Annotated in this window: 86 protein-coding genes, 1 tRNA gene, 4 pseudogenes and 1 riboswitch (2 of these 92 cut by a window edge); of the genes and pseudogenes, 44 read left to right on the top strand and 47 right to left on the bottom strand. The window is 45.1% G+C overall.

What is annotated here, in order from left to right; all coding sequences use genetic code 11:
* The 3 genes from RS881_RS30130 to RS881_RS30120 form a co-directional block, all read left to right on the top strand.
* Positions 1–214 carry the 3' portion of a rhomboid family intramembrane serine protease gene (locus tag RS881_RS30130; RefSeq protein ID WP_315814124.1) on the top strand. Its footprint begins 137 nt before the window's first position, so the window shows 214 of its 351 coding nt (coding positions 138–351); its start codon lies off the left edge, out of view; the stop codon is at positions 212–214.
* Positions 202–468 carry a hypothetical protein gene (locus RS881_RS30125; RefSeq protein ID WP_315814123.1) on the top strand — a complete coding sequence of 89 codons (267 nt, stop codon included), beginning with the start codon at positions 202–204 and terminating at the stop codon, positions 466–468. The genes RS881_RS30130 and RS881_RS30125 overlap by 13 nt, the downstream gene beginning before the upstream one ends.
* 473 nt (positions 469–941) lie before the next feature.
* On the top strand, positions 942–1,115 hold the full coding sequence (locus tag RS881_RS30120; RefSeq protein WP_315814122.1) for a hypothetical protein: 174 nt from the start codon (positions 942–944) through the stop codon (positions 1,113–1,115).
* A gap of 116 nt (positions 1,116–1,231) precedes the next feature.
* On the opposite strand, the gene RS881_RS30115 is transcribed toward RS881_RS30120, so the two are convergent.
* From RS881_RS30115 to RS881_RS30100, 4 genes and pseudogenes are all read right to left on the bottom strand, one after another.
* Positions 1,232–1,900: a phosphodiester glycosidase family protein gene (locus RS881_RS30115; protein ID WP_315814121.1), complete on the bottom strand. Its 669-nt coding sequence runs from the start codon at positions 1,898–1,900 to the stop codon at positions 1,232–1,234.
* A 93-nt stretch (positions 1,901–1,993) separates the two neighbouring features.
* Positions 1,994–2,571, bottom strand: a pseudogene (locus RS881_RS30110) (DUF4291 family protein).
* Between the two features lie 80 nt (positions 2,572–2,651).
* Positions 2,652–3,062: a hypothetical protein gene (locus tag RS881_RS30105; RefSeq protein WP_315814120.1), complete on the bottom strand. Its 411-nt coding sequence runs from the start codon at positions 3,060–3,062 to the stop codon at positions 2,652–2,654.
* Positions 3,059–3,910, bottom strand: coding sequence for a hypothetical protein (locus tag RS881_RS30100; RefSeq protein ID WP_315814119.1), 852 nt, complete (start codon positions 3,908–3,910; stop codon positions 3,059–3,061). Before RS881_RS30100 ends, RS881_RS30105 begins: the two co-directional genes overlap by 4 nt.
* A gap of 21 nt (positions 3,911–3,931) precedes the next feature.
* Here RS881_RS30100 and RS881_RS30095 point away from each other — a divergent pair, with 21 nt between their 5' ends.
* From RS881_RS30095 to RS881_RS30020, 15 genes and pseudogenes are all read left to right on the top strand, one after another.
* On the top strand, positions 3,932–4,363 hold the full coding sequence (locus RS881_RS30095; RefSeq protein ID WP_315814118.1) for a THUMP domain-containing protein: 432 nt from the start codon (positions 3,932–3,934) through the stop codon (positions 4,361–4,363).
* Positions 4,360–4,920: a THUMP domain-containing class I SAM-dependent RNA methyltransferase gene (locus RS881_RS30090; protein ID WP_315814117.1), complete on the top strand. Its 561-nt coding sequence runs from the start codon at positions 4,360–4,362 to the stop codon at positions 4,918–4,920. The genes RS881_RS30095 and RS881_RS30090 overlap by 4 nt, the downstream gene beginning before the upstream one ends.
* Positions 4,921–4,928: 8 nt before the next feature.
* Positions 4,929–5,090 (top strand): hypothetical protein, encoded by a 162-nt coding sequence (locus RS881_RS30085; protein WP_315814116.1) that lies wholly within the window; start codon positions 4,929–4,931, stop codon positions 5,088–5,090.
* 196 nt (positions 5,091–5,286) lie between these two features.
* Positions 5,287–5,823 carry a zinc metalloprotease gene (locus RS881_RS30080; RefSeq protein WP_315814115.1) on the top strand — a complete coding sequence of 179 codons (537 nt, stop codon included), beginning with the start codon at positions 5,287–5,289 and terminating at the stop codon, positions 5,821–5,823.
* Complete coding sequence (locus tag RS881_RS30075; protein ID WP_315824656.1) at positions 5,736–6,236, top strand: M43 family zinc metalloprotease; 501 nt, start codon at positions 5,736–5,738, stop codon at positions 6,234–6,236. The genes RS881_RS30080 and RS881_RS30075 overlap by 88 nt, the downstream gene beginning before the upstream one ends.
* Entirely contained in the window at positions 6,215–7,636 is a 1,422-nt protein-coding gene (locus tag RS881_RS30070) for a choice-of-anchor J domain-containing protein (RefSeq protein ID WP_315814114.1), read from the top strand. The genes RS881_RS30075 and RS881_RS30070 overlap by 22 nt, the downstream gene beginning before the upstream one ends.
* A gap of 439 nt (positions 7,637–8,075) precedes the next feature.
* Complete coding sequence (locus RS881_RS30065; RefSeq protein WP_315824655.1) at positions 8,076–8,276, top strand: T9SS type A sorting domain-containing protein; 201 nt, start codon at positions 8,076–8,078, stop codon at positions 8,274–8,276.
* Positions 8,277–8,394: 118 nt separating this feature from the next.
* Positions 8,395–8,763: a hypothetical protein gene (locus tag RS881_RS30060; protein WP_315814113.1), complete on the top strand. Its 369-nt coding sequence runs from the start codon at positions 8,395–8,397 to the stop codon at positions 8,761–8,763.
* Complete coding sequence (locus tag RS881_RS30055; RefSeq protein WP_315814112.1) at positions 8,747–8,962, top strand: hypothetical protein; 216 nt, start codon at positions 8,747–8,749, stop codon at positions 8,960–8,962. Before RS881_RS30060 ends, RS881_RS30055 begins: the two co-directional genes overlap by 17 nt.
* A gap of 31 nt (positions 8,963–8,993) precedes the next feature.
* Positions 8,994–9,373, top strand: a pseudogene (locus RS881_RS30050) (GDYXXLXY domain-containing protein).
* Between the two features lie 99 nt (positions 9,374–9,472).
* A complete protein-coding gene (locus RS881_RS30045) occupies positions 9,473–9,610 on the top strand; it encodes an ACT domain-containing protein (RefSeq protein WP_315825032.1) in 138 nt (45 codons plus the stop codon).
* Positions 9,611–9,639: 29 nt separating this feature from the next.
* Positions 9,640–10,299 (top strand): formyltetrahydrofolate deformylase, encoded by a 660-nt coding sequence (purU, locus tag RS881_RS30040; protein ID WP_315824654.1) that lies wholly within the window; start codon positions 9,640–9,642, stop codon positions 10,297–10,299.
* Positions 10,292–10,471, top strand: a complete 180-nt coding sequence (locus tag RS881_RS30035; RefSeq protein ID WP_315814110.1) for a hypothetical protein — start codon at positions 10,292–10,294, stop codon at positions 10,469–10,471. The genes purU and RS881_RS30035 overlap by 8 nt, the downstream gene beginning before the upstream one ends.
* A gap of 46 nt (positions 10,472–10,517) precedes the next feature.
* A riboswitch (cobalamin riboswitch) is annotated at positions 10,518–10,659 on the top strand.
* A 113-nt stretch (positions 10,660–10,772) separates the two neighbouring features.
* Positions 10,773–13,111 (top strand): annotated as a pseudogene (metE, locus tag RS881_RS30025) (5-methyltetrahydropteroyltriglutamate--homocysteine S-methyltransferase).
* Positions 13,112–13,308: 197 nt separating this feature from the next.
* Positions 13,309–13,692, top strand: coding sequence for an acyl-CoA thioesterase (locus RS881_RS30020; protein ID WP_315814108.1), 384 nt, complete (start codon positions 13,309–13,311; stop codon positions 13,690–13,692).
* A 92-nt stretch (positions 13,693–13,784) separates the two neighbouring features.
* Here RS881_RS30020 and RS881_RS30015 read toward each other — a convergent pair whose 3' ends face one another.
* Complete coding sequence (locus RS881_RS30015) at positions 13,785–14,591, bottom strand: phosphatase PAP2 family protein (RefSeq protein ID WP_315814107.1); 807 nt, start codon at positions 14,589–14,591, stop codon at positions 13,785–13,787.
* Positions 14,592–14,859: 268 nt separating this feature from the next.
* Here RS881_RS30015 and RS881_RS30010 point away from each other — a divergent pair, with 268 nt between their 5' ends.
* The 7 genes from RS881_RS30010 (at position 14,860) to RS881_RS29980 (ending at position 19,406) form a co-directional block, all read left to right on the top strand.
* A complete protein-coding gene (locus tag RS881_RS30010; RefSeq protein WP_315814106.1) occupies positions 14,860–15,189 on the top strand; it encodes a hypothetical protein in 330 nt (109 codons plus the stop codon).
* A gap of 458 nt (positions 15,190–15,647) precedes the next feature.
* Positions 15,648–16,238 (top strand): RNA polymerase sigma-70 factor, encoded by a 591-nt coding sequence (locus RS881_RS30005; protein ID WP_315814105.1) that lies wholly within the window; start codon positions 15,648–15,650, stop codon positions 16,236–16,238.
* A gap of 588 nt (positions 16,239–16,826) precedes the next feature.
* Positions 16,827–17,054 carry an anti-sigma factor gene (locus RS881_RS30000; protein ID WP_315814104.1) on the top strand — a complete coding sequence of 76 codons (228 nt, stop codon included), beginning with the start codon at positions 16,827–16,829 and terminating at the stop codon, positions 17,052–17,054.
* Entirely contained in the window at positions 17,002–17,619 is a 618-nt protein-coding gene (locus tag RS881_RS29995; protein WP_315814103.1) for a FecR domain-containing protein, read from the top strand. Before RS881_RS30000 ends, RS881_RS29995 begins: the two co-directional genes overlap by 53 nt.
* A 35-nt stretch (positions 17,620–17,654) precedes the next feature.
* Positions 17,655–18,071: a FecR family protein gene (locus RS881_RS29990; protein WP_315814102.1), complete on the top strand. Its 417-nt coding sequence runs from the start codon at positions 17,655–17,657 to the stop codon at positions 18,069–18,071.
* Positions 18,072–18,169: 98 nt separating this feature from the next.
* A complete protein-coding gene (locus tag RS881_RS29985; protein ID WP_315814101.1) occupies positions 18,170–18,436 on the top strand; it encodes a hypothetical protein in 267 nt (88 codons plus the stop codon).
* Positions 18,437–18,749: 313 nt separating this feature from the next.
* The gene (locus tag RS881_RS29980; protein ID WP_315814100.1) at positions 18,750–19,406 is read left to right on the top strand and encodes a GNAT family N-acetyltransferase; all 657 of its coding nucleotides are present in this window, start codon (positions 18,750–18,752) and stop codon (positions 19,404–19,406) included.
* Positions 19,407–19,572: 166 nt separating this feature from the next.
* On the opposite strand, the gene RS881_RS29975 is transcribed toward RS881_RS29980, so the two are convergent.
* Positions 19,573–20,367, bottom strand: a complete 795-nt coding sequence (locus RS881_RS29975; protein ID WP_315814099.1) for a winged helix-turn-helix domain-containing protein — start codon at positions 20,365–20,367, stop codon at positions 19,573–19,575.
* Positions 20,368–20,369: 2 nt separating this feature from the next.
* Entirely contained in the window at positions 20,370–20,501 is a 132-nt protein-coding gene (locus tag RS881_RS29970) for a hypothetical protein (protein ID WP_315814098.1), read from the bottom strand.
* Positions 20,502–20,640: 139 nt separating this feature from the next.
* Between RS881_RS29970 and RS881_RS29965 the strand changes: the two genes are divergently transcribed.
* Entirely contained in the window at positions 20,641–21,378 is a 738-nt protein-coding gene (locus RS881_RS29965; protein ID WP_315814097.1) for a YceI family protein, read from the top strand.
* Between the two features lie 26 nt (positions 21,379–21,404).
* On the opposite strand, the gene RS881_RS29960 is transcribed toward RS881_RS29965, so the two are convergent.
* Entirely contained in the window at positions 21,405–21,794 is a 390-nt protein-coding gene (locus RS881_RS29960; protein ID WP_315814096.1) for a hypothetical protein, read from the bottom strand.
* Between the two features lie 219 nt (positions 21,795–22,013).
* On the opposite strand from RS881_RS29960, the gene RS881_RS29955 reads away from it, so the two are divergent.
* The 4 genes from RS881_RS29955 to RS881_RS29940 are packed head-to-tail and all read left to right on the top strand — an operon-like array spanning position 22,014 to position 23,511.
* On the top strand, positions 22,014–22,421 hold the full coding sequence (locus RS881_RS29955; RefSeq protein ID WP_315814095.1) for a hypothetical protein: 408 nt from the start codon (positions 22,014–22,016) through the stop codon (positions 22,419–22,421).
* A 10-nt stretch (positions 22,422–22,431) separates the two neighbouring features.
* The gene (locus RS881_RS29950) at positions 22,432–22,611 is read left to right on the top strand and encodes a hypothetical protein (protein ID WP_315814094.1); all 180 of its coding nucleotides are present in this window, start codon (positions 22,432–22,434) and stop codon (positions 22,609–22,611) included.
* The gene (locus RS881_RS29945) at positions 22,608–23,303 is read left to right on the top strand and encodes a sensor histidine kinase (protein WP_315814093.1); all 696 of its coding nucleotides are present in this window, start codon (positions 22,608–22,610) and stop codon (positions 23,301–23,303) included. The genes RS881_RS29950 and RS881_RS29945 overlap by 4 nt, the downstream gene beginning before the upstream one ends.
* On the top strand, positions 23,266–23,511 hold the full coding sequence (locus RS881_RS29940; protein WP_315814092.1) for a response regulator: 246 nt from the start codon (positions 23,266–23,268) through the stop codon (positions 23,509–23,511). Before RS881_RS29945 ends, RS881_RS29940 begins: the two co-directional genes overlap by 38 nt.
* An 11-nt stretch (positions 23,512–23,522) precedes the next feature.
* Here the strand turns inward: RS881_RS29940 and RS881_RS29935 are convergent, their stop codons facing one another.
* Entirely contained in the window at positions 23,523–23,720 is a 198-nt protein-coding gene (locus RS881_RS29935; protein ID WP_315814091.1) for a hypothetical protein, read from the bottom strand.
* A gap of 35 nt (positions 23,721–23,755) precedes the next feature.
* Here RS881_RS29935 and RS881_RS29930 point away from each other — a divergent pair, with 35 nt between their 5' ends.
* A complete protein-coding gene (locus RS881_RS29930) occupies positions 23,756–23,968 on the top strand; it encodes a winged helix-turn-helix domain-containing protein (protein WP_315814090.1) in 213 nt (70 codons plus the stop codon).
* A 108-nt stretch (positions 23,969–24,076) separates the two neighbouring features.
* On the opposite strand, the gene RS881_RS29925 is transcribed toward RS881_RS29930, so the two are convergent.
* The 9 genes from RS881_RS29925 to RS881_RS29885 form a co-directional block, all read right to left on the bottom strand.
* On the bottom strand, positions 24,077–24,385 hold the full coding sequence (locus RS881_RS29925) for a LytR/AlgR family response regulator transcription factor (protein WP_315814089.1): 309 nt from the start codon (positions 24,383–24,385) through the stop codon (positions 24,077–24,079).
* Positions 24,382–24,798 (bottom strand): LytR/AlgR family response regulator transcription factor, encoded by a 417-nt coding sequence (locus RS881_RS29920; protein ID WP_315814088.1) that lies wholly within the window; start codon positions 24,796–24,798, stop codon positions 24,382–24,384. The genes RS881_RS29925 and RS881_RS29920 overlap by 4 nt, the downstream gene beginning before the upstream one ends.
* Positions 24,785–25,174: a LytS family sensor histidine kinase gene (locus RS881_RS29915; protein ID WP_315814087.1), complete on the bottom strand. Its 390-nt coding sequence runs from the start codon at positions 25,172–25,174 to the stop codon at positions 24,785–24,787. The genes RS881_RS29920 and RS881_RS29915 overlap by 14 nt, the downstream gene beginning before the upstream one ends.
* Before the next feature lie 76 nt (positions 25,175–25,250).
* Positions 25,251–25,646 carry a histidine kinase gene (locus tag RS881_RS29910; protein ID WP_315814086.1) on the bottom strand — a complete coding sequence of 132 codons (396 nt, stop codon included), beginning with the start codon at positions 25,644–25,646 and terminating at the stop codon, positions 25,251–25,253.
* Positions 25,647–25,684: 38 nt separating this feature from the next.
* Entirely contained in the window at positions 25,685–25,846 is a 162-nt protein-coding gene (locus tag RS881_RS29905; protein ID WP_315814085.1) for a hypothetical protein, read from the bottom strand.
* Between the two features lie 387 nt (positions 25,847–26,233).
* Positions 26,234–27,985 carry a HEAT repeat domain-containing protein gene (locus RS881_RS29900; protein ID WP_315814084.1) on the bottom strand — a complete coding sequence of 584 codons (1,752 nt, stop codon included), beginning with the start codon at positions 27,983–27,985 and terminating at the stop codon, positions 26,234–26,236.
* Positions 27,982–28,191, bottom strand: a complete 210-nt coding sequence (locus RS881_RS29895; protein WP_315814083.1) for a hypothetical protein — start codon at positions 28,189–28,191, stop codon at positions 27,982–27,984. The genes RS881_RS29900 and RS881_RS29895 overlap by 4 nt, the downstream gene beginning before the upstream one ends.
* A gap of 155 nt (positions 28,192–28,346) precedes the next feature.
* On the bottom strand, positions 28,347–28,622 hold the full coding sequence (locus tag RS881_RS29890) for a hypothetical protein (RefSeq protein ID WP_315814082.1): 276 nt from the start codon (positions 28,620–28,622) through the stop codon (positions 28,347–28,349).
* Between the two features lie 381 nt (positions 28,623–29,003).
* A complete protein-coding gene (locus RS881_RS29885) occupies positions 29,004–29,273 on the bottom strand; it encodes a hypothetical protein (protein ID WP_315814081.1) in 270 nt (89 codons plus the stop codon).
* A 445-nt stretch (positions 29,274–29,718) separates the two neighbouring features.
* Between RS881_RS29885 and RS881_RS29880 the strand changes: the two genes are divergently transcribed.
* Positions 29,719–30,171, top strand: coding sequence for a response regulator (locus RS881_RS29880; RefSeq protein WP_315814080.1), 453 nt, complete (start codon positions 29,719–29,721; stop codon positions 30,169–30,171).
* A gap of 43 nt (positions 30,172–30,214) precedes the next feature.
* Here the strand turns inward: RS881_RS29880 and RS881_RS60130 are convergent, their stop codons facing one another.
* Genes RS881_RS60130 through istA form a run of 3 tightly spaced genes read right to left on the bottom strand, consistent with a single transcriptional unit; the run spans position 30,215 to position 32,545 of the window.
* Positions 30,215–30,331 carry an ATP-binding protein gene (locus RS881_RS60130; protein ID WP_350339967.1) on the bottom strand — a complete coding sequence of 39 codons (117 nt, stop codon included), beginning with the start codon at positions 30,329–30,331 and terminating at the stop codon, positions 30,215–30,217.
* A complete protein-coding gene (locus RS881_RS29875) occupies positions 30,283–30,972 on the bottom strand; it encodes an ATP-binding protein (RefSeq protein WP_315814079.1) in 690 nt (229 codons plus the stop codon). Before RS881_RS29875 ends, RS881_RS60130 begins: the two co-directional genes overlap by 49 nt.
* Before the next feature lie 19 nt (positions 30,973–30,991).
* A complete protein-coding gene (istA, locus tag RS881_RS29870) occupies positions 30,992–32,545 on the bottom strand; it encodes an IS21 family transposase (protein WP_315814078.1) in 1,554 nt (517 codons plus the stop codon).
* A 201-nt stretch (positions 32,546–32,746) separates the two neighbouring features.
* Here istA and RS881_RS29865 point away from each other — a divergent pair, with 201 nt between their 5' ends.
* Entirely contained in the window at positions 32,747–33,292 is a 546-nt protein-coding gene (locus RS881_RS29865; protein ID WP_315814077.1) for a hypothetical protein, read from the top strand.
* Between the two features lie 294 nt (positions 33,293–33,586).
* On the opposite strand, the gene RS881_RS29860 is transcribed toward RS881_RS29865, so the two are convergent.
* From RS881_RS29860 to RS881_RS29795, 14 genes are all read right to left on the bottom strand, one after another.
* On the bottom strand, positions 33,587–34,003 hold the full coding sequence (locus RS881_RS29860; RefSeq protein WP_315814076.1) for a DUF6046 domain-containing protein: 417 nt from the start codon (positions 34,001–34,003) through the stop codon (positions 33,587–33,589).
* 42 nt (positions 34,004–34,045) lie between these two features.
* Positions 34,046–34,393, bottom strand: coding sequence for a hypothetical protein (locus RS881_RS29855; protein WP_315814075.1), 348 nt, complete (start codon positions 34,391–34,393; stop codon positions 34,046–34,048).
* A gap of 106 nt (positions 34,394–34,499) precedes the next feature.
* Entirely contained in the window at positions 34,500–34,796 is a 297-nt protein-coding gene (locus tag RS881_RS29850) for a hypothetical protein (RefSeq protein WP_315814074.1), read from the bottom strand.
* 86 nt (positions 34,797–34,882) lie between these two features.
* Entirely contained in the window at positions 34,883–35,164 is a 282-nt protein-coding gene (locus tag RS881_RS29845; RefSeq protein ID WP_315814073.1) for a hypothetical protein, read from the bottom strand.
* 17 nt (positions 35,165–35,181) lie between these two features.
* Entirely contained in the window at positions 35,182–35,718 is a 537-nt protein-coding gene (locus RS881_RS29840) for a hypothetical protein (RefSeq protein WP_315814072.1), read from the bottom strand.
* On the bottom strand, positions 35,715–35,975 hold the full coding sequence (locus RS881_RS29835) for a hypothetical protein (protein ID WP_315814071.1): 261 nt from the start codon (positions 35,973–35,975) through the stop codon (positions 35,715–35,717). Before RS881_RS29835 ends, RS881_RS29840 begins: the two co-directional genes overlap by 4 nt.
* A 669-nt stretch (positions 35,976–36,644) precedes the next feature.
* Entirely contained in the window at positions 36,645–36,989 is a 345-nt protein-coding gene (locus RS881_RS29830) for a helix-turn-helix domain-containing protein (RefSeq protein WP_315814070.1), read from the bottom strand.
* Between the two features lies 1 nt (position 36,990).
* The gene (locus RS881_RS29825; RefSeq protein WP_315814069.1) at positions 36,991–37,251 is read right to left on the bottom strand and encodes a hypothetical protein; all 261 of its coding nucleotides are present in this window, start codon (positions 37,249–37,251) and stop codon (positions 36,991–36,993) included.
* A gap of 221 nt (positions 37,252–37,472) precedes the next feature.
* Entirely contained in the window at positions 37,473–37,844 is a 372-nt protein-coding gene (locus tag RS881_RS29820) for a hypothetical protein (protein ID WP_315814068.1), read from the bottom strand.
* A gap of 156 nt (positions 37,845–38,000) precedes the next feature.
* Positions 38,001–38,681 carry an AAA family ATPase gene (locus RS881_RS29815; RefSeq protein WP_315814067.1) on the bottom strand — a complete coding sequence of 227 codons (681 nt, stop codon included), beginning with the start codon at positions 38,679–38,681 and terminating at the stop codon, positions 38,001–38,003.
* Positions 38,682–38,751: 70 nt separating this feature from the next.
* The gene (locus RS881_RS29810) at positions 38,752–39,078 is read right to left on the bottom strand and encodes a hypothetical protein (RefSeq protein ID WP_315814066.1); all 327 of its coding nucleotides are present in this window, start codon (positions 39,076–39,078) and stop codon (positions 38,752–38,754) included.
* 58 nt (positions 39,079–39,136) lie between these two features.
* Positions 39,137–40,213, bottom strand: coding sequence for an integrase catalytic domain-containing protein (locus RS881_RS29805; protein WP_315814065.1), 1,077 nt, complete (start codon positions 40,211–40,213; stop codon positions 39,137–39,139).
* Positions 40,214–40,221: 8 nt separating this feature from the next.
* A complete protein-coding gene (locus RS881_RS29800; protein WP_315814064.1) occupies positions 40,222–40,764 on the bottom strand; it encodes a hypothetical protein in 543 nt (180 codons plus the stop codon).
* A gap of 5 nt (positions 40,765–40,769) precedes the next feature.
* Entirely contained in the window at positions 40,770–41,006 is a 237-nt protein-coding gene (locus RS881_RS29795; RefSeq protein ID WP_315814063.1) for a hypothetical protein, read from the bottom strand.
* 102 nt (positions 41,007–41,108) lie between these two features.
* On the opposite strand from RS881_RS29795, the gene relB reads away from it, so the two are divergent.
* Positions 41,109–41,267 (top strand): type II toxin-antitoxin system RelB family anti-toxin, encoded by a 159-nt coding sequence (gene relB / locus RS881_RS29790; RefSeq protein WP_315814062.1) that lies wholly within the window; start codon positions 41,109–41,111, stop codon positions 41,265–41,267.
* Positions 41,268–41,313: 46 nt separating this feature from the next.
* Positions 41,314–41,739 (top strand): hypothetical protein, encoded by a 426-nt coding sequence (locus tag RS881_RS29785; RefSeq protein WP_315814061.1) that lies wholly within the window; start codon positions 41,314–41,316, stop codon positions 41,737–41,739.
* Positions 41,740–42,084: 345 nt separating this feature from the next.
* On the opposite strand, the gene RS881_RS29780 is transcribed toward RS881_RS29785, so the two are convergent.
* The 7 genes from RS881_RS29780 to RS881_RS29750 all read right to left on the bottom strand — a co-directional run bounded on the left by RS881_RS29780 (position 42,085) and on the right by RS881_RS29750 (position 44,959).
* Positions 42,085–42,438, bottom strand: a complete 354-nt coding sequence (locus RS881_RS29780; RefSeq protein ID WP_315814060.1) for a hypothetical protein — start codon at positions 42,436–42,438, stop codon at positions 42,085–42,087.
* Positions 42,383–42,607: a hypothetical protein gene (locus RS881_RS29775; protein WP_315814059.1), complete on the bottom strand. Its 225-nt coding sequence runs from the start codon at positions 42,605–42,607 to the stop codon at positions 42,383–42,385. Before RS881_RS29775 ends, RS881_RS29780 begins: the two co-directional genes overlap by 56 nt.
* A gap of 270 nt (positions 42,608–42,877) precedes the next feature.
* On the bottom strand, positions 42,878–43,684 hold the full coding sequence (locus RS881_RS29770) for a hypothetical protein (protein ID WP_315814058.1): 807 nt from the start codon (positions 43,682–43,684) through the stop codon (positions 42,878–42,880).
* On the bottom strand, positions 43,635–43,907 hold the full coding sequence (locus RS881_RS29765; RefSeq protein WP_315814057.1) for a hypothetical protein: 273 nt from the start codon (positions 43,905–43,907) through the stop codon (positions 43,635–43,637). Before RS881_RS29765 ends, RS881_RS29770 begins: the two co-directional genes overlap by 50 nt.
* 5 nt (positions 43,908–43,912) lie before the next feature.
* The gene (locus RS881_RS29760) at positions 43,913–44,341 is read right to left on the bottom strand and encodes an NACHT domain-containing protein (RefSeq protein WP_315814056.1); all 429 of its coding nucleotides are present in this window, start codon (positions 44,339–44,341) and stop codon (positions 43,913–43,915) included.
* A gap of 76 nt (positions 44,342–44,417) precedes the next feature.
* Positions 44,418–44,666, bottom strand: coding sequence for a hypothetical protein (locus tag RS881_RS29755; protein WP_315814055.1), 249 nt, complete (start codon positions 44,664–44,666; stop codon positions 44,418–44,420).
* A gap of 149 nt (positions 44,667–44,815) precedes the next feature.
* A complete protein-coding gene (locus RS881_RS29750; RefSeq protein WP_315814054.1) occupies positions 44,816–44,959 on the bottom strand; it encodes a hypothetical protein in 144 nt (47 codons plus the stop codon).
* Positions 44,960–45,443: 484 nt separating this feature from the next.
* On the opposite strand from RS881_RS29750, the gene RS881_RS29745 reads away from it, so the two are divergent.
* The 4 genes and pseudogenes from RS881_RS29745 (at position 45,444) to RS881_RS62610 (ending at position 46,920) form a co-directional block, all read left to right on the top strand.
* Positions 45,444–45,527 (top strand) — tRNA-Leu (locus tag RS881_RS29745).
* Between the two features lie 440 nt (positions 45,528–45,967).
* Positions 45,968–46,267 (top strand): ATP-dependent Clp protease adaptor ClpS, encoded by a 300-nt coding sequence (locus tag RS881_RS29740; RefSeq protein ID WP_315814053.1) that lies wholly within the window; start codon positions 45,968–45,970, stop codon positions 46,265–46,267.
* 10 nt (positions 46,268–46,277) lie between these two features.
* Complete coding sequence (locus RS881_RS62615; RefSeq protein ID WP_315814052.1) at positions 46,278–46,622, top strand: hypothetical protein; 345 nt, start codon at positions 46,278–46,280, stop codon at positions 46,620–46,622.
* A pseudogene (locus RS881_RS62610) lies at positions 46,505–46,920 on the top strand (leucyl/phenylalanyl-tRNA--protein transferase). Before RS881_RS62615 ends, RS881_RS62610 begins: the two are co-directional and overlap by 118 nt.
* 4 nt (positions 46,921–46,924) lie before the next feature.
* On the opposite strand, the gene RS881_RS29725 reads toward RS881_RS62610, so the two are convergent.
* Both RS881_RS29725 and RS881_RS29720 read right to left on the bottom strand, forming a co-directional pair.
* The gene (locus tag RS881_RS29725) at positions 46,925–47,656 is read right to left on the bottom strand and encodes an esterase family protein (RefSeq protein WP_315814050.1); all 732 of its coding nucleotides are present in this window, start codon (positions 47,654–47,656) and stop codon (positions 46,925–46,927) included.
* 79 nt (positions 47,657–47,735) lie between these two features.
* The gene (locus RS881_RS29720; RefSeq protein ID WP_315814049.1) at positions 47,736–48,206 is read right to left on the bottom strand and encodes a hypothetical protein; all 471 of its coding nucleotides are present in this window, start codon (positions 48,204–48,206) and stop codon (positions 47,736–47,738) included.
* Positions 48,207–48,520: 314 nt separating this feature from the next.
* On the opposite strand from RS881_RS29720, the gene RS881_RS29715 reads away from it, so the two are divergent.
* The 5 genes from RS881_RS29715 (at position 48,521) to RS881_RS29695 (ending at position 50,488) form a co-directional block, all read left to right on the top strand.
* On the top strand, positions 48,521–48,988 hold the full coding sequence (locus RS881_RS29715; protein ID WP_315814048.1) for a hypothetical protein: 468 nt from the start codon (positions 48,521–48,523) through the stop codon (positions 48,986–48,988).
* Positions 48,901–49,314: a PAS domain S-box protein gene (locus RS881_RS29710; protein WP_315824652.1), complete on the top strand. Its 414-nt coding sequence runs from the start codon at positions 48,901–48,903 to the stop codon at positions 49,312–49,314. The genes RS881_RS29715 and RS881_RS29710 overlap by 88 nt, the downstream gene beginning before the upstream one ends.
* Positions 49,315–49,387: 73 nt before the next feature.
* A complete protein-coding gene (locus tag RS881_RS29705) occupies positions 49,388–49,702 on the top strand; it encodes a sensor histidine kinase (RefSeq protein ID WP_315814047.1) in 315 nt (104 codons plus the stop codon).
* 20 nt (positions 49,703–49,722) lie between these two features.
* Complete coding sequence (locus RS881_RS29700) at positions 49,723–50,049, top strand: sensor histidine kinase (RefSeq protein ID WP_315814046.1); 327 nt, start codon at positions 49,723–49,725, stop codon at positions 50,047–50,049.
* A 4-nt stretch (positions 50,050–50,053) separates the two neighbouring features.
* Positions 50,054–50,488, top strand: a complete 435-nt coding sequence (locus RS881_RS29695) for a response regulator (RefSeq protein WP_315814045.1) — start codon at positions 50,054–50,056, stop codon at positions 50,486–50,488.
* 24 nt (positions 50,489–50,512) lie between these two features.
* Here RS881_RS29695 and RS881_RS29690 read toward each other — a convergent pair whose 3' ends face one another.
* From RS881_RS29690 to RS881_RS29680, 3 genes are all read right to left on the bottom strand, one after another.
* On the bottom strand, positions 50,513–50,749 hold the full coding sequence (locus RS881_RS29690; protein WP_315814044.1) for a sensor histidine kinase: 237 nt from the start codon (positions 50,747–50,749) through the stop codon (positions 50,513–50,515).
* A 115-nt stretch (positions 50,750–50,864) separates the two neighbouring features.
* Positions 50,865–51,197, bottom strand: coding sequence for a histidine kinase (locus RS881_RS29685; RefSeq protein WP_315814043.1), 333 nt, complete (start codon positions 51,195–51,197; stop codon positions 50,865–50,867).
* Positions 51,194–51,783: the 3' portion of a response regulator gene (locus tag RS881_RS29680; RefSeq protein ID WP_315814042.1), read on the bottom strand. 166 nt of this gene lie beyond the right edge of the window; the window shows 590 of its 756 coding nt (coding positions 167–756); the start codon falls outside the window, past its right edge; its stop codon occupies positions 51,194–51,196. The genes RS881_RS29685 and RS881_RS29680 overlap by 4 nt, the downstream gene beginning before the upstream one ends.

Here is a 51,783-nt window from a genome sequence, read left to right as displayed (position 1 = left end):
GAAAAAGCCACGCACTGCTACCTGGCAATATGTAACGATGGCTATTTTAACCCTGCTCGTGGTAGGCGCCTCCTTTGCCGTATATAAGCAACTGCCCAATGACATACTGAAATACGACAAGGCAATGAGTGAGCTGACTGCCCTGGAGCAAAAGCCATTGATGCGTATTCGCTTCCCGAGCAAACGCATGTTGCAGAACAAATGGCTGCCCTAAAAGAAAAGGGTATCCCTGCCTGGAAGGAAGGCATCACCCTACTGGAAGGGGCCAGCAAACTGGACCTTCCCAAGCCCTATCAGGAAAGGAATAGCTTACTGAAGAAATATTTTGAACTTAGGCTTACAAGTTATGAATTAATGTATAAAAAACTAGCCGCCAATAATAACCAGTACGACACAGAGTTGGGTACCACCAACGAACAAATTGAAGGAATCCTAAAGACATTGAATCAGGAACAGCCCGGGAAGTAAGCTAGAAAGGCTATGAGACAATAAGGGCACAAGGCCGCTGTGCACAAAGCCCGGCTGTCGACTAGAGCTAGCTTTGGGAAGGAAGTCACGAGGTTGCCAGTACAAGGCGGGCACCTATAATCATAATAACTCAATATGCCTTATATAAAAATGAAAAACATATCATTGAATGGGGATCCCATTTATTTAAAAAATGGAAATACATACCTAATAATAGACGCATTGTATCTAAACGATATTAGATTACACTTGGCAAATATTAACCTTAACGACTTGAAGAATGTAAGAGAGATTATTTTCCCGTACAACGAATTTCCATACGGAATTATTAATCTTGGGGGCAGGGGCTTCGTGAAATCAAAACCAAGGACATCCTTTCGACAGATTACGAGAACGGTAATGAGCCCTGTTTTTCATCAGACACAGGCTTAGTGCTTATTTTTAAACGAAGCGACCTATCACTTTTTGTTAACATGATCAACTATGACTTACTTGTTGACTCTACGTTAGAATCGGGAAATTCTACTTATTTGAACAAATTAATAGGAATTGGAGAAGAAAATACATTTGCATTACTGATGGCTCAAGATGTAAAAACCAGCTATGATTTTAATGGAAGTGGTTTCTATAGAATAGGCAATTTATAATAACAAGCAAGTAATACGGAAGCATGCATTGTTTTATCTGGATTACTGTTATTTATTACTGGCAACCGAAATCATGGCCCCAAAATCTCCGCCAGTATCTTGTTGCCTTAAGTCCTTTAAATACATTTTGAAATAGCACCATCAAGATAGAGTGCATCCCGGCAACCAAACTTCACTTTAAATAGGGAGGCGAAGTCATAGAAGGTTGTATTATCTGACTGGGAAATAATAAATACCATATCTCCATTGGGCAAAATGCCTACACCACTCCTTAGGTTCACGTTTTTGGATTGTGGGTTAAATGCAGCATTAATGATTCCGCCACTCAGCAACATAGGTCCCGACTGAGTAGCATATTCAACTTTGAATTGATTACTTTTGCCAGCAATCACAAAAGCGTGGGTAGTAAGTATATGACCTTGCCCTGTTTTGTCGATATAGAATACACCATTGGGCTGCATGTAAAAGTTGCCAGTTTTATTACTGGCCGTATCAATTGGCCTAAGCTCTTTACCTGCTGCTATGAAAAGCCCCAATGGCACATTATTGTCTAGGTACATACCTGCATTGGTAATCATTAAAACATCTGCTTTGCTACTTTGCAGATCCAGCTTTACGGCGTCCAGTGTTTTGAATGGAGCCCCTTGCCTTGAAAGCCAGTGCATACGGATCTTGTGTTGCCTGGCATTCACCACCATCGCATGGTATTGCTGTCCATTAAACTCAATTGAAAGCACTCCGGCTTTCCACACACCGGCCGTATCATGATCATTAATAATATGCATTTTATTACCCTTTGTCAGGGTAGCAAGCCCTATCATACATGCGGAAAGTAATAGTAGTTTTTCATTGCGGGTTTCGTTTTGTGGTTTCTTAAATTATTGAAAACCTGCCGATACTTCATACTTCCTCTCCTTGGGTATAAGGCTATTGGCTTCCTCTATATTATCATCCTTGATAGCAGCTCTTATTTTTTGTACATCTCCGGTTAAGTCGTGTATCCCTACGATCCATTCATTAACATACAAAGAGGCGGCAGAAGGGGAAAGGCCGATTTGAATGGTTCGATAATTCAACTTCATGAGGTACCTATCGCGCTCAGGTTCCCATTGTATGACTACCGGCGCATTTTCTTTAACCTTTTTCCATTCCTCCTTCGTTTGATATACACCCATTTTGGGATGCGATAAGGAAGAATTATTCAATGCCCATAAAAACCTTCATGGGTAATATCCACTCCCAATATCCGTTCCTGATCCTCTTTGGTAGCCCAGCCCGATCGATACATCATCCAAAAGAAGGAGGGTTTGATCCAGGTAGTACGCTCCATTTTAAATGGCGGAGAAACGAATGTCTGGTGTTGAATGGCGGAATCAGCAATGGCATGATTAAAAGCCTGGTACACCCGGATGGTCTTATCTGTATAAAAGGCCCTTATCTCTCTAGCCTCGGTCATAGTTGATCATTTGAATGTTGTGCGAAATTATTGCTACGGCAATATCAGCCGGATGGCATTGTTCTTCTTCATATCAGTACTCAATCCGAGGGATTGACTTTGACGGCCCCAGCGGATGCGCAGCTCGGCTGTATTGGGAGGGATAGAACCCAGGTTATCGGCCATGAACAACAGCTCATTTTCGCCCTTTGCAACCGGATAGGGATCTTTTGCAAGGCATTCCTGACAGGGAACCCTGTAGTGATCCACTTGCCATTGAGGCGCAGGGAAATACTATCCCCATCCTGCACGGCGCCATCCCATAACTCCAATACAATATCGGCAGTATCAACGGTAATGGCAGCCACGGGTTCGGTGGTCCTCGTTTCCACCAGCTTGTTTAAAACGGTATTGTTGACCGGCCGGTAATACACATCGGCCACGATGAATGTAGCATAGGCATTGGACCGGTTGCTGAAATTGAACTCATACTCCCGGCCATCGGTTTTCATGTACAGGAAACCGGTATTGGGCGGAATGCCGCCATAGTTGTCGGCAAAAAGATGAACAGGTTCCTGCCGGTATCCAGCCGGGCCTGCAAAGCCCGGTTGTGGTCGTTCACCTCATCGCGGTAAAGGAGGGGCTTGCCATTGTGCAGCAGGGTAACAGTGTCCTTATCATATTTTTCCTGGTCTTCCAGTTTCATCAGCGCCAGGCTATCGGTGGTAACAATGGGGTCGTAGATGCCCAGGTAAATGCCGCTGGTTGGGGGCTGCAAAATGCGCCGTACACTGGAATCGACCAGGGGCTGGTTGTTCAGTTTCTTTAAAAAGATGCTATCGCGGTACAGGAAATCGCGCAGGTTGACCTTGCTCTGGACCCATATATCGTCGTCGTCATACAGGCCCCGCATCCAGAAGTCGGCCTTATCTATCCACTTGCGGTTAAGCACCAGTTGCTTATTACGCAAGTCGAAACAACCGTTGATGTACCACATCCAGATGCCTAACTTAAAAGGCTTTTCCTGTAAGGGATACTTACCCCGGCTGATGCCCAATTGGCCATCGTTCTTGCGCACCAGCAGCATTTCATACACCCCTTTGAACTCGCCGTATTGCAGGGTTATTTTAGCAGGATACAATTGGCCATTGTCGGGCACCCCGATCTGCAAGTCCATGACCAGCGGGGTAGAAGAGCCTGTCCAGGGTTTACGGATCATTTGCCAGCTGCCAGTCCACGGATCCGATTGGGCCCGGGCGAGGGCAGCCGTCATGCAGCCAGCCAGCAACAGGAGGAGTAGTTTGGACAATACCGGACGTTTAATGGTTTGGAATGGGTAGCACATATTAAATAAAGGCAAGATAGTTTACTTTCGCAGTTCATGAATATTTATACCACTACCGGCTCAGTGATCATTACCTGCCACAAACGTACCATGCCCTACCTGGAACAGGAAGTAAAAGAGCTGGGTTATACCATCGACGACCATTTTGTAACGGGCGTAAAACTGAAAGCCACCGTAAATGAATGCATTCGGCTGAACCTAAACCTGCGCTGCGCCAGCCAGGTTTTGTATAGCCTGAAGGCGTTTAAAGCAGTGAATGCCGATGAGGTGTACCGGGAACTGGTAAATTATGCCTGGGAGGAACTATTGCCCGAACCGGGCTACTTTTCCATTACCAGCAATGTACAGAACGATACGATCAACAATAGCATGTACGCCAACCTGCGGGTAAAAGATGCGATCATCGACCGCATACGGGAAAAGCGGGGCACCCGTCCGGCTACGGATCGGCGCTCACGGGTGCGGTGATCCATTTGTTTTGGAAGAATGACGAAGCAGAAGTATTTGTGGATACCTCCGGCGACTCCCTGGCCCGGCATGGCTATCGCAAAATACCCGGCCAGGCGCCCATGCTGGAATCGTTGGCAGCCGCTACTATTTATGCCACCCGCTGGGACCGGTTAAGCCCCTTTGTGAACCCCATGTGCGGATCGGGCACCGTAGCTATTGAAGCTGCCATGATTGCCACCAACCGCCGGCCAGGCCTGTTCAGGACCAATTACGCCTTCATGCACCTGCAGGGGTATGATGAACAGGTATACCTGGAAGAAGACGCAAGGCTGGAACAACAGATCACAGAAGTACCCGGCTTGCGCATTATTGCTACAGACTACAGCTCCCTTGCTATTGAGAATGCCCGCAAAAATGCCGTAGCCGCCGGGGTAGCCAACCTCATTGAATTTGCCGTATGTGATTTTGCCGATACCACTGTACCGCCCAACGTACCCGGCATCTTTTATGTAAACCCGGAATATGGTGAACGGCTGGGTGAGGTAGCTGAACTGGAAAAACCTATGCCCGGATAGGCGATTTTATGAAACAAAAATGCGGCGGCTATTTCGGTTATGTATTTACGGGCAACCTGGAACTGGCTAAAAAGATTGGTCTTAAAGCTACCCGGCGTATAGAATTTTATACGAGCATTATTGATTGCCGCCTGCTGGAGTATGAATTATATAGTGGTAAACGACCCTAAACTTACCGCTCAACGAACTAATTTGTACCGCAACAAGGCAATTAGTAACTTGCCGGCTACCTAAACAAATCGTTGTGCGAAAATTCATCTCCCGGGCCGTTGCTGTTATCTTTTATTATCAATTACTGTATCAGCCGTTGCCCAACAAACCCCAGCGCCCAAACGCTGTGGCGCTACCGAACACCTGGCCGGGCTATTGAAGCAAGACCCTTCGCTGAAAGCCCGGATGCAAGTGGATGAAGAGAACCTCAACCGACAAACGATCCTGAAAATACAGGAACGCAATAGCAACCAGGCAGGCGCCAAACTCAATGCCATCGTCACCATTCCCGTGGTGGTGCATATCCTGCTTCCAGATCCCAACCAGATCACAGATGCCGATGTAAACTGGCAGATCAATAAGCTCAATGAAGATTTTGGCGGTACCAATGCCGACAAGGTCAATGCCGGTATATTTGCTTCGAGCTTCGGACAATCGCAGATCCGGTTTTGTCTGGCGCAGCAAGATGCAACGGGCAATCCCACCAACGGCATTGATCGTGTTTCCTCTACCGTTACCTGGACAGATGTTACCTCCAACAATGTAAAAATCCGGCTACCTGTGGTGTGCGGTCCTGGGACCCCAATCGTTATTTCAATATTTGGGTGGCACGTGCTACAGACGGTACCCTGGGCATTGCTACTTTTCCGAATACCGGTTTGCCCGAAAATCAGGGGATCGTACTTACCCTGAGTGGATTTGGCAACAATCCCGCCTATGTGCACCCTTCCTTCAATAAAGGCCGTACGGCCGTGCATGAGGCCGGCCACTTTTTCTATGCGCGTCATATCTGGGGCGATGGCGGCGGCTGTCAATCTGATTTCCCGGCGGTAGCGGGCCTCGCGGGTTTTGTGGATGATACACCTACACAAAGTGGGGCTACCAGTGGTTGTCCCTCCGGGGTAGTGGCAGCCGGTTGCGGTTCTCCCAATCCGCCCGGTAAAATGTACCAGAACTACATGGACTATACGGATGACGCCTGCTATTGCCTATTCACCCTTAACCAGGTGGCACGCATGGAGGCAGCCCTTACCTTATTCCGTTCCAACCTGCTTACGTCTAATGGCTGCCAGCCCCGGCGGCGGTGCCCCATGACATCGCCCTGACGGCTATCCTGCAGCCCACTGCAGGCGCCTGTGGCGCTACCGGCAACAATACCTTCTGCTCGCCACAGGTAACGCCACAAATAAGTATTAAGAACTTTGGCACTGCTACGCTGACCAGCCTGGCCGTAAAAACGCAGGTGGACAATGGTACAGCGCTCACCTACAACTGGACGGGCAGCCTGGCCCCCATGGCCTCCACCACCATTACACTGAATACACTCACTGCACCAGGTGGCAACCACCACCTGAAGATTTATGTAACCAATCCCAATGGAGCCACTGATGGCAGGAACAATAATGATACACTGAATGCAGCATTCTCCATCCTGGCGCCCATTGCCGGCCCGGTAACAGAAGGATTTGAGTCGGTGGCTTTTGCACCGGCAGGCTGGCAATTGATCAATGGCAATACGGGCAGCCTTACCTGGGAACGTACAACCGCCGGCAAAAAATCGGGCAATGCAGCTGCCCGCATACGTTTCTACGATTATGATGATGGCGACGGGCAGCAGGACTACCTGTTATCGCCTGTACTGGATGTACAGGGCGCCGATTCGGTGATCCTTTCTTTTGAAAGGGCTTATAAAGCCTATAGTCCACAGGCCCAATTTGCCGATAGCCTGGCCATCATGGTATCGTTTGATTGTGGCGCTACTTATACGGAAGTATGGAAAAGGGGCGGGGTAGACCTGTCTTCTACCACGGGTACCAGTACTACGGCCTTTGTACCTACGGCAGCCGACTGGCTCCATACACGCATTAACCTGAAGCCTTTCCTGGGTAATGCCAGCAGGGCCCTGGTAGCTTTTAAGACCATCAGCAGCTTTGGCAATAACCTGTACATTGACGATGTAAATATTGCGGTGCATACAACCTACCTGGATGCAGCCATTACAGCCATCACAGAACCCACACAGGTGATCTGCACGCGCAATTACCTGCCATCGGTTACCCTAACCTCCCGTGGTACGGATACCATTCGTACTGTGAAAGTGCTGTTCAGGGTCAATAACAATGAATTGGATTCTGTCCAGTGGACAGGCAAGTTGGGCAAAGGACAATCGGCTCAGGTAGCACTCAAGAACCTCAGCGCTACTGTAACCGGCAGGCATACACTGACAGTATATACGAAGCAACCCAATGGACAAAATGAGCCTTTCCCGGGCAACGATACCAGTCGCCTGGTATTTACCGTGAGCGATCCCCAAGTCGCCCCACTGACAGAGGGATTTGAAACAGCCGCTTTCCCCCACTCAATTGGGCTACGAATGTGCAAACCCATGCCTATGGCTGGGAAGCTACCAACCGCAGCGCCAGTGAAAGAAGTAATTCAGCCTGGATCAGGAACTATCGCTTTGCGGGCAACGGCAAAACAGACGACCTGTATACACCACCGGTAAGGGTAAACACCTTTGACTCGGTAGTGGTACGGTTTGATCTGTCACATGCTTTGTCGAAACCAGCAGGCACCACCACCACTTTATTGGATACACTGGAAGTACTGCTCACCAAAGATTGTGGCAAAACTTATCAAAGTCTGTACAAGAAATGGGGAGCTGATTTACAAACCAGCGGCACACCGGGCCAACCCATTACCTATGGCCCAGGCGATACCCTGGGCCATGTACCTGCCAGGGCGGGTGAATGGAGAAAGGAATACCTCGACATTACGCCGCTGGTAAGCGCCGGCAACGCCTTCCAGGTAGTGTTCAGGAACAGTGGCAATAAGGGCAACAATATTTTACTGGACAATATACAGATCACACCGGTGATCTTACCAGCCCGCCTCAAAGAACAGGGTTATATGATAACCCCAATCCATTTGAACAGAACTTTACCATCCGGCACCTGGAAGTACCTGTAAAACTGCAAAGCATACAGGTAGTGAATATGATGGGGCAAACAGTATACAAACGCACTTTCAATGGCAATGCCAGCAATCAGATGAGTGTATACATTGGCGGTGGGGCAGGGGTTTACTTTGTGCAAATGAAGTACAGCGATAAAACGATTACCGAACGTTTGGTGAAGCTGCGGTAGGATCGCAGATTACACTGATTTTTTTGGGATTACGCTGATTGGCGCGTTAATTATATCTACTATCTTTTGTAGTGGGTAAGCTGTATTTACCCGGCTCCCTGCCACCATTAAAAATATCATGCTTACGGCTGCTGCCGTATTATTGGGAGTATTGATGGCTGTTTTTGGTCAGGTGTACCAAACAGGCGCCAATGCCTATGACCTGTTCTTAAGCTGGACGATTGCCATCACCTTATGGGTAGTAATAGCCAATTTTGCTCTATTGTATACCGCTGGTATGGTATATGGGTTCAGGCAAAAAAGCCTGTTCTACCTGGCCATCATCCCATTCAGTATTATTATGATCCTGTCGGCCTTGTCCCTGAAAATATCCGATGATGCGGGCATGTTCCTGTTCATCGCATTATTTATTATTGGCAGCGTTAGTTTCCTGAAAAAGAAACTCATTGATCAGCAAAAGCAGTGGAACCATGAAACAGGAGCATGATATAAAAGCCCTGGTGGTTATACTGGCGGCTACCCTGTATGCCCCCGCTATTGTCGGCGCATTATTGCTCATGGGCTCGGGCCTGCTTTTTATCCTGGTTTATTTTCTCACCCCAAAAAGCTGGGGCAACATGAATAAATACAAGCTCATCATTCTGCTGAACCTGGTGTTGGTACTGTCATTTTTCATTACTCAGTGATGAAAAAGAAAGCATCCTCTCGAAGGGTAAATTGGTATTGCTGGAACTGGCGCCGGTAGATCCACGGTCGCTGATGCAGGGGATTATATGGCGTTGCACTATGCCATAGCAAGGGAAACGGAAGCCAGCGAGTTCCCTAAACGCGGCTATTGTGTAATTGGGCTCGATTCGGGCATCCTAGCCAAAAAGATCAGGGTACAGAAAGGCCGTACCCCGCTGCATGCCAATGAATACCTGGTTGAATATACTTCCGACAGGTGGGACATCAATATAGGGTCCAATTCTTTCTTCTTCCAGGAAGGCCAGGCCGATAAATATGCCCAGGCCAAATACGGCGGCATCCGCATCGACAACAAAGGCAATAGCATACTGGTGGGCTTATATGATGCTAATAAAAAGCTGCTACAGTAAGATAAGATCATAACATAGAAACCAGGCGGATAGCCTGCCTCACTTTTCAACCTGTTAACCTGTCAACATATCAACTTCCTGGAGTATCTTTCAGGTGCTATGATCATCCTAATACAATGCATGGACAGGGTAGGGCTGGTAGCCGCCATTTCGGGTGTACTGGCCCGGCAGCAGTTGAATATTGTTTCCCTGCGGGAGCATGTAGACAAAGCAGAGAACCGGTTTTTCTTCGGGTAGCAGTAGAGCAAGACAGCAACGCCGCCAATATCGGGAAACTACTGCGGCAGGTATTACCTCCCGAAGCTGTGATCATGGTAAACCCCTTGCCCGAGAAAAGGGTGGTGATCATGGTCACCAAAGAATACCATTGCCTGGCCGATATGCTGATCCGCCATTATTTTAAAACCTTGCGGGCTTCCATACTGGCCGTCATTGGGAATTATGATACACTACAGGATATCTGTCAGCGATTTGAAGTGCCTTTTCATTTTGTAACACATGAGAATACCTCCAAAGAAGCCTTTGAACAACAGATCAGCACCCTCATTGGGCAATATGCCCCGGACTATATTGTGCTAGCCAAGTTCATGCGTATCCTGTCACCAGCTTTTGTGGCCCAGCTACCCGGCAGGATCATCAATATCCACCATTCCTTCCTGCCCGCCTTTGCCGGAGCCAATCCCTATCGCCAGGCATTTGAAAGGGGCGTAAAACTCATTGGCGCCACGGCTCATTTTGTAACCAATGACCTGGATGAAGGGCCCATAATTGCCCAACAGATCATACCGGTTACGCATTCCCTCACTGCAGCCAACATGATGCACGCCGGCAAGGAAATAGAAACAGCCGTACTGGCCAAAGCCTTGCGGCTGGTGTTTGACGACCGGGTATTTGTGTACAACAATAAAACGGTGGTATTTGAATAGGTTACCGGATACCTGCCGGGTGCAGAAAATATTATCCCTGTTGCCATATACCCATCCTCCTTTTACCGACTTCACCTTATTGGTGATGACACCCGTGGCGCCATCAAAATTATTGTCATTTGGCTGCACTGCTGCCACCATTGTCTGTATAAAACAGGTAATACCGGGATAGTGAGCCCCTATTAAAAAATTATATACCTTTGCGTCGCAGTTCTTTACTTTAATGATCGTTTCCAGGTGAATACGCCTTTTACGGCTGTATTATTAATAAGGAACCATGTGTAATTCATGGGCTGTCGCGCAACTGTAAGGGAAGACCATCCTCCCAAGCCAGATACTTGCCAGGAAACCGGACGAATGCTTTCGCAGTTTGAAGCAGAAGTCAGGAGCAGTCCCATGCCTCATAAGGCTGTTTCTTTCTTATTCTTAAATTCCGGAAGCATACTCTTAAACGTAAAGGCATTATTTATTTAATGTTTAACCTAAAAGTTTTTGCGTATGCTGACAAACAATTTGGGCTACCCACGCATGGGCAGCCACCGCCAACTCAAAAAGCCTGTGAACAGTATTGGACAGGCGCCATTTCAAGACAGGAATTATTCCTGGCCGCCAAACAGATCCAGGAACACAATTGGAACCTGCAAGTGGCCGCTGGCATTGACCTTATTCCCTGCAACGATTTCAGCTTTTATGACCAGGTGCTCGACATGTCGCTGCTGTTGGGAGCAGTACCCGCCCGTTATGCCCCGGTAGTAACCGACGTTAAAGACAATACAGAGATCGACCTGTATTTTGCCATGGCCCGGGGCTATCAAATGCATGGACTGGATATCACGGCTATGGAAATGACTAAGTGGTTCGATACCAATTACCATTACATTGTTCCCGAATTTACGCCCAACCAGACATTCAAAATATTCTCCAATCGCCTGTTCAGCGAATGCAGCGGGGCCAGGCATATCACCGGCCAAACACCCAAACCGGTACTCATAGGACCCGTTTCTTATCTGTTATTGGGTAAAGAAAAAGGTGGCGACACCAGCTTTGACAGGATTGACCTGATCAAAAACTGGTACCGGTATACATCGACATACTCCACAAACTAAAAGATGATTACCGGGTTGATTGGGTACAATTGGATGAACCCTTTCTGGCTATGGACCTGACGGAAAAACAACAACAAGCCTTTGTATATGCGTATGGAGAAATAAAGAAACACTGTCCCCATATCAAAACCCTGCTCACAACTTATTTTGAAGGGCTGCAGAACAATACCGCCCTGGCTGCTAACCTGCCCGTATGTGCCTTGCACATCGACCTGGTGCGCGCACCACAGCAATTAGAAGAAGTACTGAACAATTCTCCAGCCAGGCTCACCCTTTCCCTCGGTGTAATTGATGGAAGGAATATCTGGAAAAACGATTACAACAAATCCCTGTCGCTTATAAAGAAGGCCATTGATACCATTGGTGAAGAGCGGGTGATGATAGCGCCTTCCTGTTCCCTACTACATACACCATTTGACCTTGATCTTGAAACCAAACTCGATCCGGTGATCAGGAACTGGATGGCTTTTGCCAAACAGAAATTGCAGGAGGTCAGCGACCTGGCGGCTATTGTAAAGGGCAATACCCCTTTGCTGGAGCTGAACCAGCAAGCTATTGAAGACCGCCGTAGTTCAACCCTTATTCACAAACCAGCCGTGAAGCAGCGGGTAGCAGCTATTACGGTCAATGATGCTGAACGCAAGAACGCCTTTGCCATCCGGCAACAAATACAACGCAGTTTGTTTCAGCTTCCTTTGTTTCCTACCACCACCATTGGCTCTTTCCCCCAAACGGAGGATATACGGCAATTAAGGGCCCGGTTAAAGAAAGGAGAACTTACCCAGGCCGATTATGACCAGGCCATAGAAGCGGCTACCATATCCGCCATTCGCTGGCAGGAAGAAATAGGACTGGATGTATTGGTGCATGGTGAGTTTGAGCGCAATGATATGGTGGAGTATTTTGGAGAGCAACTGGAAGGATTTGTCTTTACCCAATATGGCTGGGTACAAAGTTATGGCAGCCGTTGTGTGAAGCCGCCGGTGATTGTGGGTGATGTAAGTCGCCAAAGGGACATGACGGTACGCTGGAGCAGTTTTGCACAAGCGCAAACCACCCGTTTCATGAAAGGGATGCTTACAGGACCGGTAACCATTTTGCAATGGTCGTTTGTGCGGGATGATCAGCCCCGTTCCACTACCACCAACCAGATAGCCCTGGCCATCCGGGATGAAGTAGTGGCCCTGGAAAAGGCCGGCATCAGCATAATACAAGTGGATGAGCCTGCCATCCGGGAAGGATTACCCTTGCGTAAAAAAGACTGGCCAGCCTATTTGCAGTGGGCCGTACAGGCATTCCGTTTATCGGTCAGTGGTGTTAAGGATGATACCCAGATCCATACGCATATGTGCTACAGTGAGTTTAATGATATCATTGAGCATATTGCGGCCATGGATGCCGATGTGATCACCATCGAAACTTCCCGGTCCCAAATGGAGCTGCTGGAAGCCTTTGCTCATTTTAAATATCCCAATGAGATCGGCCCAGGCGTGTATGATATCCATTCACCCAGGGTGCCTGCGGTAGAAGAAATGGTGAGCTTGTTGGAGAAAGCTGCCGCTTTATTACCTGCATCCAATATCTGGGTGAATCCCGATTGCGGATTAAAAACCCGCAAATGGCCTGAAACCAAAAAAGCATTGGAGTTTATGGTAAAAGCTGCTGCTGTAGCCAGAGCCGGAGTAGGGAAGGAGGCTGTAGCGTAATATTGTGAATCGTCAATCGGCAATCGTGAATAAGCTCCTATGGCTGTAAATGGCAGCCTGTTTAATGATTGGCTGCCATTGTACAATATGAGCTGACAAAATCAGCCAGTATAGACAATGATGAAATCAGCCCGTTGAGCAACCCATTCACGGTTGCCGACTGCCGATTACCGTATCTTTAATCAAACATTCGTTGCATGGATCTTGAACAAAGAATAGCACAATCCGAAACCAGGATATTCAAAGCCGTATTTCCCAATACCACCAATCACTACGATACCCTGTTTGGCGGTACAGCCATGGCTTTGATGGATGAAGTAGCTTTTATCACAGCTACCCGTTTTGCCCGTAAGCGCATGGTCACTGTATCGTCGGACCGGATCGATTTTTCACAACCCATTCCTGCCGGCACCATTATAGAATTGTGTGGCACAGTGATCCATGTAGGCAATAGCAGCCTACAGGTACGCGTGGATATTTTTGTTGAAGAAATGTATTCTCCGCAACGGACCAAGGCCGTAAGCGGCAGCTTCACCATGGTGGCTGTAGATGAAGCCAAAAAGCCAGTGAAGATATTGTGAGTGGGAAAACTAGCTGCGAGCCATTTGTGTGTATTGCGATCACTGTATTGGGCTCGTTGCTCGCAGCTGGCAGCTCGTAGCTTATGCACCAATTAAAACTTATGTACAAATCCCAGTCCAACAGCTCCCTGCTGATAGGTAGGCATGATCACCGTATTGGGTCGCTTATTTTTGAACAGCCCTCTTTGTAAAACGGGGTATAGCCAGTAGGCCAACCGGGTAGAAGCTATACCTACACCGGCGCCGGCTACCACATCACTAAACCAGTGTTTGTTGTTGTACATGCGCAGGTACCCGGTGGTAACGGCTATTGCATAGCCAGCCACCCCATACCAGGAACTCTTGTCTTTATACTCCTGCCGCATAAACTCGGCAGCCACAAAAGCATTGGCCGTATGGCCTGAGGGAAATGAAAAGAAATCCGACTCATCAGGCCGTTGTTCGCCACTGAATTTCTTGATGGAAAATACAGCGCTATTGGAGATCAACATTGACATACCATACAGTATGGTCCTGTCTTTGAAATTATGTTTACCGTGAATACCCGCTGCATTTAATCCATATACCGCCAGGGCAGGTGCATATTGCAGGTAATTGTCAATAGAAAGGCGATGGTGAGGATGTTCGATAGCTACCTCTTGCCTGATATTTTCATTAATGTCCTTTAAGCTATGATAACCCAATGAGGTAAGCCCATAAGAGATCAGGGCTGCCGGGATAATAAAAGATTTTACCGGAAAGGCATTATTGGCCACCGGGGTATTCCAGTTCACCCGCCTGGACACAGTATCGGTGGCGAGGATTGCTTTGCCGGTGCTGTCCGTGTATTGTGCAGTAACAGGGGTCAGGGCGGAACAGGTGATCGCTGCTGCCGTCATTGTTTTAAACCAGTATTGCATGAATAAACAGGGGCTTTTATTATTGCAATAGTAAACGTAAATTTTAAAGAAAAATTGAAGCAGGCCCCTCCCGTCCGGCAGTCGCGCATAAAATAGGATAATTCATACATGTAGGACCGGCAATAAATCAATCCTTTACCGCCCCTTTTATCATGTACAATTTTGACTATCAGCCTATTACCAAGAAAAGCAAAGCAGTAATAGGGTAGTGGTGCAGGGGCTTGACTACCAGGCCGGGACCCAGTTAAAATAATCTTAATATTGTTGCATGGGCAAACAAACCCACCCAATTGACGGCAATAGGGCGACCCACCCGAAGGTGGCCAGTGCCAGAGTGACAGCCCTGGCTACTGGGCATTGTTTTTGTGCTGCTACTTGCATGAGCCAGGCATTTGTAAAGGAAAGTGATGAACAATGGTTGCATGAGATTGCACCCACCATGAATGCATTGATCCTGTATCTCACCCGGGAAAACAATGGCATCAGGGTATATGAAAAGAGTAACCGGATAGATCCCAAAACCAATAAGGAGGTCTATTTGATGAGCAATGGTCTGCAATATACCATCGACTCAGCAGGTCACTGGAGCATAGTATAACAATTCACCATATCAGCAATACAGGAGAACATCCCCAAATATTCGAGGTATAACCGAGTTTTTTACTACTTTTAGACCCAACACTTCTTTTCGTTAAGATTGAAACGTAAATCATAACGGGTTTTTACTGGTTCAAATAGAGCGAAAGGAGTTGGAAGCAAAGACTTCCGATGCACCAGGTTAAGGGTCCGGCAGGCTGCGGCCGCGCGGAAAAATAGGCTGCCCCATGCCAGATTCCTGTTAGTTCATTATCTTTAGTACGGAATCCTGTTTTTTACACCATGGGTTATTGCTTCCTCTTCCTGATGCAATGGTTTACAGTCAGGCTTTTATAACCCGGACCTTCACTACATCGTCCTTTTAAAGTGATTCCCAATTTCCTGGTTTCGGTTTATGAATAGCACCCTGTTGGTCTGATCAACTCTTTTTATTCACTGGTAACTTGTAATGACCTGTTCATGAAAACAGCGGGAGACGCATTAATTCACTTATTCCGGCAAGGCGTGGAAAGTGCCTTTGCAGAGATTTACAACCTGCACTATACCGCCATCTATTATTATGCCCGGCATTTTGTGCCCGATGCACAGGAAGCAAGGGATATTACTGCTGAAACTTTTGTGAAGCTCTGGAAGCTGCGCGCCAACTTCGACAATATCCATAAGATCAAAACCTTTCTACACGTCACTACACGCAATGCCTGCATTGATGCTTTACGCCACCAAAAATGGAAAGCCGGCAAACACCAACAACTGATACAACTGTTGATGGAGGACGATGAATCCATGATTGCCCGCAATAGTTCGCCCATGGCCGCTGCCACCAAATTTGTCAATGGATTGGTGGAAGGTGAATTACTAAGTCGTATATACGAGGAAATAGAGAACCTGCCTCCCCAACGTAAGATCATTTTCAAACTGTCTTTCCTGGAGGGTATGAAAAATGCGGCTATTGCCGCCCGGTTGAATATAAGCGTGCAAACAGTACAAAATCAAAAAACCATTGCCCTCAAATTTCTTCGCCTTACCGTGTTAAGCCAAAAACTGGCATGAGCCTACCAACCAATTAAGTTCAACTTTAATATTTTCAGCAGCAGCTAGCTTGCTGTGTAATTTATACATGGAATGCGTATTCTTTTTTTCGTTTTTTGCAAATTACGATAGTTCACCATACCACCTTATTCGTTATATCCCGGATCCCCTTGCTTATATAGAATGCAATTTTATTCGCCTGGGCGATTGACACTCATTTTTTACTATACTGTAACGGTGCATTTTTCTATGTATTGGCAGTATAATTCATTCCAGACTTAATCAGTCTGGCATTCATATCCCGGCCTTTCCCGTTTAGGCCGGGATCTTTTTAGCTCCCTGCCGTCTTCTTTACTTGGCGGATAAAATTCAAATAGGTTGTAACGCAGCATGCCATGCGAAACAATTCCAGGTTCCTGGTATCACCTTAAATAAAAAATACTACCTCCGGCGGTATCCTCAGCCTGCTTTTTCGTTGTAAGTAGAAAGATCCTTCCCTTGCTCTATTGACCTGATTCTCTCCTTCATTTCCCGATCCCCAACGGGAGAGCAGTTTGAAAGCTAAGGATGAACATTAAATGTAACTGCTATCAAACAAAACCTATTCCCATGGATAATATTGCAAAACGGAAGGCCGACCTCATTACCGGGTACATCAAAGGCGCATTGAATGCAGCTGAGCAGCAGGAACTGGAAAGATGGGTGGCCGAATCGGAAGAAAACCGTCACTTGTTTGAATCGCTCACCAATCCAGGTCATTTGCGAAACGCCCTGAACCGGTACGATGAGAAAAGAAAAAAAGATCCTGGACAAGATACAGGCATCCATTGTACTTAACCAGGCTCAACACCCGGACTGGTGGTTTCGCTGGCGCCGCCCCCTGGTAATTGCTGTTCTGGCTGCCGTTATTATTACAGGCGCCTGGCTAATATGGCATATAAGCACCAGCCGCACTGTATTCACCTCCCTGCCTGCCCGGTTCAAAAATGAAGTATTACCGGGTGGAGACCAGGCCAAACTAACCCTCGAAGATGGGTCCGTCATCATCCTGATGGATACCGTCAATGGCGTCCTGGCAACTGAAGCCAGTGGACGCACTCAGGTGTATAAAGAGAATGGCTGGTTATCCTATTTCAGTACCGATCCGGGTGATAGCATTTACTTCAATACCATCCGGATACCCTACAAGGGCCAGTATAAAGTGATATTACCCGATGGCAGCAGGGTATGGCTCAATGCAGGTTCCAGCCTCCGTTATCCCGTCGTGTTTGGCCAGCAGGAACGGAGGGTAGAGTTGCGGGGAGAGGCTTATTTTGAAGTAACAAGCATACCAGCTACCCTTCCTGCTGCTACCGGACTGGTAAAGGATAGAAAAACGCCACCAGCCTGCCTTTTACAGTAAGCCTGTTCACGGTTTCCGGCATAGCCCAATTGCAGGTGGCAGGCACCCGTTTCAATGTAAAAGCCTATATCGATGAGCCCCATGTACAGGCCACTTTACTGGAAGGTGCTATCAAGCTGCGCAAAGGGCCTAATGAGCTGCTACTGAAGGCCGGACAACAGGGCCGCCTGGAAAACAATGGCCAGATAACTGTACGCAACAATGTAAATACAGAGGCTGTCATTGGCTGGAAAGATGGGCTTTTCAGGTTTAAAGACTCCAATCTTCCAGAGATTATGAAACAGGTAGAACGTTGGTATGATGTAGAAGTAGTATATGAAAATACCGTGCACGATCAGTTTACCGGCAGCATAGAAAGAAACACCCCATTGTCACAACTATTACAATATCTGGAACAGATGAGCCGGGTACATTTTGCAATTAACGGCAATAAAATTATCGTAAGCCAATAGCCAGACAGTACAATTATTCATTTTTTCGTTATTTAATAGCACCCTTTTTGTTGACCTATTCCAGTAACCGACTGCCGGAAATAATAAGGCTATCCGCCATGGAAAACAATATCATTAAAAGAAAAGCCGAGCTTATCCTCAAATACATGCAGGATGGCATGTCGGATAGGGAACGGTTGGAGCTTGACGATTGGGTAAGCGCCTCAGGCGAAAACAAGGCCTTTTTTGAAAACCTGACCGAATCAACCCAACTCAAACAGGCGCTGCTTGATTTCGCCGGCAACAAAACCAAAACCTGGGAGCAAATTGCAGCGCTTATTGCCCAACAGCAACCAGAAGATACAAGCAAAAACCTCCTCAACTAACGCCCGCGTTATTGACATATCTCAAATAAAAGGAACGAACAAACGCTCTTATTTCCCTCCTAAGGGTTTCCCTCTAGCGCCATTTAAACATTAGTGACTAAACCAGCAAAAAACAACAAAATCAACAGACATTGTTTTTGTACGGTAGGTATATAAGATTAGATTTGGAGACTCTCCTTAATACCGGTAATGGTAGACAGACGAATTAGCAACAACTCTACAACCAAGTGCCCGGCCCTCTGATAGCAATCCTGGCATATGCCTGCTTAATAGTATTTGAATACTGTTTATTACACAGTTCAATGTTATTGATATGGGTAAATCCAGATTCCTGATGCTTACACGTGACAGCTTGCGCCGCATGGTTGAGCAATCCCTTTACCCTGATCTGAACCTTATTGTTATGCGTCCATTTATTGAAAAACAATTGTGCAGTCCTCTTGATCCGGCAGTCCGTTATACCCCTTTCTTTTATGGGTTATTACCGGGCGACCACCGTGTATTTTCATTAAGGCCATTTTGCATCCCTTTAGACCTGCCGGTCATCTATAACTGGATACATGAATATTGCAGCATTCCTGGTCAAAACCCTTTTTCACCAGTGCAACAATTGCTGGAAGCCTATCACGATCTACTGACCGCTGATTATTGTCAGTCGTTAGTAGCCGAAGTAAATGGCACGGCCATTCTTCAAATTGATATTGTACGCGCCGATCAGGATGAGATCAGTCTGAAAGAAGATATCCGGACAGGAGACTATTGCATTCACTTTTTATTTTCACCACATTTTGATGAGCCCATGAGTTATTTTGCCAATGCCCTCAATAGTTGCTTGTATAGTTTTTTTCCTTTCCGGGTATTAGCCGGGTATTTTGTAAAGCCTCTGTGTCGGACAAACGATCGAATTACCTGTTGCAGGAGGCCGGCTTTGTACTCGATAAAACAGTGCGGGATTATCCAGGTAAAATGAATATTTACCGGCATGATCATGTTCCAACTGTTACAGGCTGATCCATATTAGGCTTTAAGATAAAGGCGCCGTTGGCGCCCCCTTGATAAATACAGTTTCCATTAGCCTTGAGCCTTATTCTATCCTTACAACACCCCTTCCCGATTAAACCGGGAAGGGCTTTTTTTTAGACTTCTACCGCCAATTTATATCCTTTACCATGTACATTGATAAGGCTGATACCCGGATCTTTTTGTAATTTCTTCCTCAACCTGGAAACAAACATATCCAGGCTGCGCCCAACGATCACCCCTTCATCTTCCCACACCTCTTTTAATAGCCTGCTTCGGTCGATCACTTCATTGGGGCTGGCCGCAAATATTTGCAGCAGTTTAGATTCCTTGGCGGTGAGGGGAATGGATTCTTGATCCAATTCCAACAATTGCTTATCGGTATAAAACAGGTAACGACCAATAGAGATGGCATTGGCCGGAAGCGGGGTATCATGGACTTCCTGAACAGGGCTTGCCAGCACGGTGCTGCTTTCTTTACGGCGCCGGTAATACAATAGCCGGCCCAGAAGGGATAAGCTAATGGCGGCCAGGCAGCCGCCCATCAGGTACCAGGAAGAAGAAGCCTCAGCTGCAGCTGTAGCTGGAAATTGCATTTTAATGGCATAACACCCTTTCGCCTGGGCTCTCCCCACACAGGGCACTATATTCTTGGCGGTATCCTGATTGATGGAATAACCAAAGATCACTTCATTGCTGGCGCTGGCAACGACCTCTACCAGGTAAGTAGGAGGGAGCTGGTGCTGTTTCACCACCCGGTCAATAACCTGTACCAGTGAATCGGGTATAAAAGTAAAAGGACTTTCAAAGGTCAGTTTGTATTCATGACTGCCTGTTTGCTGTACCGGCAGCACCCGGGAGGAGGAATCGCCATGATGCAGCAGGACCTGGTGACCAATATTGCGGATCATGATCAGCTCCTTTGACTGACCATACGGGGGAGCGCATCCTTATCACGTGTAACCGTCCAGGAAACAATGAGCACCAGGGCCAGGGCCACTACCAACAAAGTCTTCAAACGCATACGTAAAAATAGCGTATTCATGCAGGGAGTCGTGTCATTTGCATAGATTTTACAGTCGTTTACATAGAATTTACAGGTGTTTTACCACTGCCGGGCAGGCCGGGCCTAGGTTTGCAGGAACGGGCCATGCGCTTGTTGTTCACCTAAAATTTCACCCATTATGCGTAAGCAAACACTATTATGGATCCTTCTCCTGCCCGGCGCTTGTCATATTATTAGCTGCCGGGAGGCAGCAAAAGCAACCGTACCGACTGTAGAGATCACCGGCACTCCGGCAACTCCGGCGCCTGTTGCTGCAGCAGTAGGCTATGAATTGCAGCCCAGGGAAAGCATTTTGTATTGGAAAGGAAACCCTGTGGTAGGTTCCGGCCATGCCGGTACCCTGAAAGCCGAATCGGGAAACCTGGCGATTGATGCCAACGGCAAACTGGCAGGCGGCTATTTTGTGCTTGATATGAATTCCATCCTTAGTACCGACCCGGTCAATAAAGGACCGGAAGATGGACTGGTGCAGCATTTAAAAGATCCGGATTTCTTTGATGTACCTAAATATCCCAAAGCTTATTTTACCCTGGTGAAGGCAGATCCCGGTGCCAATGACAGCAGTTTTACCATTACCGGCCAGCTCAAGATGAAAGACAAGATCAATGAAATAACCTTTCCGGCTACCCTGCTGAACCAGGAGATCATATCCAGGCCAAAGCCGCCTTCCTCATTAACCGGACCAAGTGGGGTATCACCTATCAATCGGCCAATTTCATCAGCAATATCAAAAACAACGCCATTTCCGATTTTGTACCCATATCGCTGGACCTGCATTTCAAACAGATGCCTTGAGCCGGTAAATAAAGGATTTCTTATGCTGGTTTTAGCAAGGACGGCACCACTAAAAAGCTGAAATTCCTGAAGCAATAAACGATTAGCTCAAAAAGCAAAGCCCTGCCAGCAGTTGGCAGGGCTTCGCTTAAAAAAAGTGCTATCAATCCACCTTATCCATCGTAAAATAACCGCCGAGGGTGCGCTTATTGTCTTTGTCATAGACAGACAACATCCCTTTAATTTGCCCGTTCTCGGGAACACCCTGGAATACATACGCCGTTTCTCCCACATATTTTTCAGGTGAAATTCCCCACCCGGACAAAAGAAGTATTCAGCAGCCGTTTCTTTCCCGGCAATGGGCGCCTTACCAATTGTACAACTGACCTCATTATTCTTTTGGGCAAGGATGCTGATCCCGGTTTCATAGGCATTGTTGAGGTAGGTATATTTCATTTTCCAGTTGCCCACAATAGATTGTACCTGCTGGCTGGTCATGGGCGTGGGCTTTACACATTGGGCCAGCAAGCAGGTACAGAAAGCGCAAAAAGGCTTAGTAACAGGAGCTTTTTCATGACTACAATATTTTATACCTCAAATTAATAAAGTCTGCAAGTAGAAAGCGTTATATCAAAAACCGGAAGGTGAACAGGGAGTTAAATATGTTAACAGCTTGTTGAAAAAGGCATAATTGCTGTTTTTAGTTTAACTTAAAAGATGCTTCGCGCTGACCGTTATAGTCGCCTTGTCAATTACCTGCTCCTGTCGGCGCTGCTGCTATTGCTGGTTATACAAGGCTTTTGGTTGCGCTATACCTGGCAGTTGAAAGAAAAAGACTTTGATGAAAAAGTGCGCCTGGCCCTACGGGTATATGGCAATTTTATTCAAGAAGATTCAACCCTTACCAGGAATATGCGGGCCGTGTGGACCGATAGTACACGTCTTCCCCAGACTGGCGCCGTACTGCACCATTCGCTGGATACTTTTTTGTCAACAACAATATCCCCCACATTATGTCTTTGGCATTGGCAAATCGCGCCAGAACCTTTCCTGGATCAGCGACAGTACATCGGCCAGTCTGCTCGACAGTACGCATTACAAGATCATTGGGCTGTGCATGGATAAAAGCGGCTCTTTGTATGTATCCTTTGCTTTTCCGGACAAAACGAAATACATCTTTGGCCAGCTATTGCCCTTGCTGGCCCTGTCGGTATTATCCCTGTTATTGCTTATCGGCTGTTTCATGCACCTGGCGGCCACCATCCGGCGCCAGCGCAAACTGGCCGACTTAAAAACGATTTCATCAACAACATGACACATGAACTGAAAACACCCATCTTTACCATCTCTATTGCTTCCCGTATGATGGGTGAGCAAGCGGGGAATGGCGCCACGGAAAAGAACAATAGCTTCCTGCAAAGCATCCGGCAGGAAACTGACCGGCTTAAAAACCTGGTAGAAACAGTTTTGGAAACCGCCACTCTGCAACAAAAGCAAGTAGTGTTTGAGAAAACCACACTTGACTTGCATGAACTGATCAGGCAAAGCGTCGAAACCTTTCAACCAGTTGCCTGGCAGCAGCAAGGAGAGGTAATACTACAACTGGAAGCAGCTACTCCTTATATCTACGCCAATCAACTCCAGATCAGTAATATGCTGAACAACTTGCTGGACAATGCCTTTAAGTATACCACAGTCCATCCACAGATCATCCTCTCCACCACCAATCAGCAGCATTATATTGTATGCTCCATTAAGGACAATGGCCTCGGTATGGATGAGGATACCCAGGCACTGATCTTTGAACGATTTTACCGGGCGTCCACCGGCAATTTGCACCAGGTGAAAGGATATGGTATTGGGCTTAGTTATGTACAATCGGTGGTGATCGCGCATGATGGCCGTATACTGGTTAAAAGCGCTCCCAACAAAGGCAGCGAATTCATTATTCAACTACCTACTGTCAATAATGGCCAACAACATTCATATCCTGCTGGTGGAAGATGAGGACAACCTGGGGTATATCCTGTCGGAATACTTGCAGATGAAAGGGTTTAGGGTTACCCGGGCCCTGAATGGTAAAACCGGGCTGGAGAAATTACAAGCTGTACTCTATGACCTTTGCTTATTGGATATCATGTTGCCCGATATAGATGGCTTTGCCATTGCCAAACAGATCCATGAAGCAGGCATTACCACCCCTTTCATTTTTTAACAGCCAAGGGGTTAAAAATTGATAAGCTCAAGGGCTTTCACCTGGGCTGCGATGATTACATTACCAAACCGGTTGATGAAGAAGAATTGGTAGCCAGGATCAAAGCGGTGGTGAAAAGGAATACGCAGGCCCAGGAACCTGCCATCCATCAACCCATGCCATTTGGCAATAGCCTGTTTCATTTTACGACCCGGCAACTGGTCATCCATGGCGGGAGTACCATCTCACCGAAAAGGAAGCAGCCTTGCTTCGTCTCTTATTGAATTCACCCAATGGCCTGGTGAGCCGGGACATGGCCCTGAGAAAAATATGGGGCAGCAATGACTATTTCAACCGGAGAAGTATGGATGTCATTGTTTCCCGCCTGCGCAAACACCTGGCGCATGACCCAACCATCAGTATCGTCAATGTGCATGGAAAGGGGTATATGTTGAAAGATAGCAATAGATCAGGGTGAGCCGACCGGAAGAAAAAGGGCGGCCTTCCACAAAGTAAAAAGTCGACAGGTACAACCTGACAGACGTTTACTTAAACGACATTGAATCATGCTTAGGTAACAGGGGAGTTAATGAGCATTGTCCTGGTCTAAGATGGCCAGCACCAGTTCTTTATAACTTCGGCCAATGGGGATCTTGAGGCCGTTGACCTCCACATCGGTGGCCGTAAAGGCTTTTATTTTATTTCTCGATACCAGGAAGGAGCGGTGGGTGCGCATAAATTCCTGTTTATCCAGTTCGGCTTCTATATCGGCCAGTTGGTACTTGGTAAGGTATTGGCCCGCTACCGTAACAATATTGATGTATTCTTTTTTGCTTTCAATGTACAGCACTTCTTCCGTGAAGATCCGGATCTTCTTCTTGTTGATATTGATCAAAAGCTCTTTCTTTCGGGCAGGCTACCGGCAAAAGAAGGGGAGGGTGCTATCTCTTTTCGTTTATCCCGTATCTTATTAACGGCCCCGATAAAACGGTTAAAGCTGATGGGCTTTAACAGGTAATCTACTACATTCAATTCATACCCGTCGAGCGCATATTCCCGGTAGGCGGTGGTAATGATGATCTGCGGAGGGGATTTCAGCGTTCGTATAAAGTCGAGCCCTTTCAATTTGGGTAGATGAATATCCAGGAATATCACTTCTAGATCGCCACCCTTCAGCAGTTCCAGGGCATACAAGCCATCGCTGCAAACACCCTTTAGCGAAAGAAAAGGGATCTGCCCGATATAGTCCTGCAGTACTTCGGCCGCCAGGGGTTCATCTTCTATGATCAGGCAATTATACTTTTCCATACGTATTCAAATTTACAAGAACCATTGCCTTAAACACCTGGTTTTCCTTGCTTGTTTGTAAAGATTGCTCCCCATATAACAATTCCAACTGGCGGCTGGTATTGGACAACCCGATCGCATGTGTAGCGCCATTATTGCCAGGCCCTTCAAAACTATTTTCCACCACAAAAGAAAGCCGCCCCTTTTGCACCACCATGTCCAGGTGAATATAGGAATCAAAATGGTTCTCACCGGCGCCATGCTTAAAAGCATTTTCAACCAGAGGCAATAACAGCAAGGGCGCAATGGGTTGCTGGGGGTCATCGATGTTCTTGGTAAACACCAGCGACAGTTTATCCGTATACCGTATTTGCTGAATGGCGATATAGTCTTCCAAAAACCTACCTCCCGGTCAATCGAAATCGTATGGCTGCCACTCTCGTACAACATAAAACTGAGCAACTCCGACAATTTCAGTACCACATCCGGCGCCTGATCGCTTTTTTGCGGGTGAGTGCATAGATATTGTTCAGCGTATTGAACAGGAAATGCGGGTTGATCTGGTTCTTTAGCAGTTGCAACTCGGTGGTGAGTTTTTCTTTTAAAAGCGTCTTTTCTCTTTCCTTCGTTTCCTGCTGGTAGGTTACAAACCGGGTAGTCATGAGCAGGGCAGCTGGGAAGGCAGCTTCGATCATGATGCTCAGGAATTTCCTGGGCTCTACAAATACCCCCCGGGGCACTACAATATTTTCATACAAGTGTGGCAATACAATTTGACGGGCCAATACAATGACGGCACAAATGGCGGCCAGATAGGATAGGAGGATAAACAGGGCATTGACCAGGTGACTGTATCTTTTTTGTACCATTTGAACCAGGGCAATATACACCAGGTAATAAGCAAAGATCAGGTGAGGCAGGATGTAAAGAATGCACCGGCAAAAGCCCGGGTGATGTACTTGGTTTCGGACCAGTCCTGCACATAATCCTTTAGCCACATGTATTCCAGGTAGGCCAGCAGCCACCAATACAAGGTCCAGAAAAGGATATGCCGGAAAGGCTTGTTCATAGCGCCAAAAGTCGAAAAAAATGGGCACTGTACACAAAAACAAGTTGATAACATCCAAATAAAGGCAAACAACAACAATCTGTCAACAAATGGCGGCCAGGCCTTGGGCCAGTTACTATAAGCGCCTGTGCAAAACAGGACAGTTGGCACAAGTAGTTTTCAGTAGCCCGTACCGGAAGGATAATTTTGAGGGAAGCGCTTATTATCAATAGCCTTCTAAATATTCAGCCGATGCCTTATTTAACCCTTGCCCGCTCCATCGTATTGCTCAGAATAGCTGTGGCCATTATCTTTTGGCCGATGCATTGGTACACATCGGCAATCATACCATTGGGCGCTTTGGTGATCACAGCAAGTTAGTTTCAGTACTTATCCATTACTGGCATTTCAAATATCAGCCTTCCGCTGACGCCAATTGTCGGCCAGGGTTTTGGCAGAGGGCGTGCCAATGGTATCCAATGCAAACAGCGCCCCTTCACCCACTGTTTTATGATTATACCAACTAACAACATTATCTACCGGCGAGCTATCTTCCAATAGCATATTTAACCGGCTGAAGGCCTTTCCATGCCCCAGGATACTGAGATAGAGGGTGGCCAGGTAACGGAAACGGGCATTTTCATGTTCCGCCAGGCTCATCAATTCCTCAAACCTAAGCTGTTTGAGTACGTTTGCATACATAGGGAGGGTCAATAATATTTGCAGGTATTCTATGTCATAAATGAGCAGTAGTAATTGATCTACTTTCTTACCCTCCGATGCACATAGGTTGTTAATAGCATTCAACGCAATTTGTGCCAGCTCCTTATTAGCGGAACGGAGGTGGGTAATAAATTTGTCGAGTGCCGGTTCAAAATTCAAATGCCCCAGCACCTGGATGGTGATGGCTGTCAATTCATCCTCGTGGTGCCGTAAAAATGGCTGTACTATAAAGCCATAGTGCGTTTTAAAGGCGCCAATCAACCCAATGAGCAACATTTGCTGGTGCACATCACCCGTACGGTTAAGTTTATCATTAATGATATCAGCAATTTCTTTGTTTTTATTGCTGAAGACCTCCAGCGTCAATTCTTTGGCCAGGGGTATATCATATAGATAGATGGTATCCACTATCAGCCTGCTTGCTTCAGGAATATCCGCTACATGAAAAATGGAATTCCTGGTGGGCTCATCCAGTATGTCATTTTTCAAGAAGCCTTCTCTGACTTTCTTGGTTTTTCGCTCAAATTCATAGCTGGTATCATCTTTAGGCGATGTATTGGCCATCAGCAGGTCCATAAACAAAGTAGCCGGTTGGATCTGCAAAGCGCCGGGTATCCTCGTTTCTTTGGCATAGTTATCATACCAGGAGGTCAGGTGGTGAAAGATCAGCTCAACGGCTATATCAGCTTCGCCCTTGACCGCAAAATAAGCCGCAAAATTGTATTGCAGTTTATCCGTTGTATCGGCCCGGTCAAACCCGGTGCCAATCATGGCTTCATAAAGTTCCATGATCTCTTTCTTTGCGCCCATCCTCATGAGTGCCTTAAGGATCGTAATCCGTAGTGCAGGGTATTGCATAAACATTTCTGGCAGACGGGGGACAATGCTTGCTTCCTTAAAATCAGCTAATGCCCTGATCAATTCATCCAGGTAAATAATATCAGCTTGTTTAAACAACTCCAGTAAAGCAGGTACCGCCTGGCGTGTATTCAATCGCCCCAGAGCCAGGATGGATGCTTTTTTAATAGCAGGCACATCCCGCCGGAGTTGTTCCATTAGAACAGACGCGTATTTCTGGGATTTCCTATACGCCAATATGGGGATGAGCTTGTCGCATACGGCTTTGTTATTGTCATCACGGATCAACACAATGATCGTTGACATTTTAAATTTGACCAACGCCCGCAATACATCATCTTCATGCTCTTTTACTCCCAAACAGGACAAGAGAAAGGGAATGGACCGGTTGGTGGCCTGGTTAGAAAGCACCTCTAAACAAATACGTTTTAAATCCGTGTCGTACCCATGCACTTTTTGCAGAATGATTGATTCCGACTGCTTGCCGGGGTATTCTTTCCAAAAAGACAAAGCTGGAGCCAGGTAACGTTTATCATTGGTTTCAATGATCTTTTTGCTCACTTCCCGTGTTTTTCTCAAGTTGCCCCCCGCAGTTTGACCAGGGTGGTAATTTTCCGGTACCCCTGTGCCTTATCCAATAAAGTATGGACAGCCATTACCGGGTCCCGTTGGAAGAGGATGGGTAATGCTATCCTGGCAATACCTTCATGACCAGCGATACTTTCCTTTAACTCAAGGTTGCTAAGGTTATACAGCTCATGCACCAGGAAATGTATTTTAGACAATTTATTTTCGTCTATATATGAGCGGTAAATTAAAAAGTTAAAGAAGGGGACGACAAAATGTTAAGGATGCCAAAATCGGCCAACAAAAACCGGGTACACCTAAAAGTTAAAGATGCAACCTTTCTATTGAAGTTACTTTAAAGCGCCTGAATCCTTCAAACCTGGAACGACTTTAGAGGCAGTTTCTTTGCCATTTGTGGCGCTATCTGCCTTTTTGAGGCATCTACTGGCATTATCGGTAAAGCTGCCTTTGAGCCTGCCGGAGCCTGTTCTTTACCATCATTCACTCCCTTTAAATAGGCAATAGGGACGGCCAGAATAGCGGTTATTACCACCGTAGCAACGATCCGGGCAGGCTCATACCAATACCATTTCTTTTTTGGGAAATCCTCAATCCTTTTGGATGCCTCTTCTTTCGCCTTCCATTGCAAGTATGCCTCATGACCACCTAAATCCTGGGCTTTTTTACCAGTTTCCGTTAGTTGGTCGGTCGGGATCGCATAATTAACACATATTAAATAATCCCAATCAATAGGAGTTTTCTGATTTTGGCCGATTGATACAGCGAAAGCTGAACCATTTCATTATACACATCTTCCGGGTGCTGGTCATGTTCGCCTATCAATATGTTGTACATTGGCCCCTGAAAACCGAAGGGCGTGTTTCGGGGACACCTCAAGAGTGCCTTATCCATCAAAATAGCCTCTGCTTTGGTCATTATTCAACGTTGTTAAATAGTTCTTACTTTGTTACTGGCAAATCCACACATAAAAAAAAGGGCTTGTATAGCCCTTATATCACATTCATTCAAGTTACTTGATCTCCTTGAGAAAATCATCGGGATTTATCTTCAGCCCATATAATACCTTGATAAAACTACTCAATAGCATGTCTCCTCCAGCCTCATACCGGGCCAGAGCGCTCCGGGAAATGTTGACCTCATAAGCAAAGTTGTCAAGGCTGCTTTGCTGTTTCCGCTTGGCTTTTATTGCCTTGCCAATCTTCTTCAGTATCTTCTCCACCTCCGCTGCTGACAATTCCGGTGCAACTTGCTTTTTATCAATCGGTTTCTTGGTTCTCATGGGGCTAAATAATTGAATAAATCCTTTTATAAAAACCCCTTACTTGACATCCTAAAATAGAAGTCCTTAAAAGAAAGTCCCGAAAATAGGACGTTTTGTTTTAAAAATCCCTATATTGTGCATCATAGGATAAGGTTTAATGGTTAATGATTTTGATTAGTGCGCCTCCCTTTAACAGGGAGGCTTTTGTTCTATTATACTATATCTTTGCGAACTCCATACAATATTTGGAAGCTTTCGCTTTGATTCCCGTCCTGGAAAAGGGCAAATTTCATACGAACGGGATGATAAGTGATGAGCCCATGCCTTTGGCGTGGGTTCTCTCTTATACGTTCGTAGGGCCTGCCCGGCCTCCAGGACAATAAGTTGAGACCTGCGCCATTTTCTTTTCTCTAAATGAGCACTCGCCTCAACGCCTCATCCTCTCACACTTAATTTATTGAATATGTCACAGCAGGCCATTAAGCTTTTTGTGGTGGATGACCATAAGATGTACAGGGAGTTTATTATCGAAATTCTTGCATCTAAAGGATTTGACATTATAGGTGAGGCGGTGAACGGAAGGGATTTCATTAACGCCATAAATCCAGCTCAACTCCCGGATATAGTAATTGTTGATTGGAATATGCCGGAAATGGATGGCTTGGAAACTGCGCAGTGGATAAAAGCAAACCACCCGGCAGTAAGGGTCATTATTAATACGACTGAAGCAGAGTATTACAAGCTGCGAAAAATCAAGGCATCGAAAATTGAAGGCTTTGTCTCAAAACATCATGAATTTGTCAACTTAATAAAAGCACTCTATGCCATACAGGCTGGTAATACATACTATTGTAGTCGGCAACCCAAAGTGCAGAGTTTTTGGCAATCACGAGTGCAGAGATTTCGGCAACAATGAGTACACAAAAATGGCAACAAGAGTGCAGAGCTCAAAAGTAGATTTAGTTGTTCTGTTCTTCAAAAATAGTTTTGCGATTTTTAAGCCTGTAGCTCTTTCCAGTGAGGTTAATCACTTCGCATTGGTATAGTAGCCTATCCAGTAGTGCCGTTGCCAGCACCTCATCATTAAGCATCTGTGCCCATTCCGCCGGTTTTTATTGGTGGTAATAATGAAAGATGTTTTTTCATAAACCTGGTTAATAAAATTGAACAGTAATACCGCCTCTTTCTTTTCTACGGGGAACAGCATGATGTCGTCTATTACAATCAGGTGGGCGTTTAAAAGACGCTTGTATTCAGCCTTTGCGGAGGCTGTAATCTCCTTCATCTTAAGCGTGCCGATAAGTGTGTCCATAGTGCGGAAGTAAGCCTTATAGCCTTTCTTTACCGCTTCATTGCATAGTCCTGCCGAGAGGAATGTTTTTCCTGTACCGGATGGCCCCATCAAGATGATATTAAAAATCTGATCCATCCAGTGTAGCTCCCGTAATTGATGTAGCCGGGTAATACTAAGGCCATTTGTGAAGGCTGGGTCATAAGCTGCCAGATCACAGTATCGGGGCAGGGTGGCCAGTTTTAGCCGCTTTTTGATGTCTCTTTGCCTGCGGTACTCTGCTTCGGTGGTCAGGAAGCCCAGGGTATAATCAATATACCCCAGCGCCCTGGCTTCCGCATCGGTAATAAGTTCGTCTATTACCTTGTTTACGCCAGTCATGTTAAACTGCTGGCAGTACTGCCTGATCATTTGTTTTTGTTCCATGTATTGCTGTTGTGTGTGTTTAAAACATATCGTAATCGTTAATAGAGCTGGTGTCAGGCTGTATTAGTGCCTCTGTGGGTGTTTTGTGGTTTAGTGGATTGAGGTACACTACAGGGGCTTGCTGATCTTCCAGCTCGTTGTTCAGATGCAGCACCACTGATTTAAAGTCGGCAGCTCCTTTTGCTCCAATCTTCAGACAATAGGCTAATGCCTGCGCTGCAATAACCGGTTGGCAATGCTGCGCCACCTGTATCAGCAGCAGTAACTGGTCGCGTATGTAACGAGGTTTATCCTGCCGGATGGCAGAGATGAACCTGCCGGCAGCTTCAGCATCACTGACCAGTGAGCAGAACTGGTCTTCCAGCTCCTGTATAGCAGGACTCTTGTCACGGCGATGATCATTGTTAATAATTTTCTCTCCGCTGCCAGAGCTGATCAGATGGCGGCAGAGTTCCTGGTGTTCTAAATTATAGACAACAATGCAGGTGCCTTGCCTTGCCAGCAGCACCTGGCTGCCGCGTCCCTGATAGGTGCTGGAAGGTAAAGAGTAGAAGTTGCCTTTATAGGAGAAGCTGTTGTCTTTACGAACGGCATAAAGCGTTCCTTTAGGCCCTTGCAGTACCAGTGGCGTATAAGGATGAAGCAGGGATTTTTCTATGATCCATTCCTGTATGGGCTGTTTGCGGGTGGTACTATGGGGTAACTCATTGGCTGTTCTGCTTAGCCAGGCCAGTGCTTCTGCATTCAGGGTATCTATATCGCTAAAGGAGCGATTATACAGGAAGTTCTGTTTTACGTATTTTACGACGTTCTCTACCTTTCCCTTGCTTTCCGGATCGGATTTACGGCAGAAGTGCAGCTTGAACTTACGCTGGCTGCTATAGGCCCTGAACTGTTCAGTAAGGATCAGATCTCCCTTATTCTCATCTACAATGAACAACCTGTCCTGATCGTATACCACTGTATCAGGCAGTCCCTCTATAAAGGCAAAGGCATGCTCATGGGCTTCTATAGCGGTGATGGCAGTGAAGGGTTCCTGTGAGAAAAAGACGTACTTATACCGGGATCTTGACAGCACTAGTGTAAAAAAGTATACTTTAACCCTACCACCCTGTGTGTTACGCATATTGTACTGCCCAAAGTCGACCTGTGCCTGCGCTCCATAAGGTGTCTCCGGCACCATCTCATACACCCGTACCCCTTCGGTTTTCACTAACTGGTACCGCTGGCGTACACGGGATACGTAATTAAATACGGTTCTCACAGATACGGAAGGCAGATCAGGGTAATGTTCTTTCAGCCAGTCGTGCATCTGTGCCGATGAGGTGTCGGGATACTGCTCCAGCTTCAACTTTATAAACACTTCGTAGCGATCCAATATACAATCCTTTTCTACCCCACGTTGCAGTATCTCCTCGTAATCACGGTCATCCTCTACCACCAACAGGCGCTTTACAGTACGCCAGTTTAAACCCAGGTGATTGCTGATGTAACTGATGGAAAATCCTTCTCTCGATAATCTGTGTACTTCGTGATACGTCATAAGCTTCGATAAATACGGTGTCAGCGCCATGAATGGGGTATTGATTAACCCACAAAGCTCTGCACTCTTTGTTGCCGATTTCTCTGCACCGTTGTTGCCGAAAACTATGTATCAGTTGTTGCCGATTTCTATGTATTCCTGATTGCCGAAAACTGGGCAGATACCAAAAGGCTGTCTCCTATGTTTGCATAAACGGGAGATGGCCGCTTTTTCATTTTTAAATCATAACCCATGAATGATGAGATGAAAATAAGATCGCACTCAATAGCCAACGACTTGTGGGCATTGCACCATGACAATGCCTTTGGTGTTTTGCGAGTTGCGTTTGGGTGGTGTGAATTGGATGAGTATTTGACAACACTTTGGGAATGGTTGCAAGCTGCTTTAGGGAATGATAACAGTGCTTATGAATCTGCACCTCGTCGTATTGATCTAATGAAATATTATAATAGCGTTATACCGTTAATTGAAGCCTTAAACACCCTTAATGAAGCGAACAAACATAAGATGCTAACTGAAGATCAAGAAAAGAGTCTATTGACCAAACTTGACATGCCTGCACAATGCAAAATAACCATTGAACGATTTTGTAACTCGTTTACCTGGGACTACAGTAAAATGGAATTGTGGGACTGGTATGATGCAGGCAACTCAAATAATCAATACTATAATCAAGGGACAGACCGCTCCCTCTTGCTGCTTACCTGCCAATGTGTGTACAGTTTATTAAAAGCATCCTATCTAATACACGCAAACTATAAAGAACCTCAACAGTAACTATCAAATTTCACAAGTGGCCCTATAACAAAAAAAAGCCGCTCAATAGCGACTTTTTCAAAGTACAACTCTCTTTAAGGTATCAATTATCATACTCCAAAACAAAAATGCAGTCACTCTCCAGCTCCATTGAAAACGGCCTTACATGAAGTCTACCTCCCTGTACCTCTTGTAAATCCAGACTGGTGATTACAACTCGCTTCTGCTCATTGGGCGGCACTCCTGGAGTAAGTAAAAAAATATCAGTTAAGGCATTCTCCAGATTAACAGCCGTATTTGTCTCAAAGATCAATTTTAGCTTCTCAAGCTCTGACTCTGAAACTGTCTGTCTTGCCCTATCAAAAAACCCTTGATCCCTATTACATAATCATCAATACTGTATTGCTCCTTCACTGTCCCCTTTCTTTCAGTCATAGGAGTTTTGATGATATTCTTTTTGCTACTAATTTTCACCACTACATATGGCAGGTACATTAGTAGATTTGGCCCCTGATAAAGTCGCACAGGAAGCATTATCTCCACCCCGTTCAGGCTCTCTGAAATTATACCGCCTTTTGATGTGAACTTGTTTAATGCTGAAGTTTGCGGCAGTTGAAACATTTCAGTTGTGTCCTGTGCAACTTCTCCCTCTTCATTGATGACATAAGGATGGGAGCCGAACGTTTTTTGATAAAGCTTGGCGAGGTCTACTATTACAGATGTGTTGCTCATAAAAATTACCTTTAGATTAGAACGCTTTTTAAATCGGTAGTATCACCATGATAAATGCGGCCACTTAGATGCAAGCTTTCGCTTTAAGCGATCAACTGCAATGTCTTTATACTCGCTTTTTTTGGTTGCCAACATTGCATAATTGTCATCTATGATCTTCGGTATGGTAACCGTGCTAAGAAAGAACTCAACCGAAAGCTTCTCAATTATCACCTCATACCGGTTTTGGGTTGTAAAGCCATAATAGAAATAGCGATCAATCAAGCACTCATTTCTTTTTGCATTCAACTCAATGCTCCTGCCTTTTTTTGGCTTAGAACCCTCTTGAGTTGTTTGCTCACTAAAAATGTCCTTGAATATTTTATTGTTACCACGGATCACCTGACGCATAAGGCAGAATAGTTGTTTTAAAACAAAGCGAGTACTATACTTTTATAGGAAGCAAAATATGGGAGTAGCGCTATTAAGGATCAAGCACTACTTCCATTGCTTCAACCTAAACAGCAGTAGCTTTTTTGAAATAAGGATTGCTGTTGTAATTGGAGACACCCGACACCTTTATCCGGGAAACACCATTGGTGGATTCAAATACAGTTGAGACAATTTCACCAATAGGCTTTCCAGGGTGCATCTTATCAATGCCCAATTCGTAATACTTTTCTGCGACACCCTTTGCAAACTCAAGCATAGCCTTTGCCGCATCAGTTTCAGCAAACACCTTGTTGCCGTTTTCAACCGACACCTTCAAGGATTCTTTCAAGATAACAGCACCAGCCTCATTTAACTCAAACAAGGCAGATAAAGTGGCCGGGGTAATTTGCAGGTTTTGTGGTGGATAAAGTGAATCAGCCAGTTTTTTTACAACCTCACCGACCTTGTTTAATAACTGGTCATACCCTTCTGGCTTTTGTAATAGCTCGATAGCCTTTTTCTACATAGTTGAACATTGCCAACAACAATAGGCTGGCCATCTGTCATTTTATCAAGCAACAACGCCTCTGGCTCCTTAAATAGCCTGTATAAGCAATTAGTAGTAAGTGGAGGCAGGCCCGATGCCAAATAAAATGTTACTACCTCTTGTATCAAATCAGCAGCGGCCTCAAAGCTGGCGATCTGACTACGGTAGCTTCCTTCCCTGAACTCAATCAATACTTTTTCCATGTTTGTGAATTTTTGATTTATGATTTATAATCGCGGTTGAATGTCTGCTTGTATTTCGCTTTAAACCCTTCTAAATCCCTTTCTTTTAACTCCTCAAGCAAGCCCTGCCTATCTAAGGTTTCCCATGAGCAGTATAGCAAGGCAAGCCTTCTATTATCAGCATATTCCTCCAGCGCTTGAGCCAACCCTTCCGGGTCATCCTTATATATAGTTCTTAACTTGTGTAGGGTCTGCTCATTGATGGTATTCTTTTTAAACGCTTCAGAAAGCTGCTCATCAATATTTTTTGCAGCCTTTTGGGCAGCTTTGCCCTCCAGCTTTTTAACAGGCGCATTTTCAGCTTTCTTCTTTTCAGTCCTCAAGTCACTCAAGTTTACCGGCTGACCGTTGACATCGAATAAGGAGAGGCTATTCATATTACCGGGAATATCAACCAAAGAGCACTCTCTATGATACCATTTGGTGATTGTCGGGCCTGTTTGTCCTGGCTTCTTTAATGAGGGTTCATCACTCGACTCAACCACAACGATATTACCAACAGAGGCACCATTCAAAAAACCATCCTGAATCTCTTGAACAGTCTGCTCCCCCTTGGGTGGCTCATGTTAATAACAGGTTTTGCATATACAGCATCACCCTCGACGCGAAAACCCTCCCATCGAACCAATACACCCTCTTCACGCTTGTGCATATAATACCCAATAGGATTCTTTTTAAACTCATCCATCAGGTAGCCTGACGTTAGGAGCCTGAAGCCGTAAACATTGACGGTACTATCAGTAATCAGAAATTCTTTATTCAGCTTGTTCATTTGGTGGAGTTTGTATGAATGATAAATAATATTGCCCGGAAACCCGCTGCTGCATGTGAGTACACCGTATTTAAAACTTATCGAATGACGCTCACTTGTATCTAATCCATTAATAAAACCAATGAAGTGCAACTCTGCTGTTGATCCAACAGCAGCCTGAAGATGTATGAAGATTGATGGAGATGGAAAGCTTAAAGATGCAGAAGCTTGCAGTAAAGATAGATCAGACAGATGGTTTAATAAAGTTCACATATTCACGGTCACAGTCACCCGCTTATAAGTATTCCAAATCCACCAAAAGAGTCAACAAACAACCCATTATTAGCAGCATAAAGAGCATGAAACACCATCTATTTTTTATTGAAAAGACTCCAGATTGATCGTAATAAGGCCCGAAAATCACAAAATACTCCCTATAAACGTGGTCAAATACCTATAAAATCAGCACTACCAATTGAATATCAGCATGTTGTGTTATTTCTATAGCTCAAAAAAGAGGGATTTCATTGTATTTATGCAGCGGTTTTAAGGGATATAGTGCGGGCTATAATGGATATTTGAGGGCCTCTATACCCGCTGACTCCACACCTTAACAACCGCAAAAGGGATGTTGAGGCAATAAAAAACCCACTGTGGAAACAGCGGGCGTTCAATCTTCGCCTCTTCAGGCTATTCTTCATCATGAAACACTTTTTCCGGGTAGTACCTGTCTTGCAGCTTTTTCAGGTAGGCAAACCACAGGTCTTTAACCTGGTTATGTATAGAGGGGTTGGTACTCCTTACGTAATTCAGGAAATAGCCAAAATACAGGTGAAAGCCTCCGGTCTCCTCAATGGCCCCTTTCTTCGCATCCTTCCACTGGTATCTGTGATACCACTTTAAAACAGTCTTATATGAAACATCAATTGCACTGGCTGCATCTTTACAGGTAAACCCTTCAACCGTGATCAGCCAACGGGCTTTGAGGCGCTTGCCAACCATTTCCTTTTTACTGTAAATGCTATTCTGTTTCATGTTATTGGAATGAGTTCATTAAAGCAGAGTCAGTCTTGGCCAATTGTGTGATCCGTATGAGCTGCCCTGGAGAAAGGAGCATCTCTTGAAGCAGTGCTTTTAGAGCAAATAAGCCGTTTTGAGCTTCCCTGCCCGCCCCTTCATGATCCACCAAAGAAACAAGCTCCAGTAAGCCTGCTTGCATATTGGCAAGCTTTACCAATGGAGCCTCATGCTCTGTTGGTATTTCGATGATCAGGGAAGTATCAGTTATTTTAACCATAGTAGGATTTTTGGGAGATTAAAGATTTTGTACAGTTTAGGCTGGGTTTATAAGAGTCATATGCTTTTGGAGTGCTTTTTAAAGGAGCTTTCAATGTGTAGCTCTTCCAGTAAAGAAGATGTTGCTTTAGCAGCTTTTTGCTCAACATTCTTGCTGACTATTTTTTTAAACTGGCTAACTACTTTTACCAACTCGCTGTATGACAAACAGCCGATCTCTTTTTACAGCCCCCTGGTTAAAAGAAACTGATTGAGCTTTATGGTGTTCATTTTTTTATCCTCCAGGGTATCACCCCATATAATACCAGCTTCATAAGCCAGTGCAAAAACCGTCCTACGCATTTTGTCACAAGGATCATATTGAGCAAGAGCCTTGATTAAATCGCTTGCCTCTGTAAGCGTCATTTCCTTTGTGCTCACTGTCCTGCCATTGGAAAAACGGGCAACCAGTTCATTTTTGGAGTCCATTAAATTTAACTGGCTTAACAGTATGTGAATCTTTACAATTTGTGCATTTGTTGAGTAGGTCATAATTATTGTTGTTGTAGTTTGGGAATAATATTTACTCTGTATCTGTGGAAGCAATAAGGTCAATCTTATATAGCAGGATTTGGTTTAACAGGTCACCAAAACGCTTGTTACTGTAAAACTCTTTAACTGTTGCCTTGTCTGTGATTTCGTTTTGAGCACACACAAACTCAATCTCATCCCTGCTCAATCCGGTCATTCTATGCCAAAGGTTTACCCTTCTTAAAAACTCTGCACATCCTTCCTTTTGCTTCCGGGCATGTTTTTAAGGTTCTCTTCAAAGTAGGGCATACCTGCCAGGACAATGCCGCAATTGTTGATTGTGTAGTCTCTCAAGTCATGTAAATACTGCATAACCGTATGAGGCAATTTACCAGCTTCATCAATGATCAACAGGGGAGATGTCAACACGTTTAACTCCTCTGCAATCCTGTTAACCATGTCATACTTATTGCCTTCAAAAACAATCCCCAATTCTTTCAGGATAGTGCACAAAAACTGCCGGGCGTTCATTGTCTTTTTATAGACTATATAGAAAGTATTCCGGCCTCTTTTAATACTTTCCAATGATCTTGTCTTACCCATTCCGGTATCACCGGTTAGGCCGATCATAAGCCGGTTTTTACGGGCGGTACTGCAAAGCTTTTTAATAGCCAAATGATCAGCAGTATTGAACAATGGCTCCTTGTTACCAGTACCAACAGCATTCCATATCTTTCTCCACATTTCCTCACTAATGACATTCCATTTCCCGGTTAGAACGTTATTGATTGTAGCATCACTTACCCCAATTTTGGTAGCGGCTACCCTTTGAGAAACCCCTTTGGCGTTGCAGTACTCACGCAAGGCTTCGCAAATGTTTTCTTTTGAGACCTCTTCTGTTTTAACTACTTTTGAGTTCATATTGATTATATTTTGTTTGAAGTTTTAAGATTCAAAAGTTGCCTCCCTTGCTTGCAAGAGAGGCTTTTTATTAGTCAAGCAACTCTTCATCATTATCAATGGCAATCTGATGTTTGCCGTCAACTTTGAAAGGCGTTTTATTTTCCAACTTGCTTTTAGGTTGAAGTGATTCAAGTGTGAACTCATCAACAGGTAAACCGGTGACTACTGTTGTTAAGTCAATCCCCAATTCTCCGGCCCTGTATCGTACATAGTTGTTCTCAAGCTGTTGAGATAATTCTTTGGGAGCTTTGATTTTGTTGAGGTCTGCAAAAGCATCGGGATGCGCCTTTGATTCGTTTTCCTTTTTGGCTTTGGACGTATAACCCTTTAACCTCCCCTTATTCTTTAAAAGCAATTCAATGTCTTCGGGGTTTGATCTACTTTGGCACCATTGATGCCGCGCTTTATTTTTACTACTCCAATAAAGCTGTCATTCTTAATATTGAGATGTAGATTTCATCGTGAAGGTTCTCATACCGGACAAATACCTCTTGGTTATTGTATTGGTGCATCAGGTCGGCGCTCAATTGATACTCATACAATACGCCTCTTCTTGTGATATTGATTTGCCCTCTCTGTACTTTAGCTTTTTTGCAGGGTATGAATATTCGCGCTTGCTCAAACAGGTTAACCTCTATAGCATGAGGCTTGCTGCTTTCTGAATACATTTGAGCAGGCGTTTTACTGTGCTTTTTCAGGACAGTATTGTTATAATGCTCAACCGCCTCAATTACATTGATCCTGATTTGATCTTCAGTGAGGCGGTAGCCTGCTTTTTGAAACTTATCAATATACTCTTGAGCCGGTCTCCCTTCTTTATCCTTTGTTAATATGCCTTGGCCTGTCCACCCTGGGTAATTCTTTAAGAAGTGCTCATTAAAGTGCTTAAACGTGCGCTCAAGTATAGATTTATAACGGGGGTTGTGAGAAACAGTCCAATGGATGCCGTATGAGTCCAATTTTGTTTTTAGGTCTTTGGCCTCATCGGTTTTGTTGAATGAGTGGTTATCACAAACAAACTCCGCAGGCAGATAGCCAGTGTTTGAGACAGCATCCTTCAGGGCTGCAAAAATTACAAGGGTGTTTTCAGATTCACCAAAAGAGTAACCCAACATTTTTTTGCTGTGGCTGTCAACTACAGCAAAGAAGACCAACTTATTATACTCTCCGATCTTTCCAAAGTAGAAGGGCAGTGTGAAGCCATCAATTTGCCATTGAGAGTTTGCGTTTTTGGCATGGTTTATTTTGGCATAAGGCTCTAATTCGTTAATGGCAGCTTGAGCACCATACCGACTCTTAAAGATTTCATGATTCTTCAGCGCCCTTCGCCTGTGTTTTTTTACCCATTCTACACTTGGCACCACATTGATATTAGCCTCCTTGCAGAGTTTTACAATGGCCTCATGAATCTTTGCATTTGTCAACTTAACAGGAGAGCCGGATAGCTGACGGAGCCAGTTGTAAACAGCAGGATCATACCTTTCTTCCATTTGCTCCTTTAGAGCACGTTTATCAACGGCAATAAATTCAATGCCTTTTTGTCGGGCTTTGGTGAGGGCATTATAAAAGCGTGTTCAGAGTCATAGGGGCGGGCTACCACTTTATTGTATGCTTCAAAAGCTGCTTTCTTCTCTCCTTTATCTCCATCCAATTGCAACACGCACTCTATTGAGACCGCTTTAATGGCTGCTTCTCTCAATTTTTCCGTTGGGAGTTGAGGGTATTTTGGTTTGAAAAGGTTGAACCACTTTGAATAATTGGCAGATAGTGCGCTCTCCAGCTTTGAGGTAATCTCTTCAGTGAGTATCTCTGCCTTTTGCGTCCTGTACGTTGCTTTGATAACAGCTTCTGGAGGCAGCTTCCATCTTGTTTGGTCAGGAATTGAGGAGTAATCAATGTACGCCTCTTTGCCTTCATAAATTCGTGATCCTATTTTTCTCCTTCTCCAGGCGCTTATTGTCTGTTCTGGAATACCGAAAGAGGCAATGAATTTATAAGAAAGGTAAAGCGCGTCATTTCGAAAAAGTATTGGCTTTCCCATAGGAGTTAAATTGGTTTTTCAATATCCAAGCTATCTACCGTGTTGGCTATGGCATCCTTTGTGGCTTTGAGGTCATCCAAATACGTCTTGATGGCTTTTAATGCTTTCAGGTTTTGAGACTTCCCGGATAGAACATTTTGAACAGTATCACGGGAGACTTTGGCGAGTCTGGCAATCTCTCCGATAGCTCCATGTGGTAGGCTTTTCTTTATATTTTCGGCTTTAATAACTACTTTGTGCATAGATTTATCAATTTTAAATACCGAAAAACGACAGTTTTTACCGATATTTTAGGCAATTTAACTGTATTAATTCGGTATTTGTAACTTTTTCGGTATTTTTTTATGGACAAAGCAATTAACGAGCGGTTTAAAGAGGTTAGAAAGCAACTCTTTAAGACTCAAGAAGAGATGGCGCAAGCTTTAGATGTTAGCCAGGGAACCATTACAGATATTGAAAGACAGCGTATTGGTGTGAGTAAAAAGTCTCAAAAAAGCTTTTGAATTACTTAACGTAAATGTAGGGTGGTTCAATACCGGAATCGGTGAAATGTTTACCGATAAATTACCGAAAATGCAGGGTCATGGTGCAGGGGGTAATGTAGGGGTATCGCGAAAAGACAATAAATATTGGAATCGGCTATACCAAAAACAAGAGCCAGCTAAAGACGAAGTGTGGTTTAAGTTGTATTTGGAGGTCGAAAGCCTGCTTAAAAGAGCGTACTTCCTTTATCAGCGGATTATTGGTATTAAATTATTAATACCCAATACTTTAGACACTGAACGAGAGAGGGGCTTAATTACTTATGAGATGGATTTGATGGATACCGTTTTTATGGATAAGGCATCAGGCTACATCAGAGCTAAGTACAGTGACAAAACGGAACTTGTCACGTTCCGAGAGGAGCTAAACACCCTAATCCAAGTGTTTGATTCCAGATTTTTTGAGCTTTTGATATACTCTATAGTAAGTTGAGGCGGGAATTGATGGAGAGTGTATTAAAATCAAAAGACGTTGACTTGCAGTAGTTTACATCCCCTTATCTGCGTAAAAACAAACTTCTTTACATATCCTGACAGTAAGAAACTATACCGAAGATTTACCGAAATGGAAGTTTTAACTTTTAGGTGTACCCGATTCCTACGCATTAAATAGATAGTTTTTCGATTGACTCTCTGCCCCGAAAGTCAAGCCTGTAGCAAGTTTCAGGTTGGACAGTGCAATAAATGCACTTTTTTATTCTACTATAATCTTTAACTTATTCAAATACCCCCATATATACCGCCGTATCGCTCCAGTAGCAGTTGCACCCTGCTTTTTCTACCGGAGCAGCCCTGTTGGAAAGCTCCCGGTTGATCTGCTCCTCGTATTTGGGGAGGGGCCGCTTAGATATGCCTTCATTTTTGCTTCATTTTCCCAGGCAGATAAACGCACCAGGTTTTCCACCAATGCCTGCAGGGAGGCATTAAAAACAGGCGTACCCACCGCATAATCGTTCAGGGCTTGAATTAACAGGGGAGTGGCGGCAATATCTTTAATGCCCTTCAGCTTCTCAATGGCCAATTCATTCAGCTCGCCACTGGTCTTTTGATGGCTTCCAGGAGCGATTTGGCGGCCGTTACGGTACCAATTTCCCCAGGCCGGACAGACATTCCAGCCGGATGCCTTTATCATTATCGTCAATCATTTCCAGCAATACGTCACAACTGGCATCTTTCAGTTTGCTGATCTGTAGAATGGCAGAGGCCCGGGCGGAAACGGCCGATAGTTCTAATAAGGGAAGGAATTGCCGGATAGCAAAATAATCCCTGATCCGGCGATGGATGAACTCAAACTCATGCATACTTCGTTTTAATAAAAGCGCCCGGGTACAATAATGCAGAAAGCCACTAAAAGCCCAGGGCAATTTTTCTCCAGCTTGAGCCGTGAAAGCAGTATCCTGCTGCCAATAAAATGAAGTCCTTTTGCCAAACCGAAGCTCCATAAAACCATAGAAAAACGCCTGCCGCCAGGGCTATTAAAAAGGAGTATCCAGGAGACACCAGGAGGCCTGCCAGCGCGCCGAGAAAAGCACCCAGGAATACACCCAGGGTTTGGTAATTCAGTTGCTTGTCTAAAAGACCAACAGCGCAATCGCCATCACTATTTGTATCAGCAACAGCACCATGAGCCCCGGCTGCTGAAAGAGCAGGAAGCCGGCAATCCCGCCAGATATAGAATATACATTGTTACCTAAAAATTCCCAGAATGTAGGTTTTTCGTCGTTGAGGATGGCTGCGTTGATCAATACAACGCCCATATACATAAAAACCCATCTGTAATAAACTACTGTATTGTAATAATACAAGAACAATAGAGGTATGGCTATGATTGCCCCGGTGATCAGGTGCTTCCACCAGGGTGCTTTGTTAAACGCCTTGAACAATAGGGATGCACTCAATTTACCGATCCTGTATACAATGGCCATATAACCAACAGCAAATACCACCAGGATGCCCATTATACTGCCTTGCCAGGTGGTGAACAGCGCAACAAAGGGGATATACAGCACCACTGTTACGAGCATGACCACTGGCCAGCCAATTACATATCCTATGGCATAAAACGCCTTGCTATCCGGCGCGTCGTCCAGTCTTAAATAACTCACATAAAAGTAGCCGGCGGTGATCACCAATAGGTAGCCGGCGAGTATAAGCACCGGGTAATAAGGCATAAAAAGCAGGGCCAGCAAACCCAGGGTACTAAAGAGCAGTACCCCATTGACCGTTTGAATATATCCTTTGGGGTTAATCACCCTATTTTCATTCCCCACTTCATCTTCCGATAAGTAGTCATAAAGTTTACTGGTGGAGAAGGTGGAGACAGACCTTTCACTTTGTAGTTGGGCTATCCATTCCAGGTACCTGTATAGGCGGGACAATTTTTTTTTCAGGTACAGGCAGGTTAATAAAATCAGCATCATGCAGGTGGGAGTCGGGTAATCTTTTGCCTTGTTCCCGTTGTACCATGGCTTTTACATAGGCATCAAACAGGGCTACCCGCTTTTTGGTAATAGAATGCGTTTGCTGCAAAAGCACGGTTTTAAAATCTGTATACCGGCAGGCGAGTGCCATGATGCTGAGGTCTAGGGGTGATTTGGCCATTTCCTTCAGCTCTTCATCGTTATCCAGCAGTTCCTGCAGTTGGGGGCCTGGGCGGCGTCGAGGTATTCTTTGATCTGTTTTGGCGTCAACGGGTTAATCGTTACCGCGGCATCCAGCTTCAGCTTCACTTTAGAGGTATTGACCAATGCTTCATAATCGGCCAGGCGGCTGCATACCAGCAGCGAAATAGTAGGGTAGCGGGTTATAAAGGCATTTATCTTGTCGACTATAATGTTCCTGATCGATTCATCCGCCTCATCCAGTCCGTCCAGGAATAAAATGACCTTCTCTTTTTGCAGCCAGGACCGTACAATAGCGCGGTTGAGACCCGAGCGGTGCAGGCTGGCTGTTGTTTTAACCACCCATTCGTCCAGTCCCATCGTCATCAGTTCCTCTTCATTACTACTGTTATGCTGCCGTTTAAATAAACGCACGAACCCTTCATTTTTCCGCCACTTGGACAGGTTGATGAGGATGGGGATGGCGCCGGACTCTTCTTTGATCGCCTCTTCAATACAATAGCTTACACAGTTTAGTACCGTGGTGGTTTTCCTGCTCCCGGGGCCCCAGGAGCAGGATGCTGAATTCTTTTCCTTCAATGAGCGGGTTGATGGAGTCGATGATCTTCTCTTCTTCATGGATACCCTGGAGTGTAAAATGGAAGGCGGAAATATGCGAATTGGATGCTTTCAGTTGCAGGTCTACATACCGTGCATAGTGGATGGAGCTTTTTACCCTGTTGCCAATGTCTTTCTTCATCAAGCTTAGGTAGGCCTTACGGGCTCTTTTTTTCCTCGTCGGTAGTAAAGGTTTTCCTGGACGACATAAAAGAGTCCTTCACCACTTTGGCCAGTACCGCCAAAACGATGATGACCCCCATGATCAATAAAACGGTGGCGACCGTATTTTTAGAAACCCCACTTTTCCTGCAGGAAAACAACAATGGTATTGGAGGTGCTAAAGGCATCGCCCGCGGTGGCCAGGATACCCATGGCTACAGCCAGGGCTGCCCCGGTTTTGAGGTAAAATCTCTTGGAAGCGTAAAAACTCATTGTCGAAATTAGCTGTTGGTGTCTGGTTAAGAATATAGGGACGGCCAGGAGCCGGGCTCCGGTGGAAGTATTAATCAAATGGTGGTTGGGATGGATAGGGGACGGATACGACTAATGCGCCACTAAATTACCTGCTTAATCGGGTCAGGTTCAGAGGAATTGGCTTTACGGCTTTAAATTATCCAATTCTTTTCAAATATGGAAGGGTGGGGAAACGGTATTGATATTTGTTTGGTCTTTCCGGGGCCGGGTTTGGTCGCTTCCCAGGAGCGGCTCACCCCGGAGGTCATTCCCGCTGGCGGGTGAGGCCCTTTTGTAAGCGCCGGCTACAGAAGGGGAGCAGGAATTACAGACGCTTGTTGAGCCTCCTTTGGACTTCGCATTCCCTTCACTATCATGAACTTTTATGGAGAAATCCTGAAAAAAAAATAATTAGGTTTTGGCGGCAATTGTACAAAAGCGTAATATTGCACCCCAAGCAAGAGCCCAGATGGCGGAACTGGTAGACGCGCTAGACTCAAAATCTTGTTATCGAAAGGTAGTGCAGGTTCGATTCCTGTTCTGGGCACTTTAAAAGGTTGTAATAGTTGATTTACAACCTTTCTTCTTTTAGTGCGAGTCAAATTTTTGTAGGTATTTACTTTTTGGCATGGTATTCAACGTTAAAAACTTTGCATAGATACTCTTTCTTACGGATTGTTATTTTACTTTATTGGCCTCAATTCGAAATATTTGATAGCTCTGTTGTAACTGTTTTAAGTTAAAATAGCCAGTGTGCCCTAATTTAACGGTCACTGTGTGCTGCGAATTTCTGCCTACTCGGAAAAATACGCAATAATCATCAAAATAAAAGAATATGGCTGAAGTTAACAGGGACTCAAACCAAACAATTGATACCTACTAAGTAATTGATTCTAAGAAAATTCAGTCACCCCAGGCATAATTATCCCACCACTTGCCCGGGTTAAAGGCTTTTTATACATTTGTGTCATTAATACCCATGAGTTTATGGCATTTGACGGACCTACACGCCCTTATGAATCGGAAGATGTGGATGTACTCACGGAAAGTGAAGATCCCTGTAGTCTAATTGTGTGGAATGATGAAGTGAATACCTTTGAATGGGTAATAGAGACCCTGGTACAGGTATGTGGCCATAGCGCCGAACAGGCGGAACAATGCGCCTATATTATCCATTTTCAGGGGAAATATGCTGTAAAGCAAGGTACTTACGAAGAATTAAAACCTCAATGCGATGCCATTACAGATAGGAGCATCGGCGCTACGATTGAGGTAGTGGCAACCTAACACTGTTGGTATGCCTTTATTTGCTTTAGAAAAAGAATTGTATTTCCCTCCGGTTCATCTTGCTGAACCTGACGGCATGCTGGCCGTGGGCGGCGATCTTTCGCTCGACCGGCTCTTACTGGCATATCGACAGGGAATCTTTCCCTGGTATGAAGGAGCCCATATACTGTGGTGGAGCCCCAATCCGCGTTTTGTATTATTCCCCGAAACGTTAAAAGTGAGCAAGAGCATGCAGCAATTATTAAAAAGGATGCTTTTACATTTACGATTAATAAGGCTTTTGCAGCTGTTATACAGCAGTGCAAGTCCATCAGGCGCCAGGGTCAAACAGGCACCTGGATCACTCCGGCAGTAGAAAAAGCCTATATAGGCTTACATAAAGCAGGTTATGCACACAGTGCAGAGGTTTGGCAGGATGGAGAATTGGTGGGTGGGCTGTATGGTATCAGGCTGGGGAAAGTTTTTGTGGAGAAAGCATGTTTACCCGGGTCAGCAATGCCAGCAAATATGCATTTATTAGCTATGTTCAATTATTAAAAGCGGAAGGTATTCAACTGATCGATTGCCAGGTACACACCCCGCACCTCGAATCGCTGGGCGGCCAGATGATCGAACGGGAGGATTTCATTACGCTTATTAACAAACTCATGTAAGGCGCTAGAACCTGGTGCCCAAATAATGGGGCAACATAGTCTTCCAGGTAGTCCAGTCGTGCCGCCACTCTTGCCCCCAGACATCCAACTCGTAGTTGATGCCTTTACCATACAGTATCCCCGCAAACCGGCGTGCAGATTCAGGGTCTTCATAATCACCACTGCCTGAAAGTAAATGAATATGATGGCTGCGCCTGATCTGTTCCAGGATATTATGATCTGTCAGGTTGGGCATGTAATGGATGGGGCTATTAAAATACACATCATCATCAAAATAGCCTTTGGTGTATTCAGTCAATTCGTATACGCCGCTCATGGCAATACAACCATTCATCAGATCCGGTCTTTTGAAAAACAAATTGGCGCTGTGAAGTGCACCGAATGAAGCGCCGGATACAATGATGGGGGTCTCCTGGCTTGTGTGGGTATGGATGAAAGGAATTACTTCTTCATATACGTAATCATTCCATTGGCGATGCCTGATGGCTTTATTACGAGGTTCCATCTCATTGTTCATCCAGCTTTCGGTGTTGATGCTGTTGATGGAAAATAGTTTTACTTTCCCTGCATCGACGAAGGGTTGTAGAGACTCTATTAATCCAAAGCGTTCATATTCCAGGTAATCAGCTGCAGCAGTAGGGATGAGTAATAAAGCAAAGCCATAGTATCCATAAGTAGCTATGGGCATTTCTTTATTGAGAGAGGGGCTATACCAGGAAGTAATTTGTCTTTCCATGTAGTATTTGATAGTTATCTACAAGATACTTGATTCGTTGTAGAAGGCAAGGGGTGAGAAGTGAGAGGTGAGAGGTGAGTTATTTCTCGTCCTGGTAGGTATAGACAGCATAATGTTTCAGGGCTGTGATCTTCAGGCGTTCGCCCACTACATATACTTTTTTATACTCCCTGAATTGATTGTCTTTGTCCATAAAACCGATGATACAGGAATAATTTTCAGGACCTTTGCGGATCTCCGGCCGGGGCATAATGCCAAAATTGGGTAGTTTGAGGGTGTCGGTACCTTCTATCTCTTCAAATTGGAGACGAATAAGGTAGTAAAAGGTTTTATGGGTTTCAAATAACCGGACAGAAAAGTACCAATCATTTAAGGGGTTATCTGTTTTAATGCGGTATTCGGCAACCGGGGCTTTTTGTACGGTATCCCGAAAAGGAGGGATACTGGCAGCAGGATTGACAATGGCTGGCGGTTCATGGCCTGTATTTTGGGGAGTTTGGCCGCAACCGGCAATCAAACAGCAGAATAAGACAAAAGGAATGGTTTTCATAGTTGTATGCTACACATTTTCCACAAATATGCCTAAAAGGGTCAAGAATAAAAGACTCCAGGGTCTTTTGTGTGGCCAATGAACGATTTTATTATGTCATATGGCTGACCTTATTGTTTATCTTCAGCAAAATCAGGTGTTACCCATCCTTTTGGGCATTGATTGTTGCTCATTGTCAGTGCAAACCGTGAAGTATATTATAATAAAATTTGATTGTATCTTTAAGCCTGACCTTCATCCTATTCGAAATGTGGGCTGGCCGGGCTTGCCTGTAGCCCTCCAGTTGATCGATAGGGATGAGCCAATACTAATGCATGAACCAGGTTGTAGAATTCTTTGCGAAATTACTGAAAACCTCTGATTGGCCCCCTCGTTGGCATTGCGGAAAATGGACGGAGTTCCATGGATGGCTATACATTATCAGTGACCTCATGGTTTGGTCGGCCTACTTTGCAATCCCCTTTATAATCATTCGTTTTATTACGCGGAAGCACGATGCACAGTTCATCCGTTTATATTTTTTATTTGCGGCCTTTATATTGGCCTGTGGAGCCACCCATTTCTTTGATGCCGTCACATTTTGGTTTCCGGTTTACAGGGTCAATGCGCTGGTACGCGCTATCACAGGAATTATTAGCTGGATAACTGTATTTTACCTCATAAAGATCTTGCCCAAGGCTTTTACTTTGCGGTCATCCCGCGACCTGGAAGAGGAGGTAGAGCAACGGAAAAAGCAGAAACAAAATTCAGGAATTTCCTGGAAAGGCTACCCGACAGTGTAATTGTTGTCAATGAAGCAGGAATTATTCAATTGGTCAATGCACAAACAGTAAAAATGTTTGGTTATTGCCGGGAAGAATTGGTGGGTACGCGTATTGAAGGGCTGATGCCGCCACGGTATGAAAAGATGCACCCATTCAGGCGGTTTCGATTTTATGATACATCACAATCGACGCAGGTAGCAGAAGGATTTGAACTATTTGCATTGCGTAAGGACGGGCACGAGTTTCCGGTTGAAATGAGCCTTAGTCCCATGGAAACAGAAGAAGGCCTGATGCTCACGGCTGCGATCCGGGACGCGTCGGAGAAAAACAGCTGGAAAAAGTGATCCGGGATACGAATATCACGCTTGAACGAAAGGTGAGACAAAGAACGGAAGAACTGGAGCGAAAAACAAGGAATTGGAGCAGTTTGCCTATGTAGCCTCGCACGATATGCAAGAACCGCTACGAACAACTTCGAGCTTTGTAGATTTGTTGCGCAAGCAGTACAGAGGAAAGCTGGACGACAACGCGGATAAGTACCTGGATTATATTGTTCAGTCGTCGGACCGTATGAAAATACTTATCAGGGACTTACTGGACTATTCAAGGTTGGGGCGCGAAAAAGAAAGACGGCAGGTGGATTGCAATAGTATTGTAGAGCAGGTAAGGGCCGACCTCAACCGGGTAATCCGGGAAAGTAAGGCTGAAATAAAGGCAGGAAACTACCGCTGATTGACGGTTTTCCCACGGAGTTGAAACTGCTTTTCCAGAACCTGGTTAGCAATTCTATCAAGTTCCGCCGGCCAGGTGTACCTCCGCTGGTGGAAATCACCGCAGTAAAGAATAGTGGAATTTGGGAATTTTCCTTAAGGGACAATGGAATTGGAATTGAATCGCAATACCTGGAACGTATATTTGTAATTTTTCAGCGACTGCATAACCGTACTGATTATGATGGTTCGGGCATTGGGCTGGCACACTGCAAAAAGATTGTAGAATTACATGGAGGAAGGATATGGGTAGAATCGGAACCCGGCGCCGGAAGCACCTTTTTCTTTACCATTTCAGAAAATCAGTGATCAAATGAAAAGAAAACTAGATTGCGTGCTGCTCATTGACGATGATGAGCCCACTAACTTCCTCAATAAGATGATCATTGAGGAAACCGGTATGGTGAAAGAAGTGAAGGTAGCCCAAAGTGCCCGCGAAGCACTGGAGTACCTATCGGGCAAACAGCAAACTGTAGTTAGTGGCCAACTATCTACGCCAGAACTGATATTACTGGATATCAATATGCCTGCTATGGATGGTTGGGAATTTCTGGAACGGTATGACAAGCTATCTCCTGAACTGAAAGCATCTATTATTGTTGTTATGCTAACCACCTCGTTCAATCCGGAAGATGAGTTGAAAGCTAGCAGGATCAGCTATATTTCCAGCTTCCGTAATAAACCACTTACTCAGGAAATCGTTTTGGGAATATTAGAAAAGCATTTCGGCTGGCAGCATGGGGCTTGATGATCTCCGGCATACTTCGCGTGGTCACAAGGGTATATCCACCTTCAATACGCAGCCCTGGCCACTACTGCTGATGATCTCCATATTGCCATTTTGCATTTCTACCCGGCTTACGATATTATTCAAGCCAATACCTTTGGCTTTTTGTTTCGGGTCAAACCCAATACCATTGTCTTTGATAACAAGATGTGCTTTCTTACGGGAAGTTTTCAACTCTATATCAGCATGGGTAGCGCGGGCATGTTTTACAATATTGTTCATTTGTTCTTGTACGATGCGGTAAAGGATCAGCTTTTATTGTTGGAGAGTGTTTCAATATGCTGATCGTTGGCTTTAATACGAATATGGAGTTCGGGCGAGACGGTCATATTCTCAATCATTTCCAGCAAAGCCTCTTTAAGGCCAATATCGCCCAGGGATGGGGGACGAGGTTTTTGGATAATGATCTTATTTCATTAATGGCTTTTGAAATATTTTCATAGCTCTTGTGCAAGAGTTCTTTGCGAATATCTTCGTCATTGATGGCCATATCCACACACAATTTGGCTGTTGCTAAAATCTGGTTGATATTATCGTGGAGCTCCCGGCCGATTTCCCTTCTTTCCTGTTCCTGTGTTTGAATAGTGATCTGGGTAATCAGTTTTTGGGTTTCGATCTGGCTTCGCAGGAGTTCTTCCTGCATTTTCTTTCTTTCGGTGATATCCATCATTGCGCCGATAACACGATAGGGTCGGCGCTGGTCATTGCGTAAAATATACCCCGGTCGTATACAAAGCGATAAGTGCCTGCTGCTGACAGGTAACGGTATTCTTCCTGCCATTGGTCTTTTCCCTCCTGTATACAGTCATTAATTTTCTGCAATACTCTATCCCTGTCATCCGGATGTATTTTCTGGTTATGCCATTCAATGGTATTTTGCACATCTACTGGCTTAAATCCAAAGATGTTGGTAATGCCCTCATTCCACAAAATTTCATGGGTTCTCAAATCCCAATCCCAGATGGTATCGTTGGTGGCTTTGATCAGGGTATTGTAACGTTCATAGTTTTCCACTACCTTTTGCAGGATCTTTTTGCGTTCAATACTATACTGGATCGACTTGGCCAGTAGTTTTTCATCAAACTCGCCTTTCAGGAGGTAGTCCTGTGCGCCCATGACAATGGTATTGAGGGCCACCTGGGTGTCCGGGAGGCCAGAAAGTACAATAATGGAAATATGAGGCGCCTGCTCATTAATACGAACAAATGATTGGAGGCCTTCGCTGTCGGGCAAGGTGAGATCGAGGAAAATCAGGT

It is taken from the genome of Paraflavitalea speifideaquila, assembly GCF_032395985.1.
GTDB lineage: Bacteria > Bacteroidota > Bacteroidia > Chitinophagales > Chitinophagaceae > Paraflavitalea > Paraflavitalea speifideaquila.
This window is presented reverse-complemented; position numbering and strand designations above follow the sequence as displayed.

Excerpts from the sequence above, each read along its gene's own strand:
- RS881_RS30125 (WP_315814123.1), top strand. The coding sequence starts at position 202 with ATGGCTGCCCTAAAAGAAAAGGGTATCCCTGCCTGGAAGGAAGGCATC.
- RS881_RS30120 (WP_315814122.1), top strand. The coding sequence starts at position 942 with ATGATCAACTATGACTTACTTGTTGACTCTACGTTAGAATCGGGAAAT.
- RS881_RS30115 (WP_315814121.1), bottom strand. The coding sequence starts at position 1,900 with ATGCATATTATTAATGATCATGATACGGCCGGTGTGTGGAAAGCCGGA.
- RS881_RS30105 (WP_315814120.1), bottom strand. The coding sequence starts at position 3,062 with ATGAAAACCGATGGCCGGGAGTATGAGTTCAATTTCAGCAACCGGTCC.
- RS881_RS30095 (WP_315814118.1), top strand. The coding sequence starts at position 3,932 with ATGAATATTTATACCACTACCGGCTCAGTGATCATTACCTGCCACAAA.
- RS881_RS30085 (WP_315814116.1), top strand. The coding sequence starts at position 4,929 with ATGAAACAAAAATGCGGCGGCTATTTCGGTTATGTATTTACGGGCAAC.
- RS881_RS30060 (WP_315814113.1), top strand. The coding sequence starts at position 8,395 with ATGCTTACGGCTGCTGCCGTATTATTGGGAGTATTGATGGCTGTTTTT.
- RS881_RS30055 (WP_315814112.1), top strand. The coding sequence starts at position 8,747 with ATGAAACAGGAGCATGATATAAAAGCCCTGGTGGTTATACTGGCGGCT.
- RS881_RS30045 (WP_315825032.1), top strand. The coding sequence starts at position 9,473 with ATGATCATCCTAATACAATGCATGGACAGGGTAGGGCTGGTAGCCGCC.
- RS881_RS30020 (WP_315814108.1), top strand. The coding sequence starts at position 13,309 with ATGGATCTTGAACAAAGAATAGCACAATCCGAAACCAGGATATTCAAA.
- RS881_RS30015 (WP_315814107.1), bottom strand. The coding sequence starts at position 14,591 with ATGCAATACTGGTTTAAAACAATGACGGCAGCAGCGATCACCTGTTCC.
- RS881_RS30010 (WP_315814106.1), top strand. The coding sequence starts at position 14,860 with ATGGGCAAACAAACCCACCCAATTGACGGCAATAGGGCGACCCACCCG.
- RS881_RS30005 (WP_315814105.1), top strand. The coding sequence starts at position 15,648 with ATGAAAACAGCGGGAGACGCATTAATTCACTTATTCCGGCAAGGCGTG.
- RS881_RS30000 (WP_315814104.1), top strand. The coding sequence starts at position 16,827 with ATGGATAATATTGCAAAACGGAAGGCCGACCTCATTACCGGGTACATC.
- RS881_RS29995 (WP_315814103.1), top strand. The coding sequence starts at position 17,002 with ATGAGAAAAGAAAAAAAGATCCTGGACAAGATACAGGCATCCATTGTA.
- RS881_RS29985 (WP_315814101.1), top strand. The coding sequence starts at position 18,170 with ATGGAAAACAATATCATTAAAAGAAAAGCCGAGCTTATCCTCAAATAC.
- RS881_RS29980 (WP_315814100.1), top strand. The coding sequence starts at position 18,750 with ATGGGTAAATCCAGATTCCTGATGCTTACACGTGACAGCTTGCGCCGC.
- RS881_RS29975 (WP_315814099.1), bottom strand. The coding sequence starts at position 20,367 with ATGATCCGCAATATTGGTCACCAGGTCCTGCTGCATCATGGCGATTCC.
- RS881_RS29970 (WP_315814098.1), bottom strand. The coding sequence starts at position 20,501 with ATGAATACGCTATTTTTACGTATGCGTTTGAAGACTTTGTTGGTAGTG.
- RS881_RS29965 (WP_315814097.1), top strand. The coding sequence starts at position 20,641 with ATGCGTAAGCAAACACTATTATGGATCCTTCTCCTGCCCGGCGCTTGT.
- RS881_RS29960 (WP_315814096.1), bottom strand. The coding sequence starts at position 21,794 with ATGACCAGCCAGCAGGTACAATCTATTGTGGGCAACTGGAAAATGAAA.
- RS881_RS29955 (WP_315814095.1), top strand. The coding sequence starts at position 22,014 with ATGCTTCGCGCTGACCGTTATAGTCGCCTTGTCAATTACCTGCTCCTG.
- RS881_RS29945 (WP_315814093.1), top strand. The coding sequence starts at position 22,608 with ATGACACATGAACTGAAAACACCCATCTTTACCATCTCTATTGCTTCC.
- RS881_RS29940 (WP_315814092.1), top strand. The coding sequence starts at position 23,266 with ATGGCCAACAACATTCATATCCTGCTGGTGGAAGATGAGGACAACCTG.
- RS881_RS29935 (WP_315814091.1), bottom strand. The coding sequence starts at position 23,720 with ATGGATGACCAGTTGCCGGGTCGTAAAATGAAACAGGCTATTGCCAAA.
- RS881_RS29920 (WP_315814088.1), bottom strand. The coding sequence starts at position 24,798 with ATGGAAAAGTATAATTGCCTGATCATAGAAGATGAACCCCTGGCGGCC.
- RS881_RS29910 (WP_315814086.1), bottom strand. The coding sequence starts at position 25,646 with ATGGTACAAAAAAGATACAGTCACCTGGTCAATGCCCTGTTTATCCTC.
- RS881_RS29905 (WP_315814085.1), bottom strand. The coding sequence starts at position 25,846 with ATGAACAAGCCTTTCCGGCATATCCTTTTCTGGACCTTGTATTGGTGG.
- RS881_RS29885 (WP_315814081.1), bottom strand. The coding sequence starts at position 29,273 with ATGAGAACCAAGAAACCGATTGATAAAAAGCAAGTTGCACCGGAATTG.
- RS881_RS29880 (WP_315814080.1), top strand. The coding sequence starts at position 29,719 with ATGTCACAGCAGGCCATTAAGCTTTTTGTGGTGGATGACCATAAGATG.
- RS881_RS29875 (WP_315814079.1), bottom strand. The coding sequence starts at position 30,972 with ATGGAACAAAAACAAATGATCAGGCAGTACTGCCAGCAGTTTAACATG.
- istA (WP_315814078.1), bottom strand. The coding sequence starts at position 32,545 with ATGGCGCTGACACCGTATTTATCGAAGCTTATGACGTATCACGAAGTA.
- RS881_RS29865 (WP_315814077.1), top strand. The coding sequence starts at position 32,747 with ATGAATGATGAGATGAAAATAAGATCGCACTCAATAGCCAACGACTTG.
- RS881_RS29860 (WP_315814076.1), bottom strand. The coding sequence starts at position 34,003 with ATGAGCAACACATCTGTAATAGTAGACCTCGCCAAGCTTTATCAAAAA.
- RS881_RS29855 (WP_315814075.1), bottom strand. The coding sequence starts at position 34,393 with ATGCGTCAGGTGATCCGTGGTAACAATAAAATATTCAAGGACATTTTT.
- RS881_RS29845 (WP_315814073.1), bottom strand. The coding sequence starts at position 35,164 with ATGGAAAAAGTATTGATTGAGTTCAGGGAAGGAAGCTACCGTAGTCAG.
- RS881_RS29835 (WP_315814071.1), bottom strand. The coding sequence starts at position 35,975 with ATGAACAAGCTGAATAAAGAATTTCTGATTACTGATAGTACCGTCAAT.
- RS881_RS29830 (WP_315814070.1), bottom strand. The coding sequence starts at position 36,989 with ATGAAACAGAATAGCATTTACAGTAAAAAGGAAATGGTTGGCAAGCGC.
- RS881_RS29825 (WP_315814069.1), bottom strand. The coding sequence starts at position 37,251 with ATGGTTAAAATAACTGATACTTCCCTGATCATCGAAATACCAACAGAG.
- RS881_RS29815 (WP_315814067.1), bottom strand. The coding sequence starts at position 38,681 with ATGAACTCAAAAGTAGTTAAAACAGAAGAGGTCTCAAAAGAAAACATT.
- RS881_RS29805 (WP_315814065.1), bottom strand. The coding sequence starts at position 40,213 with ATGGAAGAAAGGTATGATCCTGCTGTTTACAACTGGCTCCGTCAGCTA.
- RS881_RS29800 (WP_315814064.1), bottom strand. The coding sequence starts at position 40,764 with ATGGGAAAGCCAATACTTTTTCGAAATGACGCGCTTTACCTTTCTTAT.
- RS881_RS29795 (WP_315814063.1), bottom strand. The coding sequence starts at position 41,006 with ATGCACAAAGTAGTTATTAAAGCCGAAAATATAAAGAAAAGCCTACCA.
- relB (WP_315814062.1), top strand. The coding sequence starts at position 41,109 with ATGGACAAAGCAATTAACGAGCGGTTTAAAGAGGTTAGAAAGCAACTC.
- RS881_RS29785 (WP_315814061.1), top strand. The coding sequence starts at position 41,314 with ATGTTTACCGATAAATTACCGAAAATGCAGGGTCATGGTGCAGGGGGT.
- RS881_RS29780 (WP_315814060.1), bottom strand. The coding sequence starts at position 42,438 with ATGATAAAGGCATCCGGCTGGAATGTCTGTCCGGCCTGGGGAAATTGG.
- RS881_RS29775 (WP_315814059.1), bottom strand. The coding sequence starts at position 42,607 with ATGCATGAGTTTGAGTTCATCCATCGCCGGATCAGGGATTATTTTGCT.
- RS881_RS29765 (WP_315814057.1), bottom strand. The coding sequence starts at position 43,907 with ATGGCCAAATCACCCCTAGACCTCAGCATCATGGCACTCGCCTGCCGG.
- RS881_RS29755 (WP_315814055.1), bottom strand. The coding sequence starts at position 44,666 with ATGAAGAAAGACATTGGCAACAGGGTAAAAAGCTCCATCCACTATGCA.
- RS881_RS29750 (WP_315814054.1), bottom strand. The coding sequence starts at position 44,959 with ATGAGTTTTTACGCTTCCAAGAGATTTTACCTCAAAACCGGGGCAGCC.
- RS881_RS29740 (WP_315814053.1), top strand. The coding sequence starts at position 45,968 with ATGGCATTTGACGGACCTACACGCCCTTATGAATCGGAAGATGTGGAT.
- RS881_RS62615 (WP_315814052.1), top strand. The coding sequence starts at position 46,278 with ATGCCTTTATTTGCTTTAGAAAAAGAATTGTATTTCCCTCCGGTTCAT.
- RS881_RS29725 (WP_315814050.1), bottom strand. The coding sequence starts at position 47,656 with ATGGAAAGACAAATTACTTCCTGGTATAGCCCCTCTCTCAATAAAGAA.
- RS881_RS29720 (WP_315814049.1), bottom strand. The coding sequence starts at position 48,206 with ATGAAAACCATTCCTTTTGTCTTATTCTGCTGTTTGATTGCCGGTTGC.
- RS881_RS29715 (WP_315814048.1), top strand. The coding sequence starts at position 48,521 with ATGAACCAGGTTGTAGAATTCTTTGCGAAATTACTGAAAACCTCTGAT.
- RS881_RS29695 (WP_315814045.1), top strand. The coding sequence starts at position 50,054 with ATGAAAAGAAAACTAGATTGCGTGCTGCTCATTGACGATGATGAGCCC.
- RS881_RS29690 (WP_315814044.1), bottom strand. The coding sequence starts at position 50,749 with ATGAACAATATTGTAAAACATGCCCGCGCTACCCATGCTGATATAGAG.
- RS881_RS29685 (WP_315814043.1), bottom strand. The coding sequence starts at position 51,197 with ATGATGGATATCACCGAAAGAAAGAAAATGCAGGAAGAACTCCTGCGA.